The 40,986-nt window shown below is 67.2% G+C and carries 35 protein-coding genes; 21 read left to right on the top strand and 14 right to left on the bottom strand.

The window, feature by feature from the left end; genetic code table 11:
- A partial coding sequence (locus tag GJ693_RS01625; protein WP_156254590.1) for a molybdopterin-dependent oxidoreductase occupies positions 1–272 on the top strand: 272 nt, incomplete at its 5' end.
- 4 nt (positions 273–276) lie between these two features.
- Here GJ693_RS01625 and GJ693_RS01620 read toward each other — a convergent pair.
- The 5 genes from GJ693_RS01620 to GJ693_RS01600 all read right to left on the bottom strand — a co-directional run bounded on the left by GJ693_RS01620 (position 277) and on the right by GJ693_RS01600 (position 6,577).
- Positions 277–1,155, bottom strand: coding sequence for a UTP--glucose-1-phosphate uridylyltransferase (locus tag GJ693_RS01620; RefSeq protein ID WP_197041875.1), 879 nt, complete (start codon positions 1,153–1,155; stop codon positions 277–279).
- A 113-nt stretch (positions 1,156–1,268) separates the two neighbouring features.
- A complete protein-coding gene (locus GJ693_RS01615) occupies positions 1,269–2,966 on the bottom strand; it encodes an N-acyl-D-amino-acid deacylase family protein (RefSeq protein WP_156254589.1) in 1,698 nt (565 codons plus the stop codon).
- 31 nt (positions 2,967–2,997) lie between these two features.
- Positions 2,998–3,660, bottom strand: coding sequence for a ligase-associated DNA damage response endonuclease PdeM (pdeM, locus tag GJ693_RS01610; protein ID WP_156254588.1), 663 nt, complete (start codon positions 3,658–3,660; stop codon positions 2,998–3,000).
- 32 nt (positions 3,661–3,692) lie between these two features.
- Positions 3,693–6,113, bottom strand: coding sequence for a ligase-associated DNA damage response DEXH box helicase (locus GJ693_RS01605; RefSeq protein WP_156254587.1), 2,421 nt, complete (start codon positions 6,111–6,113; stop codon positions 3,693–3,695).
- A 32-nt stretch (positions 6,114–6,145) separates the two neighbouring features.
- Positions 6,146–6,577, bottom strand: a complete 432-nt coding sequence (locus GJ693_RS01600) for a DUF3617 domain-containing protein (protein ID WP_156254586.1) — start codon at positions 6,575–6,577, stop codon at positions 6,146–6,148.
- Positions 6,578–6,648: 71 nt separating this feature from the next.
- Between GJ693_RS01600 and GJ693_RS01595 the strand changes: the two genes are divergently transcribed.
- The 4 genes from GJ693_RS01595 to GJ693_RS01580 are packed head-to-tail and all read left to right on the top strand — an operon-like array spanning position 6,649 to position 12,379.
- Positions 6,649–7,647 carry a ligase-associated DNA damage response exonuclease gene (locus GJ693_RS01595; RefSeq protein ID WP_156254585.1) on the top strand — a complete coding sequence of 333 codons (999 nt, stop codon included), beginning with the start codon at positions 6,649–6,651 and terminating at the stop codon, positions 7,645–7,647.
- 33 nt (positions 7,648–7,680) lie between these two features.
- Complete coding sequence (locus tag GJ693_RS01590) at positions 7,681–8,715, top strand: quinone-dependent dihydroorotate dehydrogenase (RefSeq protein WP_156254584.1); 1,035 nt, start codon at positions 7,681–7,683, stop codon at positions 8,713–8,715.
- Positions 8,716–8,756: 41 nt separating this feature from the next.
- A complete protein-coding gene (gene ggt, locus GJ693_RS01585) occupies positions 8,757–10,490 on the top strand; it encodes a gamma-glutamyltransferase (protein ID WP_156254583.1) in 1,734 nt (577 codons plus the stop codon).
- A gap of 41 nt (positions 10,491–10,531) precedes the next feature.
- Positions 10,532–12,379 carry an AMP-dependent synthetase/ligase gene (locus GJ693_RS01580; RefSeq protein WP_156254582.1) on the top strand — a complete coding sequence of 616 codons (1,848 nt, stop codon included), beginning with the start codon at positions 10,532–10,534 and terminating at the stop codon, positions 12,377–12,379.
- A 3-nt stretch (positions 12,380–12,382) separates the two neighbouring features.
- Here GJ693_RS01580 and GJ693_RS01575 read toward each other — a convergent pair whose 3' ends face one another.
- A complete protein-coding gene (locus GJ693_RS01575) occupies positions 12,383–14,176 on the bottom strand; it encodes a transglycosylase domain-containing protein (RefSeq protein WP_408014526.1) in 1,794 nt (597 codons plus the stop codon).
- Between the two features lie 176 nt (positions 14,177–14,352).
- Positions 14,353–15,945, bottom strand: a complete 1,593-nt coding sequence (locus tag GJ693_RS01570) for a peptide chain release factor 3 (protein WP_156254580.1) — start codon at positions 15,943–15,945, stop codon at positions 14,353–14,355.
- Between the two features lie 192 nt (positions 15,946–16,137).
- Between GJ693_RS01570 and GJ693_RS01565 the strand changes: the two genes are divergently transcribed.
- The 3 genes from GJ693_RS01565 to GJ693_RS01555 all read left to right on the top strand — a co-directional run bounded on the left by GJ693_RS01565 (position 16,138) and on the right by GJ693_RS01555 (position 18,071).
- Entirely contained in the window at positions 16,138–17,199 is a 1,062-nt protein-coding gene (locus GJ693_RS01565) for a D-alanyl-D-alanine carboxypeptidase family protein (RefSeq protein ID WP_235902545.1), read from the top strand.
- A 1-nt stretch (position 17,200) separates the two neighbouring features.
- Positions 17,201–17,584 (top strand): RidA family protein, encoded by a 384-nt coding sequence (locus tag GJ693_RS01560; protein WP_156254579.1) that lies wholly within the window; start codon positions 17,201–17,203, stop codon positions 17,582–17,584.
- Between the two features lie 127 nt (positions 17,585–17,711).
- Positions 17,712–18,071, top strand: a complete 360-nt coding sequence (locus GJ693_RS01555; RefSeq protein ID WP_156254578.1) for a hypothetical protein — start codon at positions 17,712–17,714, stop codon at positions 18,069–18,071.
- A gap of 113 nt (positions 18,072–18,184) precedes the next feature.
- Here the strand turns inward: GJ693_RS01555 and GJ693_RS01550 are convergent, their stop codons facing one another.
- Positions 18,185–18,919, bottom strand: a complete 735-nt coding sequence (locus GJ693_RS01550; RefSeq protein ID WP_156254577.1) for a class I SAM-dependent methyltransferase — start codon at positions 18,917–18,919, stop codon at positions 18,185–18,187.
- Between the two features lie 86 nt (positions 18,920–19,005).
- Here GJ693_RS01550 and GJ693_RS01545 point away from each other — a divergent pair, with 86 nt between their 5' ends.
- From GJ693_RS01545 to GJ693_RS01515, 7 genes are read left to right on the top strand one after another with little or no spacing between them, the layout of a single operon-like run.
- A complete protein-coding gene (locus GJ693_RS01545; RefSeq protein WP_156254576.1) occupies positions 19,006–19,425 on the top strand; it encodes an ABA4-like family protein in 420 nt (139 codons plus the stop codon).
- Positions 19,422–19,595 carry a DUF1289 domain-containing protein gene (locus GJ693_RS01540; RefSeq protein WP_156254575.1) on the top strand — a complete coding sequence of 58 codons (174 nt, stop codon included), beginning with the start codon at positions 19,422–19,424 and terminating at the stop codon, positions 19,593–19,595. Before GJ693_RS01545 ends, GJ693_RS01540 begins: the two co-directional genes overlap by 4 nt.
- Positions 19,592–20,599 (top strand): LLM class flavin-dependent oxidoreductase, encoded by a 1,008-nt coding sequence (locus GJ693_RS01535; protein WP_156254574.1) that lies wholly within the window; start codon positions 19,592–19,594, stop codon positions 20,597–20,599. The genes GJ693_RS01540 and GJ693_RS01535 overlap by 4 nt, the downstream gene beginning before the upstream one ends.
- Complete coding sequence (locus GJ693_RS01530; RefSeq protein WP_156254573.1) at positions 20,596–21,042, top strand: glycosyltransferase family protein; 447 nt, start codon at positions 20,596–20,598, stop codon at positions 21,040–21,042. The genes GJ693_RS01535 and GJ693_RS01530 overlap by 4 nt, the downstream gene beginning before the upstream one ends.
- Complete coding sequence (locus GJ693_RS01525) at positions 21,039–21,521, top strand: glycosyltransferase (protein ID WP_197041874.1); 483 nt, start codon at positions 21,039–21,041, stop codon at positions 21,519–21,521. Before GJ693_RS01530 ends, GJ693_RS01525 begins: the two co-directional genes overlap by 4 nt.
- A gap of 3 nt (positions 21,522–21,524) precedes the next feature.
- A complete protein-coding gene (locus GJ693_RS01520) occupies positions 21,525–22,334 on the top strand; it encodes an acyl-CoA thioesterase (protein ID WP_235902544.1) in 810 nt (269 codons plus the stop codon).
- Positions 22,335–22,365: 31 nt separating this feature from the next.
- On the top strand, positions 22,366–24,294 hold the full coding sequence (locus tag GJ693_RS01515) for an alkyl/aryl-sulfatase (RefSeq protein ID WP_156254571.1): 1,929 nt from the start codon (positions 22,366–22,368) through the stop codon (positions 24,292–24,294).
- Between the two features lie 3 nt (positions 24,295–24,297).
- Here the strand turns inward: GJ693_RS01515 and GJ693_RS01510 are convergent, their stop codons facing one another.
- Genes GJ693_RS01510 through GJ693_RS01495 form a run of 4 tightly spaced genes read right to left on the bottom strand, consistent with a single transcriptional unit; the run spans position 24,298 to position 33,520 of the window.
- Complete coding sequence (locus tag GJ693_RS01510; protein ID WP_156254570.1) at positions 24,298–28,437, bottom strand: LVIVD repeat-containing protein; 4,140 nt, start codon at positions 28,435–28,437, stop codon at positions 24,298–24,300.
- A 1-nt stretch (position 28,438) separates the two neighbouring features.
- Positions 28,439–30,286: a hypothetical protein gene (locus tag GJ693_RS01505; protein ID WP_156254569.1), complete on the bottom strand. Its 1,848-nt coding sequence runs from the start codon at positions 30,284–30,286 to the stop codon at positions 28,439–28,441.
- Position 30,287: 1 nt separating this feature from the next.
- Positions 30,288–32,237, bottom strand: coding sequence for a heme-binding protein (locus GJ693_RS01500; RefSeq protein WP_156254568.1), 1,950 nt, complete (start codon positions 32,235–32,237; stop codon positions 30,288–30,290).
- Complete coding sequence (locus tag GJ693_RS01495) at positions 32,234–33,520, bottom strand: multiheme c-type cytochrome (protein ID WP_156254567.1); 1,287 nt, start codon at positions 33,518–33,520, stop codon at positions 32,234–32,236. Before GJ693_RS01495 ends, GJ693_RS01500 begins: the two co-directional genes overlap by 4 nt.
- A gap of 376 nt (positions 33,521–33,896) precedes the next feature.
- Here GJ693_RS01495 and GJ693_RS01490 point away from each other — a divergent pair, with 376 nt between their 5' ends.
- From GJ693_RS01490 to GJ693_RS01465, 6 genes are all read left to right on the top strand, one after another.
- Positions 33,897–34,625: a helix-turn-helix transcriptional regulator gene (locus GJ693_RS01490; RefSeq protein ID WP_408014525.1), complete on the top strand. Its 729-nt coding sequence runs from the start codon at positions 33,897–33,899 to the stop codon at positions 34,623–34,625.
- Positions 34,626–34,675: 50 nt separating this feature from the next.
- On the top strand, positions 34,676–35,275 hold the full coding sequence (locus GJ693_RS01485; RefSeq protein ID WP_235902542.1) for a LolA family protein: 600 nt from the start codon (positions 34,676–34,678) through the stop codon (positions 35,273–35,275).
- A gap of 254 nt (positions 35,276–35,529) precedes the next feature.
- Positions 35,530–36,318, top strand: coding sequence for an exodeoxyribonuclease III (locus tag GJ693_RS01480; RefSeq protein WP_156254564.1), 789 nt, complete (start codon positions 35,530–35,532; stop codon positions 36,316–36,318).
- Positions 36,315–37,388, top strand: coding sequence for a GTP cyclohydrolase II (gene ribA / locus GJ693_RS01475; protein ID WP_156254563.1), 1,074 nt, complete (start codon positions 36,315–36,317; stop codon positions 37,386–37,388). Before GJ693_RS01480 ends, ribA begins: the two co-directional genes overlap by 4 nt.
- Entirely contained in the window at positions 37,385–37,897 is a 513-nt protein-coding gene (locus GJ693_RS01470; RefSeq protein WP_156254562.1) for a L,D-transpeptidase family protein, read from the top strand. The genes ribA and GJ693_RS01470 overlap by 4 nt, the downstream gene beginning before the upstream one ends.
- Before the next feature lie 86 nt (positions 37,898–37,983).
- Entirely contained in the window at positions 37,984–38,715 is a 732-nt protein-coding gene (locus GJ693_RS01465) for an esterase/lipase family protein (protein ID WP_156254561.1), read from the top strand.
- A gap of 198 nt (positions 38,716–38,913) precedes the next feature.
- Here GJ693_RS01465 and GJ693_RS01460 read toward each other — a convergent pair whose 3' ends face one another.
- A complete protein-coding gene (locus GJ693_RS01460) occupies positions 38,914–40,443 on the bottom strand; it encodes a S10 family peptidase (RefSeq protein WP_235902540.1) in 1,530 nt (509 codons plus the stop codon).
- Positions 40,444–40,511: 68 nt separating this feature from the next.
- A complete protein-coding gene (locus tag GJ693_RS01455) occupies positions 40,512–40,862 on the bottom strand; it encodes a VOC family protein (protein ID WP_156254560.1) in 351 nt (116 codons plus the stop codon).
- Positions 40,863–40,986 lie beyond the last annotated feature (124 nt).

Genomic DNA, 40,986 nt, shown 5'->3' with positions numbered 1-40,986 from the left:
CCGCGGCCGGCCTGCCCAGCGGCGAGGCGGTGCGCGGGCCGGCGCTGACCACGCTGATCGTCGCCGAGGCGGCCGATGGCTATCGCGTTGCCTTCAGCCTGGGCGAGATTGACGGCAAGCTGGGCAACCGCGCCGTGCTGGTGGCGACCGCCTGCGACGGCAAGCCGCTCGATATCGCCAACGGCCCGCTGCGACTGGTGGTGCCTGGCGAAACCCGCGCCGCGCGATCGGTGCGGCAGCTGAAGGCCCTGCGGGTGGTGCGCCTGCCCTGACCGGTCAGAAGCGCTGGGCCTGCAACCATGCGCGCACGGCCGGGCCCACATCATCGCGCTCCAGCGCCAGCGCGATGTTGGCCGTCACGTGCCCGGCCTTGTCGCCGCAATCAAAGCGGGTGCCGGTGAAGGTGAGGGCGTGGAACGGCTGCTGACCGATCATTTCGGCCATTGCATCAGTGAGCTGGATCTCGCCGCCGGCGCCGCGCTTGCCCTCAGCCAGCACGTCCATCACCTCGGGCTGCAGGATATAGCGGCCGATGGCGGCCAGCCGTGAGAGGGCCGTGCCCGGCGCCGGCTTTTCCACCAGGCCCTTCACCTCGGTGATCAGGCCCTCGGTCGCGCCGGGAGAGACGATGCCATAACGGTGCGTATGCGCTTCGGGCACCTCCAGCACGGAGATGATGTTGCCGCCAAGTTGTTGGTAGGCGTCGTGCATTTCCTTCAGCGCCGGGTTGGCCGGGTTCCACAGCAATTCGTCGGGCAGCAGCACGGCAAAGGCCTCGCGGCCGACCACATGGCGGGCGCACCACACGGCGTGGCCTAGCCCCGCCGGCTCCTGCTGGCGCACATAGACCATGCGGCCGGGTTCGATCTGGGTGGCTTCCAGCACCGCCAGTTCCGCCGTCTTGCCCTTGGCCTTCAGGCTGTCGACCAGTTCCTGCGCGATGTCGAAATAATCCTCCAGCGCGCCCTTGCCGCGCGCGGTCACGAACACCAGCCGCTCGATGCCGGCGGCGATGGCTTCATCGACTGCATATTGCAGCAGCGGCTTGTCCACCACCGGCAGCATTTCCTTGGGCATGGCCTTGGTGGCGGGCAGGAAGCGCGTGCCCTGGCCGCCCACCGGGAAAACCGCCGTCTTGACTGGCTTGATCGACATAACGTTCCCTGTTGCTGGCAATCATCCATTGCCAACGGCGACGGCCGGTCAAGCGAAACTTCGATGAACGGAACGGCCAGCGCGCCAAAGCGCCAGCGCATCAGCGTATGGAATCAGTCACTTGTCGCGCCGCGCAGCAGCCGGCCGGGCAGGGCGCCGGTCGCTTCGCCATCGCGGTATGTGGTCTGGCCCGCGACGATTGTGGCCCTGATGCCCCGCGCCCGCTGCAACAGGCGGCGGCCACCGGCCGGCAGATCATGCGCCACCTCGGGCGGCAGCAGGCCGAGGCGATCGAGATCGATGAGGTTGAGATCGGCGCGCTGCCCGGGCGCGATCAGCCCGCGATCCTGCAGCCCCACCGCCCGCGCCGTGTCATGCGCCTGGCGCTTGATCAGATGTTCAAGTGGCAGCCGGCCATGGCTGCGGTCCCGCGCCCAATGGCTGATCAGCGTGGTCGGGAAGCTGCCATCGCAGATCATGCCGACATGCGCGCCGCCATCAGACAGGCCGGGGATCGTGTCCTTGTGGGCGAGCATCGCGCCAACCGCATCAAGGTCGCCATCGGCAAAGTTGAGGAAGGGCACATAGATCATGCCTTGGCGCAGCCATTCGGCGGCCACCATTTCATAGGCCACGCCGCGCCGCATCGCCTCGGCGGCCAGGCTGGTTTCCGGCAGCGGCTCGTAATTGGGCGGGTTGCTGAGCTGGTACATGTCGCCCCAGCGGTGCAGCAGCGCGGTGCCGAGCGCATTGCCCTTGGCCGGCGGATTGGCGATCAGGCGCGCGACAAAGGCGGGATCGGCGAGCAGCCGCGCCTGTTCGGCCGGGCTGGCGCCCTTCGGCCAATCGGGGTGCAGGCTGAACGGATTGAGCGTGAGATCGAGCCCGAGCAGCACGCCGACCGGGCGCGAGGCCACCTGCGCCTTCATCGGCAGGCCCGCCGCGGTGGCCTGTTCCAGCATATCGAGCAGCTTGCGCCAGCCCAGCGGTGCGACCGGCGATTGGGCGAGGGAGAAGCTCAGTGGCCGGCCAGAGGCTTCGCACAGCCGGCGCAGCATGGCGAATTCGGCGTCCGGATCGGCGAAATCGGACACGAATTGCAGCACGCCCTTGTTTGCGCGGCCCAGCGCCAGGGCAATGCCCATCAACTCGTCCTCGGCCGCCGTCAACGTGGGCGTCGGCTGGCCATCCGAGGTGCGGTGATTGAGCGTGCGCGAAGTGGAAAAGCCCATGGCGCCTGCGTGCATCGCGGCCTCCGCCAGCGCGGCCATCTGCGCGATATCTTCGGCGCTGGCCCGTTCACGATTGGCGCCGCGTTCGCCCATCACGAACACCCGCAGCGCGGCGTGCGGCAGTTGCAGGCCGACATCCATGTCGAAACGGCGACCTGAAAGACTGTCGAGATAGTCCGGGAAGCTCTGCCAGTTCCAGGGCAGGCCCTCTTTCAGCACCGGGAAGGGCAGATCCTCCACGCCTTCCATCAGCCGGATCAGCCGATCCTGATCGTCCACCCGGCAGGGCGCGAAGCCCACCCCGCAATTGCCGGCAATCACCGTGGTGACGCCGTGCCACGACGACGGCTGCAGCCGCTGGTCCCAGGTCGCCTGGCCGTCATAATGGGTGTGGACATCAACGAAGCCGGGGGTGACGAGCAGGCCCTTGGCGTCAATCTCCTCGGCGCCGCGCCCGCTGACGACGCCGACCGCAGCAATGCGGCCATCCTTCACCGCCACGTCACCATCAAGGCCGGGCGCGCCGCTGCCATCGACGATGTGACCGTTGCGGATGACGAGATCGAAGTCGCTGCTCATGACGGGAGGGTCTCAAGCCCCTGCTTCGCCGTCAACCTACCGGAAAGCGCAACAACCGCTCGCCTTCCACCACCAGCGCCGTCGCCGGCCCGGCCAGCGCCGCCTGCAGCGCCGGATCGGCGATATCCAGCCCGCCGGTGAAGGCGCCATAGGCCGGCAGGATCAGCTTGGTGGGGCCGTGCGCGAAGCAGCGCCGGGCGATGTGGCGGCCGCGGTGGCGGATCACCAGCTTGGGGTGATAATGGCCGGACAGTTCAGGCGTAGGGTCGGCCGGATCGGCCTCGTGGCGCAGCACCAGCGGGCCGATGCTGCCCTCCGCCATCACGCGCCCGCCCAGCACGGCGGCGGCATCCTCGTCGTGATTGCCGGTGATCCACCACCAATCGAGGCTGCGCGTCATCGTCATCAGCGCGCGGCGGGTTTCGTCCGACAGGCGATCGGGGCCGGCTTCGTCGTGGAACGAATCGCCCAGGCACACCAGCCGCTGCGCGCCCGTCGATTCAACGGCGGCAATCAGGGTGGTGATGGTGTCGGCCGTGGCGTGCGGCGGCAGCAGCCAGCCCTTCGCGGCGAAATGGCTGGCCTTTTCGAAGTGCAGGTCCGCCACGAAAAGGGTCGCCTGGTCCGGCCACCACAAGGCCCCACAGGCCAGTGGCTGGAGCGATTCACCAGCGAACGAAAAGGAAACAGACATGGTGCTGCGTTAGGCCCGCGTGGCCCTGATGGTCAATCCACCCGCATTGCTTCCGCGATCAGCGCTTCGGCTTCCAGCAGTAACGCCGAATCCGCACTGTCCCCCACCCGCTCGCGCCCGATGGTGAGCAGCGACGGCACCGCCAGCGGCGTCACATGCGCAGCGCGGACATGGGTGAGGCGGCCATGCGCCTGTTCGAGCAGCGCCGCCAGGCGGGCAATGTCGGTCAGCTTGCCGCGCGCATCCGTCCAGGCGGCGGTGAGCAGCAGATGGTCCGGCTCGTGGCGGCGCAGCACGTCGTAGATCAGGTCTGACGAGACGCTCATCGCCTTGCCGCTCTTGTGCACGCCGGGCTGCACCCGCTCGATCAGACCGCCGATGATGGCGACCTCGCGGAAGGCGCGGCGCAGGAAGGGCGAGGCAGCCAGCCATTCGGCCAGTTCATCCTCCAGCACGGTCGGATCGAACAAGGGCTGCGGATCATCGACCGGATCGAGGCTCCAGCAGGCCATGGCGTAATCGCTGGCGACAAAGCCCAGCGGCTTCAGCCCGGCCCGCTCCATGCGCTGGGTCACCAGCATGCCCAACGTCTGGTGCGCCGGGTGGCCGGCAAAGCCGTACACCACCATGTACCAGCGATCATCACGCAGGAACGTCTCCACCAGCACGTCGTCTTCGCCGGGCAGGCGCGAGACGCGGGCCTGGATCGCCAGCCATTCGCGCACGTCATCTGGCATCCCGGGCCAGCGGGCGCGATCGTTCATCAGGCCGCGCACGCGCGCCGCCAGCCGAGTCGTCATCGGCATGCGCCCGCCGGCATAGACCGGCACCTTCGGGCTGCCGCGCCCCATGCGCACATGGATGTCGGCGCCGTCGAAACCGGTGACCTCCAGCGTCTGCCCGGCGAACATGAAACTGTCCCCCACGCGCAATTGCCCGGCGAAATATTCCTCGACCTGGCCGAGCTTGCGGCCGTGTCGGCTGGATTTGCCGCTGCCAAAGACGACGTTCATGGCGACGGCCTCGACGATGGTGCCGCTGTTCATCCGCCACTGCCGGGCCAGCGCCGCCGAGCGCAGGCGCATGCGGCCGTCGGGCTGGGTCACAAGCCGCTGGTAGCGCTCATAGGCTTTCAGCGCGTAACCGCCGGTCGCGGCATAACCGAGCACGGCATCGAAGGCGGCGCGGGTGAGGCCGGCATAGGGCGCGGCGCTCTTCACCTCGTCATACAATTCATCGGGGAAGAACGGCCCGGCCGCCGCGCAGCCCACGACGTGCTGGGCCAGCACATCCAGTGCGCCGGGGCGGAAGCCATCGGGATCAAGCTCACCGGCCTGCACCGCGTCGCGCGCGGCGAGCGCTTCCAGATATTCGAAGCGGTTGCCCGGCACGATCAGGCAGCGGCTGGCCTCATCCATGCGGTGATTGGCGCGGCCGGTGCGTTGCAGCAGGCGTGATGCCCCCTTGGGCGCGCCCATCTGGATGACGAGATCGACATCGCCCCAATCCAGCCCGAGATCGAGGCTGGCCGTGGCCACGATGGCGCGCAGCTTGCCCGCTGCCATCGCCGCCTCCACCTTGCGGCGTGCTTCGGGCGCCAGGCTGCCGTGGTGGATGCCGATCGGCAGGGCGTTGTCATTTTCCGCCCACAGATCGCGGAAGACGAGTTCGGCCACCGCGCGCGTGTTGACGAAGACGATGGCCAGCCGCGCCGCCTCGATGCGCTTCATGACGGCGCGGGCCGCCCAGCGGCCGTTGTGGCCGCCCCACGGGATGCGATCATCGATGACCAGGATATCGATGGCCGGATCGGCGCCGCCTTCGGCCACCACGATCTCGACCTGGGTCGAATCGGCATCGGGCGCCAGCCAGCCGGCCCAGCTTTCCGGATCGGCGATGGTGGCCGACAGGCCGACCCGCTGCAGCGCCGGCGCCAGGCGTTGCAGGCAGGCGAGGCACAGCATCAGCTGGTCGCCGCGCTTGGTGGTGCCAAAGGCGTGGATCTCGTCGATGATGACGCGCTTCACCCCGGCCATCATCGCGGCGGCTTCCGGGCTGGAGAGGAGATTGGCCAGGCTTTCCGGCGTCGTCAGCAGGATATGCGGCGGCTGCTCCTTTTGCCGGGCCTTGCGCGCCGCCGGTGTGTCGCCGGTGCGGGTTTCAACGCGCACATCGAGGCCCATCTCGGCCACGGGGGTCAGCAGATTGCGCTGCACGTCCACCGCCAGCGCCTTCAGCGGCGAAATGTAGAGTGTATGCAGCCCCTCATGCGGCGTGGTGGCGAGATCGGCCAAGGTTGGCAGGAACCCGGCCAGCGTCTTGCCCGCCCCGGTCGGCGCGGTGAGCAGCGAGTGCCGCCCGCGGGCGGCGGCATCGAGCATGGCGAGCTGATGGGCGCGCACCTGCCAGCCGCGCGCGGCAAACCAGTCGCTGATGATGGGGGGCAGGCTCACCCACCCCTCGTGCCGAACGCCGGCGTGCCGCGTCAACAGGGACCGAGGCGCTTGCCTGTCGTGCGGCTGGTCGATTGCATGGCGCCACCGCTCATCTTCGAGCGTATGTCATAGGCGACAGGGCTGTAGGTGCCGGAGATGGCGATGATCTGCGGCGTGGGGGCACCGGTCTTGCATTCCATCACGCCGCTGATGCGGCCCGCCGCGGCACTGAAGCTGCGATAGCGGCAGGCGCCGTTGGACTTGCCGATCACATCGCGCGGGCCGGCGGCGGCCTGTTCGGGCGTGATGCAATAGGTGGCGCTCATCGGCCTGGCGCGCGTGCGCTGCGCCATTTCCGGCGGCATGCCCGGCATGGCCATCGATTCGATGATGGTCGTTGTCTGCCATTTGCCCGGCGTCACCGGCGATTCGGCGCTGGCAGCGCTCGCCATCCCCACCAACAGCAACAGCACCCTGCGCATCGTCACTCCCCCCGGTTGCGGTTTCGCGCCAGCTTTACACAGTGGCGCGGCAATGCAAGGCGTGAGCGCGCATGGCACCTGACTGGATCCTGCCCCGGCCTGAAGGGCTCTATCTGCCCGGCATCGACGCCTGGGTTGATCCGTCGCGGCCACAGCAGCGTGCCATCATCACCCATGGCCACGCCGATCATGCCCGCGCCGGGCACGGCACGGTGCTGGCCACGGCTGAAACCCTGGCGATCATGCACCAGCGCTTCGGGCCACAACCGGGCGGGCAGGCGCTGGCCTTTGGCGAGCGGCTGGCGCTGGGCGATGGCCTGACGTGCATGCTGTTGCCCGCTGGGCATGTGCTGGGGTCGGCGCAGGTGGTGCTGGAAAAGGCCGGCACGCGGATCATCGTGTCAGGCGACTACAAGCGCCGGGCCGACCCCACCTGCATCGCGTTCGAGCCGCTGGCCTGCGATATCTTCATCACCGAAGCCACCTTCGGCCTGCCGGTGTTTCGCCATCCCGACACGGCGGCGGAAGTGGCGAAACTGCTGGCGGCGCTGGCGGCCAATCCGGATCGCTGCGTGGCGGTGGGTGCCTATGCGCTGGGCAAGGCGCAGCGGGTGATCGCCGAACTGCGCCGCGCTGGCCATGATGCGCCGATCTATCTGCACGGCGCGATGACGGCCCTGTGCGCGCTTTACGAAGCCCAGGGCGTGGCGCTGGGCGATCTGCGTGCCGTGGGCACGCTGAAGGGCGATGCGCTGAAAGGTGCAATCATCATCGCGCCGCCTTCGGCCCTGCGCGACGTGTGGAGCCGCCGCCTGCCTGACCCGATCACCGCCATGGCCTCGGGCTGGATGCGCGTGCGCCAGCGCGCGGTGCAGAGCGGCATCGAGTTGCCGCTGGTGATTTCGGACCATGCCGATTGGGACGAGCTGACCGCCACCATTACCGAGCTGAACCCGGCGGAGGTGTGGGTGACGCACGGCCGCGAGGAGGCGCTGGTGCACTGGTGCGCGCTCAACCAGCGTCGCGCGCAGGCGCTCGATCTGGTGGGCCGGGAGGATGAGGGGGATTGAACGGGCGGCATCGCCCTGCCATGGCGATGGCCGATGTTTGCCGCCCTCAAACCCCTGCTGTTCGCGCTCGATCCGGAAGCGGCGCACAATCTGACACTGGCGGCGCTGAAGACGGGGCTGGTGCCGCCCGTGCCAGCCGACGATCCGATCCTGGCCACGACGATGGCGGGCCTCGCCCTGCCCAACCCGATCGGGCTGGCCGCCGGCTTCGACAAGGATGCCGAAGTGCCCGACGCGATGCTGAAGCTGGGCTTCGGCTTTGTCGAGTGCGGCAGCGTCTGCCCGCGGCCGCAGCCGGGCAATCCCAAGCCGCGCCTGTTCCGGCTGGTGGAGGACGAGGCGGTGATCAACCGCTTCGGCTTCAATTCGAAGGGCGTCGAGTTCGCCCATGCCCGGCTGGCGGCGCGCCAGGGCAAGCCCGGCGTCGTTGGCATCAACCTGGGCGCCAACAAGGACAGCGCGGACCGTACCGATGATTATGTGACGGGCCTGCGCGCACTGGCGCCGCTGGCGTCATATGTGACGGTCAACATCTCCTCGCCCAACACGCCGGGCCTGCGCGCCCTGCAGGATGGCGCGGCGTTGGCCGATCTGATTGCGCGGGTGACGGACGCGCGTGGCAAGCTGGATGTCCCGGTCTTCGTGAAGGTCGCGCCAGACCAGGGCGAAGATGACTGGGCCACCATCGCACGCGCCTGCATTGACGGCGGGGTGGATGGCCTGATCGTTTCGAACACCACCGTCTCGCGCCCGACGCTGGCAAGCCGCCATGCCGGCGAGACAGGCGGCCTTTCGGGCAAGCCGCTGAAACCGCTGGCGCTGGCCGCGCTCAAGCGATTCCGCGCCGAAACCGGCGGTGCGCTGCCGCTGATCGCGGTGGGCGGCATCGCGAGTGGCCAGGACGCCTATGACCGCATCCGCGCCGGGGCGAGCGCGGTGCAGCTTTATTCGGCGCTGGTCTATCATGGCCCCGGCCTTGTCACGCGCATCAAGGCAGAACTGGCGGCTCTGCTGCGCCGCGACGGCTTAACCAGCGTGGGTGCGGCGGTCGGCACCCAAGCGGTTTAGCCACTTTTCACCCGCGCAAATCGGCTTAAGGTGCAGGTCCCATGAAGACCATTTTCCTCCTCGCCGCCTCTCTCCTCGCCACCGCGGCCACAGCCCAGCCCATTCCCAAGGATGCCGATGCCGGCCCCGTGCAGGCGGCCAGCACGGCCGGCGCCGGGCCGTTCAAGGCCGTCGTTTCGGCCGCCCACCCGCTGGGATCGGAAGCCGGCCTCGCCATCCTGAGGCAAGGCGGCAACGCGGTTGATGCCGCGATTGCCACCATGCTGGCCTTGACCGTGGTGGAGCCGCAGTCGAGCGGCATCGGCGGCGGCGGCTTCATCGTCTATCAGCCGGCCACTGGCCCGCTCGGCACCATCGATGGCCGCGAGAAGGCGCCGGCGGTGGCCAGCCCGGAACAATTCCTTGGTGCCGACGGCAAGCCGATGCCGTTCATGGCAGCAGCCACCGGTGGGCGCAGCGTGGGCGTGCCGGGCAGCGTGGCGCTGGCCGCCGAAGCTCACAAGAAATGGGGCAAGCTGCCCTGGGCGAAGCTGTTTGAACCGGCGATCAAGCTGGCCGAAGGCTTCACCATCTCGCCGACCATGGCGCGCTTCATCGCCTTCGGGCAGGACAGTCTGAAGCAGGCCGGCCCGGAAGGCCGTGCGCTTTACTTCGATCAAAATGGCGCGCCGCTGAAGGCCGGCACGACCTTCCGCAATGACAAGCTTGCCGCGTCGTTGCGGCTGATCGCCAAAGAGGGGCCTGACGCCTTCTACAAGGGGCCGATTGCCGCCAGCATCGTCAAGGCGGTCAGCACCGCCGATGCCAACCCGACCGCCATGACACTGGCCGATCTCGCCGCCTACAAGGCCGAAGTGCGCGAGCCGGTGTGCGGCACCTACCGCCAGTACAGGGTCTGCGGGGTGGCGCCGCCATCATCGGGCGGCGTCGGCGTGCTCGCCATGCTGAAGCAGCTCGAGCGCTTCGACATGAAGGGGCTGGGCAAGGACAATCCTGTGTCCTGGCACCTGTTCGCCGAAAGCCAGCGCCTGGCCTATGCCGACCGCGAGAAGTGGATCGGCGACCCGGCCTTCGTGGCGGTGCCCACCAAGGGGCTGGCCGATCCCGCCTATCTGGCGTCACGCTCGGCGCTGATCAGCGCCGGTGAGCGCATGGCCAAGGTGCAGGCCGGCATGCCGCCCGGCGCGCCGACCGCGCGGGTGAACGCGGCAGACAATGAAGTGGCCGGCACGACCAATTTCGCCGCCGCCGATGCGCAAGGCAATATCGTCACCTGGACCAACACGGTGGAAAAGACCTTCGGCTCCGGCCTGGTTGCCGAAGGTTTCGTGCTCAACAACCAGCTGACCGATTTCAACTTTGACCCGAAGGACCAGGGGCAACTGACCGCCAACCGCGTGCAGCCGGGCAAGCGGCCGCGCTCGGCGATGTCGCCGACCATCGTCTATGATGCGAACGGCAAGCCGATCCTCGCCATCGGCGCGGCCGGCGGCGTGACCATCATCGCGCAGGTGACCAAGGCGATCATCGGTGTGCTCGACTGGGGGCTGCCGGTGGACGAAGCCATCGCGCTGCCCCAGCTGATTGCCATCGGTGACCGGTTTGCGGTGGAAAAGGGCACCATGCTCGAAGCCATGATCCCGGCCTTCACCGCCATGGGCCACAAGCCGGTGGCAACCGCCTTGCCGCTGAAACTGAATGGCGTGCAGCGGGTTGCGGGCGGTTGGCGCGGGGGGGCCGATGCCCGCGGCGAGGGTCGTCCTGCGGGCTACTGACGAGAACAAGGGAGGCGGCCAACGCCTCTGGGGAGAGAGTGATGCTGCCGAAACTGCCGCCGCTGCGGCCTGCCGCACTTGCGGCCCGCGTCGATGCCGCGCCCAACCTGGTCGCGATGTTTCTCGATCGGGCCGATGCCCAGCCGGCCGCACCCTGCCTCACGGCCAAGGTCGGCGGCCAGTGGCGCACGATCAGCTGGGGCGAGGCGCGGGACATCGTCGCCAGCCTGTCGGCCGCGCTCACCGCGATCGGCATCAACCGCGGCGACCGGGTGTGCCTGGTGTCGGAAAACCGCCCGGAATGGTGCCTTGCCGATCTCGCCATCATGGCCGCCGGCGCCATCACCGTGCCGGCCTACACCACCAACACCGAGGCCGACCACACCCATATCCTGACCAACAGCGGCGCCCGCGCTGTCATCGTTTCAGGCCCGAAGCTGGCGAAGAATGTGCTGCCGGCCGCCATGGCCACCGACAATTGCCGCATCGTGATTACCATGGAGCCGCTGCAGGAGGTGCAGGGCCTCGCCATCCATGACTGGGCCAAGCTGGTCGCCGGCCGCGCGCCACTGATCGACGAGGATCGCGCCGCCGTGCGCGCCCGCGCCACGATGAAGCGTGAGGATCTCGCCTGTCTGATCTACACCAGCGGCACCGGCGGCCTGCCGCGCGGCGTGCGCCAGCATCATGGCGCTATCATGCGCAATATCGCCGGCGCCATCGCGGTGATCGAACAGGATTTCTTCCCCGGCGAGGTGCCGGGCGAATTGTTCCTGTCGTTCCTGCCGCTGTCTCACGCCTATGAACACACCGCCGGCCAGTACATGCCGTTGGGGATGGGCGGCCAGATCTGGTACGCCGAAGGGCTGGAAAAGCTTGCCGCCAACATCGAGGAGGCCCGCCCCACCTTCATGGTGGTGGTGCCGCGCCTGTTCGAGGTGCTGCGCATGCGTATCGCCAAGCAGATCGAGAAGCAGGGCGGGCTGGCCATCACCCTCCTCAACCAGGCGCTCGCCATTGCTCGCAAGGAAGCCCGCGGCGAAAGCCTGAGCCTGGCCGAAAAACTGATCGACCAGGCGCTGGAGCGCACAATCCGCAAGTCCATCCGGGCCAAGTTCGGCGGCCGGCTGCGCGCCATGGTGGCTGGCGGGGCGCCGCTGAACCCGGAAGTGGGGATTTTCTTCACCGCCATCGGCATCCCGATCCTGCAAGGCTATGGCCAGACCGAAGCCGGCCCGGTGATCAGCTGCAATCGCCCGCGCGCCAAGCTGAAGATGCACACGGTTGGCCCGCCGCTGGACCAGGTCGAGGTGAAGATCGCCGCCGATGGCGAGATCCTGGTGCGCGGCGAGCTGGTGATGGACGGTTACTGGATGAACGATGCCGAGAGCCACAAGGCGCTCAAGGACGGCTGGCTCTACACCGGTGACATCGGCCATCTCGACAAGGATGGCCACCTCGTCATCACCGATCGCAAGAAGGACATCATCGTCAACGACAAGGGCGACAATGTTGCGCCCCAGCGCGTCGAGGGCATGCTGACCCTGCAGGACGAGATTGCCCAGGCCATGGTCTATGGCGACAAGCGCCCCTATCTGGTCGGCGTGGTGGTGCCCGAAGCCGAATGGGCGCTGTGCTTTGCCCGCGACAAGGGCCTGCCCGCCGATCTGCACAAGCTGCGCGACGAGCCCGAATATGTGCGCGCCATCCAGGCCGCGGTGGACCGGGTGAATCAGAAACTGAGCGTGATCGAGAAGGTGCGCCGGGTGATCATCGCCGATGAAGCCTTCACCACCGACAACCAGCAGCTGACCCCGTCGCTGAAGATTCGCCGCCACGTGCTGAAGCAGGTCTATGGCGAGCGGCTGGACAAGCTCTACAAGGATTGAGCCCTATTGGGGCGGTGCCGGGCCCTGCGGCGGCGCCGGCGGTGCGGTCACCGTCTCGTCGGGCACATCGATCACCGGCGGCGGGCTGTTGGGCTCGCCATTGAGATCGATGGTCATGCCCTCCATGTCGGTGGCGAGCGCATCCATGTCCACTTCCACCGGCGCTGCTTCCGGTTCCGGGATCAGCTTGCCCTCGCTCTCCAGCGCCCGGGTCATGAAGCCCTTCCACATCCGCGCCGGCAGGCCGCCGCCGACAATGCTGCCGGCCATGGGTGAATTGTCGTCATTGCCCACCCAGATGCCCACCACGAGATCGCCGGCAAAGCCAATGAACAGCGCATCGCGGTGGTTCTGTGTGGTGCCGGTCTTGCCCCAGGCCGGCATGGGCAGGCGGGCCGCGTTGCCGGTGCCATTGCGCACCACCGATTGCAGCATCTGCATCATGTCTTCGCGCACCGGCCAGCTGGTCCGCGTCGCTTCCGGCGGGGTCACTTTCTCCGGCCACGGGTCAGCCCGCCACAGGCCAGTGGCCTTCACCGGATATGTGCCCAGCGCGACGGCGGCAAAGGCCCGCGTCATGTCGATGAGCGGGATTGGCGTCGTGCCCAGCGCCATCGCCGGATAGATGCTCACTCCGCCTTCAATGCCGAGCTTCTTCACCTGTTTCGCTACAGCCGAAATGCCGATCTCCTGCGCCAACTTCACGGCAGCGATGTTGGAGCTGGCGGCAAAGGCGGTGGCGAGGCTGATGGTGCCGCGGAAGCGCAGGTCGTCATTCTTGGGCGCATAGCATTCGCCCGGCTGCTGGCCCGGCTCGCAAATCTCGATCGGTTCATCAACAATGGTGTCACCCGGCTTCTTGCCGGCTTCCAGCGCCGCCAGATAGACGAACAGCTTGAACGAGGAGCCCGGCTGGCGCTGGGCCTGGGTGGCGCGGTTGAAGCTCGACTCCTTGTAATCGGTGCCGCCTACCATCGCCACGACGCGGCCATCCAGCCGCATCGCCACCAGCGCCGCCTGGCTGACATTCAGGCCGCCGGCGCGGGCCAAACCGTCCTTGATGATATTCTCGGCGATCGTCTGCAGCTTGGGATCGAGCGTGGTCTTGACGACGATCTCGCCATAATCGGCCTCGGTCGCTTCGCGCGCCTGCGGCAGCACCCAGTCGGCAAAATAGCTGCCGGTGGGCAGGTTCTTGCGGCCGGGGCGATATGCGGCCGGCCGCGCCGCCTTGGCTTGCGCCGCCGTGATGGCGCCGGTTTCGACCATGGCGGCGAGCACCTGGGCGGCGCGTTCGTTGGCCTGTTTCAGATGGCGGGACGGCGCCAGCCGCGACGGCGCCTGCACCAGGCCCGCCAGCAGCGCGGCTTCGCCCAGCGACAATTGCTCGGGGGGCTTGTCGAAATAGGTGCGCGCCGCCGCGCGGATGCCATAGGCGCCATCGCCGAAATAGACCGACGACAGGTAATTCTGCAGGATCTCGTCCTTGGAGAGTCGCGCCTCCAGGTAGAGCGCGATGATGATTTCCTGCAGCTTGCGCTTGATCGAGCGTTCCGACGACAGGAAGCTGGTCTTGGCCAATTGCTGGGTGAGGGTCGATCCGCCCTGGCGGACGCCGCCGGCTTGGGCATTGGTGGCGAGCGCCCGCAAGATGCCGATCGGATCAATGCCCCAGTGGTCGCGAAAGCGGCGATCCTCGATGGCAATGAAGGCGGCCGGCACATAGGCCGGCAACTGCGCGATCTTCACCGGCTCTTCCTTGTAATCGCCGCGCCGGGCGATCGGCTTGCCGTTCATGTCGGTGATGATCAGGCTGGGCTGCTTGGCCGGCTCCAGCGCACGCCCCAGCGGCGCGGTGGCCACCAGCCAGGCCACCAGCAGGCCGAACAGGGCAACCATGCCGCCCGCGATCCACCAGCGATAAGGGCGAACCTGCCCCCACAGCGTGCCGATGCGGGCGGGGAAGCCGGCCATCAGGCGCGTTCCCGTGTGGCGGAGAATTTGATGTCCGGGAATCGCTGGGTCACGAAGTTCAGTTCCCAATTGTCCCGCGCCAGGAACACCGGGGCCCCGTCGCGATCTTCGGCCATGGCGCTGCGATGCTCATCCACGAAGCCCTTCATGGCCGCAGGCGCGCCGGAAATCCAGCGCGCCGTTTCATAGGGGCTGGGTTCGAAACTGGCGGCGACGCGATACTCCGCCTCCAGCCGGCTGATCAGCACTTCCAGCTGCAGCTGGCCGACAACGCCGACGATCCACTGGCTGCCGATCGCCGGCTTGAACAACTGGGTCACGCCCTCTTCCGCCATGTCGGTCAACGCGGTCTTCAGCTGCTTCGACTTGGTTGGGTCATCAAGCTTGACTCGCCTTAATATTTCCGGCGCGAAGTTGGGAATGCCGGTGAAGGTGACATCGTCTTTCTCGACCAGGCTGTCGCCCACCCGCAGCACACCATGGTTGGGAATGCCGATGATGTCGCCCGGGAAGGCCTCATCAGCGATCTCGCGATCCTGGGCGAAGAAGAAGATCGGCGAGTTGATGGCGATCATCTTGCCGGTGGCCATCTGCTTCAGCTTCATGCCGCGGCGGAAACGGCCGCTGGCCAGCCGCAGGAAGGCGATGCGGTCGCGGTGCTGCGGGTTCATGTTGGCTTGGACCTTGAACACGAAGCCCGACACCTGCGCACCGTCCGGATCCACCGCCGCCGGCAGCGCCGGCTGTGGGCGCGGCGACGGCGCCATCGCGGCAATCGCGTCGATCAGGTCAACCACGCCGAAGTCCTTCAGCGCGGAGCCGAAAATCACCGGGGTCAGCGCCCCGGCGCGATATTTGTCGATATCGAGATCGGAATAGCCGCCCTCGGCCAGTTCGGCCTGCTCGCGCAGGCGGCCCGCCATCGGCCCGGCCAGCGCATCGATGCGCGGGTCATCAAGGCCGTCAACCGACACGACCTCACCCGCCAACCGGCTGTCGCTGCCATCGGGCTTGTGGAAACGGCGGCGCTTCAGGTCATACAGCCCGGTGAACTCGCCGCCCATGCCGGCCGGCCAGTTCAGCGGCGCCACGTCGAGCGCCAGCATGTCGGCCACTTCGTCGAGCAAATCGAAGGGGTCGCGGCCTTCGCGGTCCACCTTGTTGATGAAGGTGATAATCGGCACGTCGCGCAGGCGGCAGACCTCGAACAGCTTGCGGGTTTGCGCTTCGATGCCCTTGGCTGCGTCGATCACCATCACCGCGCTGTCGACAGCGGTGAGCGTGCGATAGGTGTCTTCGGAAAAATCCTCGTGGCCCGGCGTGTCGAGCAGGTTGAAGGTGACGCCATCACGCTCGAAGGTCATCACGCTCGACGTGACCGAGATGCCGCGCGCCTGCTCGATCTTCATCCAGTCCGATCGCGCCCGCCGGTTCTGTCCGCGCGCGCGCACTTCGCCGGCAGCGTGGATGGCGCCGCCGAACAGCAGCAATTTCTCGGTGAGGGTCGTCTTGCCGGCATCGGGGTGCGAGATGATCGCAAAGGTGCGCCGGTTGTGAACCGGGTTGGCAGACGGGACAAAGGGCGCGTTCATGAGGCAGTTGGCCGGCAATTTCGGGGCGCGCGGCGCATCGCATGCCCAAGGGGAAAGGGCAAGAGGAACGCCCGACTGTTGCATTGCGGCGACAGGTCGAGTCCGCGACGATGCGCCACCGTCATTCACCCCTTCCCTTGAACGTGCCAATGCGGTTAATCTTCATGGCATGGGGAGAGAGGGAACAAGCGCTTGCTGATCAAGGCCCTGGCACGAACACTTCTGATGCTGCTGGCACTGCTGGCGCCATCTGCCTTTGCAGCCAGCCTTTATTCCGCGCCGCGCTATGCCGCCATCCTGATCGACAACAACACCGGCGAAGTCCTCTACGCCCGCCGCGCCGATGAAGCCCGCTATCCGGCCTCCATCACCAAGGTGATGACGCTCTATGTCGCGTTCGAGGAGGTCGCCGCCGGCCGCCTGCGCCTGGATGACGACATCCGCATTTCTCGCCGGGCCTGGGGCCAGGCGCCATCGAAGCTGGGCCTGCGCGTCGGCGCCACGATCAGCGTCAAGGATGCCTTTGGCGTGATCGCCACCAAGAGCGCCAACGATATCGCCGTGGCGCTGGCCGAACATATCAGCGGCAGCGAAGCCGCCTTTGCCGAGCGCATGACCGCCACCGCCCGCCGGCTCGGCATGATGAACACGGTATTCCGGAACGCCTCGGGCCTGCCCAATCCCGATCACATCACCACCGCCCGCGATATCGCCACGCTGTCCCGCGCCATGCTGCGCAACTTCCCCGATTTCTATCCGGTGTTCAGCCAGGCCCAGTATCGCTACCGCGGCATGGCCGTGGAAAACCACAACCACCTGCTGCGCACCATGCCCGGCGTGGACGGCATCAAGACCGGCTTCACCAACGCCGCCGGCTTCACTCTCGCCGCCTCGGCCGTGCGCGGCGATCGTCGTCTGGTTGCCGTCGTCCTCGGCGGCCCCAGCCGGCTTGGCCGCGACGACAACATGCAGGATCTGCTCAACATCGGCTTCGATGTGCTCGACTCGCGCCTGCGCGGCCAGCCCTTCACCGTGGCCAGCCGCTTTGCCGAGCCGGACGACCTGCCCGACGCCGTGATGGAAAGCCTGGCCGGCGATGAAGTGGCCGAAGGCGGCGCCGTGGACATGCCGACGCGCGCCACCCGGGCAGTGGACGTCGCCAGTGCCATCACCGCACTGGGCGATACCGGCCTTGGTGGCTCATCGCTGGCCAGCGTGCGCAGCGGCGGCGGACGCGCGCTTCCGAACCGATAAGATGACCATCACCCGGATTTCCAGCGGCGCCCCGTGGGAGGCGCTGGTCGGCTACTGCCGCGCCGTCGTCGCGCCACCCTTTGTATTCGTCTCCGGCACCGTGGGCCGCAATCCCGAAACCGGCGAACTGCCGCCCGACGTGGAAGGCCAGTGTGCCAACGCGCTCACCATCATCGGCCGCGCGCTCGAAGCCGCCGGCACCGATTTCGCCCACATCGTGCGCGTGACCTATTATGTGCCCGACCGCGCCGATTTCGAACCCTGCTGGCCGCAACTGCGCGCCACCTTCGGGGCGCATCCACCCGCCAGTACTGTGATCTTCGCTGATCTGATCGATCCGGCGATGAAGATCGAGATCGAAGTGACGGCGGCGCTGCCGGGGTAATTGTTTTGAGCCTCCGGCGGGCAGGGACGCAGTCCCTGCACCCGTTTGTTTTCAGGTGCGCTGGTAGCAAATGGCATCTGACTGCGCGCCGTTTGCATCCCAGCCATCGGCCAGTTACCCTGCATTAGTGGCGCGCACGCTGATCTCGCCTGACAATAGCTTGCTGCGGAACGTGGCAGGCTGCGCTTTTGCCATAATTCTGATCCCAGTGGCGATTGTCGCGAAGCTGGTTATTACGCCCTTCGAGAAGCCGATCGAGCGCTCCCCGGATGACGTTCTTGCCCTTCTCCGTCGCTTTCAAGATGGAACGGCCGACGATTACGACTGGGATGACTTCATAGGCATCCCCATCTCCGATGTGGAGTTGGAGGCGCTTCGAGCAGAAGCCGCATTACTCAACCTGCCGTTCCGTTCTGAGGATTTAGACAGACTGCACTCTATGATCGCTCGCGCCGAGGCCATCGTCGAGAAACGTCGCGCGACCTGAGCGGCTTTTGCCGTCCGCTCCAAAGCTGACAGAAAGCGCCGCCCGAAAACGAAAGCGGGTGCAGGGGCTCAGCCCCTGCCCGCCGGAGGCATTTCTACCTTTCTTGAAACCGCTCAGGGCTTCACGAACCGATAGTAGAAGCGGTTGGTCTTGCCGCGCACCGCTGGATCGAACACCAGCTTGGTCGGATCATCGCCCGCCATTTCCAGGATCGGCACGCTGCCGGCATAGCGGAAGCCGGCGCGGGCCATGTCGGCCTTCACCACGTCGGCATCGATGCGGTGGGTCTTGTCGGCCTGGGCGCGGCTGTCCATGCCGGGCACGCCGTAGTGATCGATAATGATGACCACGCCGCCGGGTTTCATCGCCTGGAACAGCCGGGCGTTGTAGGCATCGACATCGGTGCGCGGATATTTGAACTTTTCGCTCTGCCAATAAAGATCATGATACGTCAGGTGGAAGAAGGCGGCGTCCAGCTTTTCGGGCATGGCGGCTTCGCCGGGCGCGCCGACCACCAGCTCGACGTTGGGGTTGCGCTTCTTCAGCGCCTCCCAGCCTTCCACCACCTTGGGATTGTCCATGTAATTGGGCGGCTCGACGGCATAGACCTTGCCCTTGGGGCCGACATGGCGGGCCAGCAGCTCGGTGTAATAGCCTTGCCCGGCCATCACATCCATGACGCGGGCGCCGGGGCGGATCAGGCTTTGCGCCAGCACCTGCGCCGGCATGCGCCCGGCATCGAGCGCCACCATGGCTTCCGGCCGGCCGGGCGCGTTCACCACGTCCACCGGCGCTGCCGCCATCACCAGCATGGCGATCCCCGCCAGTGCCAAAGCCCGCTGCATCATGCGTCTGTCCTCCCCGAATTTGCCGGGATGGTATCGCAGGTCAGCGTGCTTGACCATCTCTGCCAGCGCCGCCACTGTCGGTTGTGATGACGCCCGAAAGCCTGTTCCAGGCGGCCAGTGCCGCCGTGTTGCCCGGCTGGATCGCGCTGGCGCTGGCGCCGCTGGCCCGCGCCCGCCTGGTGCTGGTGGCGCGCGTGATTGCGGTGCTGCTGGCTGGCCTCTATGTGGCGCTGCTCGCCGCGGGCTTGACTGGCGATGGCCCGCCAAAGGGCGCCGGGTTCGACACGCTTGAGGGGGTGCGCCTGCTGCTCTCCAGCCCGCAGGCGCTGCTCGCCGGCTGGGTGCATTATCTGGTGTTCGATCTGTGGGTGGGCAGTTGGGAAGCCGAGGATGCGGCGCTGCCGCACTGGCTGCTGCTGCCGTGCCTGGCGCTGACTTTCCTCGCCGGACCCACAGGCTTGCTGCTTTATCACCTGCTGAAGGCCGCGCGGAGGGTGCGGGCATGAGCGAATTGCGCAGCGTTGCCTCGCCGTGCACCAATGTCTGTCAGCTGGATCAGCGCACCGGCTGGTGCATTGGCTGCCGCCGCACCATGGATGAGATCAGCCGCTGGCCGCATGCCAATGATGATGAGCGCCGCGCCATCCTCGCGCGCCTGCCGGAGCGTAGGCCATGATCCCGCTCTGCGTCCTTGATCAGACGCCGATCCCGGAGGGCGTCACCCCGGCGCAGGCGCTGGCCAATTCGATCGATCTGGCCCGCCATTGCGAGGCGCTGGGTTATCAGCGCTTCTGGCTGGCTGAACATCACGCCAGCCAGGCCCTGGCCGGCTCGGCGCCGGAGATCCTGATCGGCGCGGTGGCCAACGCCACATCGCGCATTCGCGTCGGCTCCGGCGGGGTGATGCTGCCGCATTATTCAGCGCTGAAGGTGGCGGAGCAGTTCAGCCTGCTCGCTGGCCTGCATCCCGGCCGCATCGATCTGGGCCTGGGCCGCGCGCCGGGCAGTGACCAGCGCACGGCCATCGCCCTGCAGCAGGATCGGCGGCAATACGCCCCCAACCAGTTCCCGCAGCAGCTGGCCGAATTGATCGGCTATCTCGAAGATTCGCTGCCCAGCGATCACCCCTTCCACGCCTATGCCGCCACCCTGCCCGGCCGGCCACATGTGCCGGAGCCGTGGGTGCTGGGCTCCTCGCCCGACAGTGTCGCCTTCGCGGCTGATCTCGGCCTGCCCTATTGCCTCGCCGATTTCATCGCGCCGCGGCTGGGGGAACTGGCGGCGGCCTATCGCGACCAGTTCCGGCCGCGGCACCCCGGCGACAAGCCGCGCCTGATGGTGGCGGTGTGGACCGTGTGTGCCGAAACCGACGAGGCCGCGCTGCGTCTTGCCGCGCCGGCCCGCATGATGTTTGCCCACCTGCTGATGGGCAAATCGATTTCCGTGCCGCCGCCAGAGGTGGCGCAGGCCTGGCTGGCCGACCGGCCCGATGTGGCGCGCGCCTTTGCCAGCCGGCGGGTGGTGGCCGGCAGCCCCGCCACCGTGCGCGCCGGACTTGAGCACGTAATCAAGGAATATGCGCCGGACGAGCTGATGCTGGTCAACATCCTGCACGGGCATGAGGATCGCAAGCGCAGCTACAGCCTCGTGAAAGAGGCGATGACGCCGGTAGCAGCATGACGAAGCGCGTGCTGGCCATCGCGTCGGGCGGCGGGCATTTCATCCAGCTGATGCGGCTGTCCCCGGCGTGGGCAGGCCATCAGGTCAGCATTGCCACCGTCGATCCCTCTTCGCGGGCGCTGGTGGGCGAAGTGCCCTTCTTCACCTTCCGCGATGTTTCCCGCGCTGACTGGTGGAATATCCCGGCCGCCACGCTGGATATCGCCCGCATCCTGGCAGCGGTGCGCCCGCAGGTGATCATCACCACCGGCGCTCTGCCCGGCCTGATCGCAGCCACGCTCGCCAAGCCTTTCGGGTGCAAGAGCCTGTGGGTGGACAGCATCGCCAATTCGGAAGTGCTGTCGGGCAGCGGCGGGCAGGCCGGGCGCGTCTGTTCGCAGGTCGTCACCCAATGGCCGCATCTGGCCACCGACCGGGTGGAGCATTGGGGCAGCGTGCTGTGATCTTTGTGTCGGTCGGCTCGATGATGCCGTTCGACCGGCTGACCCGCGCCATGGACGAATGGGCGGCGGCCAACCCGGCCATTCCGGTCGAGATCCAGATCGGCAAGGGCGCGTATGAACCGCGCCACGCCAGATGGGTGCGCAAGCTGGCCCTGCCCGACTATCAGGCGCGCGTCGCCGGCTGTGCGCTGTTCGTCGCGCATTGCGGCATGGGATCGATCATCAGCGCCATCGAAGCCGGCAAGCCGATCCTGATGCTGCCGCGGCTTGAGGCGATGGCCGAGCACAATACCGATCACCAATTGGCCACCGCCAAGCATATCGGCATCCGCCCCGGCCTGCATGTGGCGGCCGACGTGGATGATCTGAAGGCCCGCGCCAGCGCGCTGCTGGCTGACAGCGGGCTTGCCCCCGCGCCGATTTCGCGCTTTGCCGATCCGGCCTTCACCGCCCGCATCCGCGCCTTCATCGAAAGCTGATCCGTGCACCCCTTCATCCCCGTCGAACCGACTGACCGCCCCGGCCATTACCGCATGACCGTGCCGAAGAATCTGTGCGTCGGCCCGCCCGATCGGCTGTTCATGTTTGGCGGTGTTGGCCTGGCCAGTGCGCTCGCTGCCGTGGAGGCCCACACCGGCCGCCCAACCGTGTGGGCCGCGGCGCAATATCTGAGCTATGCCCGGCCGGGGACAGAGCTGGACCTGGAAGTGATCGTGCCGGTGACCGGCAAGTACAACAGCCAGGCCCGCGTCATCACCCGGGCCGGGGATCAGGAGATCATCACCGTCAACGCCGCGCTCGGCAGCCGGCCCGACAGCCCGCACCACCAGTGGGCCGTCATGCCAGCGGTGCCGCCACCGGAAGACTGCCCCGAAATGACGATCCGCTGGCAACGCGACCCGGACGACATGAACAGCCAGTGGGATCGCCGGGTCGCGGCCGGCAGTTTCGGTCGCGAGCGGGGGAAGGCACCCCCGGCCACCGATGGCATCGGCCGGCTGTGGGTGCGGCCGAGCAACCCTGATCTGCCCATCGACCGGCTGGTGCTGGCGGTGATGGCAGATTTCCTGCCCTCGGGCGTCGGCAACGCACTGGGCGCCAATGCTGGCGGCAACAGCCTGGACAACACCATCCGCTACATGAACTTCGTGCCCACCGAATGGGTGCTGGCCGATATCCGCATCCATGCCGTCCATGCCGGTTTTGCCCACGGCCGCCTGCACCTGTTTGCCCAGGATGGCACCCTGCTCGCCACCGCCAGCCAGAGCCTGATTGTGCGAATTCACAGTTGAGGGCGCGGGCGGGCGGGCCTAGCCTTGCGACATGACACCGCACCTCATCGCCCTCCTCCTCGCCACGGCCGCAGCAGCGCCGCCGCCACCAACGGCAAGCCCGGCGGCGCAGGCCGACAACGCAGCGCTGGCTGCGACGCTGAACTGGGCTGACACGCAGGATTTCGACTTTGCTGCGCGCGGCTTCATGGGGTCCATCCCGGACGGCAAGATCCGCAACGACAAGGGCGAGGTGCTGCGCGACCTCGATAACGAGGCGCAGTTCACCGGCCCGGCGCCGGCCACGGTCAACCCCAGCCTGTGGCGCAACGCCACCCTGCTCGCCAGGCATGGCCTGTTCCAGGTCGCCGACGGCATCTGGCAGGTGCGTGGGTTCGACCTTTCCAACATGACGATCATTCGCGGCAACACGGGCTGGATCCTCGTTGATCCGCTCACCGGCGCCGAAGCCGCCAAGGCGGCCCTGGCACTGGTCAACGCCAAGTTGGGCCCGCGGCCGGTGGTCGCCGTCATCTACACCCACAGCCACGTTGATCATTTCGGCGGCGTGCTGGGTGTGACCAGCCCGGCCGACGTCGCGGGCGGCAAGGTGCAGATCATCGCGCCGGACGGCTTTCTGGAACACGCCGTGTCAGAGAACGTGATTGCTGGCCCAGCCATGCTGCGCCGCGCCAGCTACATGTTCGGGAGCATGCTGCCACGCGGTGCGACGGGCCATGTCTCCTCCGGCCTGGGGCCGATGGGCACGCCCGGCACCTATGGCCTGATCCCGCCCACAGACACGATCAAGGCCACCGGCGACACGCGCACGATCGACGGGGTGGAACTGGTGTTCCAGGTCACGCCCAACACCGAAGCGCCGGCCGAAATGAATTTCTACCTGCCGGCATGGAAGGCGCTGTGCCTGGCCGAGAACGCCAATGGCGCCATGCACAATCTGCTCACCCCGCGCGGCGCCCTGGTGCGCGATGCCAAGGGCTGGGCCGATTATCTGGTGGAGGCGCGGCGGCGCTGGGGTGCACAAGCGGATGTGCTGTTCACCAGCCATTTCTGGCCGCGCTGGGGCAAGGATCACATCAACGATTACCTGCTGCGCCATGCCCAGGCCTATGCCTTCGTGCACAATGAAAGCGTGCTGCTGATGAACCAGGGCCTGAACGCGGTCGAGATCGGCGAGGCCATCAAACTGCCGGCGCCGCTGGCCACGGCCTGGTTCAACAGGCCCAACTACGGCAGCCTGAAGTTCAACGCCCGCGCCGTGTACCAGCGGTACCTCGGCGCTTTTGATGGCGATCCCGCCAATCTCGACCCGTTGCCGCGCGCCGTGCTGGCGCCAAAGCTGGTGGCGCAGATGGGTGGGCCCAAGAAGGTGCTGGCCGCCGGCAAGGCGGCCGCTGCCAAGGGCGATGACCGCTGGGCTGCAACCCTGCTTTCGACGCTGGTGCGCGCTGCGCCCGATACGCCGGGCGCCAAGGCGGCGCTCGCTGGTGTCTATCGCCAACTGGCCTGGCGGGCAGAATCCGCGCCGTGGCGCGATTTCTATCTGACCGGCGCGCAGGAACTGGAACAGGGCATCAGGCCCAGCACCCAGGCCGCAGCGGCCGGGATTGCCGCCAATCTGTCGGTGACGAACCTGCTCGATTCCATGTCGGTGCGGCTGGTGCCGGAGCGGGCGATCGCGCCGATGACCATCGCGTTTGAAATTCCGGACGCCAAGGAGCGCCACCTCGTGACCATCGGCAACGGCGTGATGCTGCACGAAAAGGGCGTCAGCGACGCGGCGCAGGCCACGCTGGTGGTGCCGCGCCGGGCGCTGATCGGGCTGATCGGCGGCGCGGTGAAGGCGCCTGACCTGATTGCGGCGGGGCAATTGGATATCAAGGGTGATCTGGCGGTGCTGCAGCGCTTCATGACGCTGTTCCAGCCGCCGAAAGCCGATTTCCCGTTGGTTGCGCCGTAAGCCCTACTTCCTGAGCGGCGACCACGCCCCCATGTCGACCCGGTCGGTCACGCGATAGGGCTGACCATTCTCGCCGATGAAGAAGCGCTCGGTCTCCTGGCGGTTGAACGGGCGCGAACCCAGCCGGCCCAGCACGGCGATCTGGCCGCCGGTCTCGTCCACGGCGCGGTCGCGGTCGAGGCCCTTGGCCACTGACAGCGCCGGGCGGGCAGTGCGGGCCCAGCTGATCAGCTCCGGCATCGGTTTCGGCGAGAAGCCATAGAAATTGGGCTGGCTTTCGGGGCTGGTCAGCTGCAGCACCTTCACGCCGTTCCTGCCATCGGCGACATAGGCAAACAGCGACGCATTGGTGCTGGCCACCACCACGTCCTCGGCATCATTGAGCGTGCCGTTCGCCGTGAAGCGCTGATACAGGCGCGGCGCCAGCGGCTTCTTCACGTCAACGATCACCAGCCCGTCCCCCTTGGCGGCGACATAGGCATAGGTGCGGGCGACGTAGAATTTGCGCGCGTCGGCAATCGGCAACGTTGCTTCCGGGTGATGGATCGGCCGCGCGAGATCGGCAATGTCGAAGACTTCGAGGCCGTTCGCGGTCGTCACCCACAGGTAGCGGAACTGCACGGCGCTCGCGCGCGCGTCCTTCAGCGGCAGCACCGCTTTCAGCTTCGGCGCGCGCGGGTTGTCGAGGTCTACCACCACCAGCGCGTTCGGCTTTGTGATGTACGCGATATGGCCGGCCAGCGTGATGTGGCGGGCACCGGTGAGCACGCCGGCCGGGTTCCAGCGGTCGCCGCCGCCTTCAAAACTGCGGCGCCGCAGGAAATTGTTGCGCGGCTCGCCGTCGGTGAGCGTATCGACATTGACCAGCACCAGCCCTTCCTGCGCGTCCGTCACCACCGCATAGCGGTAGATCTCGTGCAGCTTCTGCTCCTGGTTATAGCCCGCCAGGCCGTCGGGCAGCGGCTTGCCGTTCGCACGCGCATCCTGTTGATACTGCATCACATCGTTGCGCGGCACGCTGATCGGCTGGTTGGTGGCGAGCGCCATGCAGGTGGCATTGCTTGTCTTCACCTGCGCATCGTGGCCCAGCGCCGAGAAGGGCGATTTCACGATCTTCTCTGACACGCCCTTGTTGGCAAGGTTGGCGATGTCATAGGCGACGAAACCGCCCTTGCCTTCGGCGACATAGAGATATTCGCCGCGGTTCTGGATGCAGCGCACCTCGCCGGCGGTGCCTTGCGTGATGTTGCGGATATCCTCGGTCGGGTTGGTCTCGCCTGACAGGCGCTTGTCGAAGATGCGCCCGCGCGTCCAGTTGATCAGTTCGCGCTTGTTCTGCTCGACATGCAGCTTCCAATAATCCGGGTAGGCATAACGGTGCAGGTAGGAGCCGAACACCGCCTGCGGCTCGCCGAATTCCGTCACCCGCACGGCTTCGACGGCGCGATCCAGGCCGAAGAAGGCGTTCATGCCAACAAAGTTGACGAAGTTGGTGCCCTGCAGGGTCAGCTGCGCCAGGATGGCGTTGTTGTCGTCATCGGCGCTGACATGGCAATCGCTGCAGGTCTTGGTTTCCTGGGTGCGCACTGTGTGCGGGAAGTGCGGTGCGAAGGCCTGGGACGAGAAGCCCGACGCCGCGATCGGCGGCTGCTGCACATAGATGCGTTCGCGGTTGATGTTGGTGCTGGTCAGGATCAGCGCCGAGGATGAGCGGATCGGGGCGATGATGCTGCCCTTGCTGGTCTGGTGGCGGCCGAGCTGGAACATGTCATCGCGCGCCACCTGCGGATTGTAGGTGGCGAAGTTGCGGGTTTCCTGTTGCTCATATTTGTTGGTCGTCGTCTTCCAGTTGGCCTCGATCGGCAGGTGGCAACCGCCACAACTGGTGGTCCAGCTGGTGTGGCAGGCAAAGCAGGCCATGTTGTCGTCCTTGTGCGCCCGTTCGCTCACCCCGGGGCCGAAGGCCATCGTCCCCCCGGTCGCGCGCAAGGTTCCGACCAGTTTCGCCCGCGCCGCCTTCGGGTTGAAATCCGGGTGGTCGCGGGTGACGCTGTCCTTCACCAGTTTCACCCGCCAGACGAGGTTGGGGTCACTCGCCGAGCGCTGCCACAGCACCCGCCGGCCATCCTGCACCCCCCATTCGAAGCGCAGCCGGCCATCAGGATTGCGCAGGATCGACAGATCAGTGCCGGCCGGTGGCGCGGCGAGATTGGACGTCTTCAACGTTGGCCAGGCATCGGCGGTGCCGTGACAATCCTTGCAGCCGATCTCGACACTGTTGGCCACCTCGCCGTGGATGAAGCCATTGCCGTGGCTGTCTTGCGCGAAGTGGCAATCGGCGCACTGCATGCCCACCTCGGTGTGGATGTCCATCAGATGCACGGCCTTGCCGGGCTGGCCGGGGCCGGGGGTGGCGGCGGGCTTGACGAACTGGGGGGCGCCGGCCTTGCGGAACTTCTCCGGGTCATCATTGGCGACGATATGGGCGGTGTCGGTGCCATATGTTGCCATGTTGCCGCCGGCATCGAGCAGATTGCCCTCGCGGTCGCGCTTGTAGACGGCGCGGAAGTTCCAGCCGTGGCCGTGATAATCGGCGAACTGGGTGTCCTTCATCTTGTCGTTGCGGTCATTGACTGTGCGCAAGAAATCGAGGTCGCTCCAGGCGCCATGAGCGGCGGCGCCTTCCGGGTTGCGGTCATTGGCTTCGCGCACCTCGGCGGCGGTGGGGTAACGCTGGCGCTTGAACAGTCGTTCAAATTCCGCCTCGCTCATGCCCGGCGGCCTGGGATAGGGATTGGCCGCGCCCGGCCACATGCGCGGGGCGTCGCTTTCATAATCCCACATGGTGGTGCCGTAATAGGTGTTCAGGAACATGTTGGGCTGGTGCATGTGGCAGTTCATGCACAGGCTGGACGGCATGGCCCGGCTGAAGCTGTGCGTGATGGGGTGGCCGGGTTCCGCCTTGTTGATCGTCGGGTCCACGCTCTGGCTCTGCCCGTCGCGCCCGGCAGCGGCATAAACCGACGAGTGCCGCACCTCGCGATCATTGGCATAGACGATGTGGCAGGACCCGCAGCCCGAGGTGCGATAGTCACCCGGCTGATCATTGGTGCCCATGAACCAGGTGAAGGGGTCGTTGAGGCGCGTCTTGTGGATGTTGATCACCGGCACGGCGATGCGCAGGCCGGTGCCGGGGCCGCGGTTGGATTGGCGGATGTCGGGCCGGCCCGGCTCCTCCAGCCGCTGGAGGGCGCCCAGCGAATTGGGCAGGCCGATTTCCGGGAAGGAGGGGTTGATGTTGCGGCCGCCACGTTCGAACACGCGGAAGATGTCGGCCGGCGGGATCACCTGCCAGGTGGGCAGTGGGGCGAGGAAGGGCAACGCACCACGGGCCTTGGCGGCCGGGCTCAGGCCATCCGGACTGAAGACCAGAGCGGGCAGGCTGTTGTCGCGCCCGGCCTTTTCGTCATGCTTGAGACCGATCTCGCCATGGCCGGAGGCATCTCCGTTCCACGCGCCCAGCAACGCGCTGGCCTGGCCGGGGCGCGTATAGGCCTCGCCCAAGACATAATTCTTGTAGGGCAGGATGCCGTTGTTATAGGCCGCGCCGCCGAACAGCATGGCGCCCGTCGCCATCAGGCTGCGTTCGGCCCGCTCGATGATTTCTAGGTGGCAAGCGCCGCAGGCATCGCGGGCGGCGCGATAGTCGGACGGATTGACGAAGCGTACGAACTGCGGGGCTTCGCGGTTGAGCAAGGTGTAGCTGCGCTTGGGGTTGGCCGACGACGGGAAGTGCCAGCTTTCCGGGAACATCGGCAGCACATGCGCCTCATCGCGCAGCTTGGCATAATTGGGGTCCGTCGCCGCCAGCGCGGCAGGCGCGATGATCTTCGGGTCGCCGCCATGGCAATCGGTGCAGCCCAGCACGACCGACTTTGGCGCGTGCATGGTCGATTCGTCGCTGGCCGTGTGGCAGCTGATGCAGCCGGCGGACTTGGCGGCGGCCTGTTCCAGCGTCTGCCATTTCGGCGCGGGCGGGGCGGTCACGCGGGCATAATCGCGCGCCACCGGCTTCTCGCCTTCCGACGCGAGGGCGACGCCCACCAAGGGGATCAGCGCCAGGAGGAGAAGCCGCTTCAGCATCTCAATAGGCCAGCACGGCGTTGAACAGCACCGAATAGTATGACCCGGTGCGCGGCGCGTTGGTGAACAGGTCCTTGAAGCCATCGCCGGGCTTCAACATCGCGCCCGACAGGCGGAAGACCAGGTTCTGATTGAAGTGCGGGCGGTAGGTGGCCGCAGCCGACAGGTCCCAGCCAATGTCCTTCGGGATCGAGCCCTCCACCCGCAGCGCCTGCAGCGTGGCGGTGGTGGCGAACCACAGATGGTTCACGTTGCCGCTGACCCTGAGTTCGGGGAGCACATCGAAATCGGCGCCGGCACCCAGCAGCATCGTGCCGGGGTTAGTGAAATTGGCCTGGCCCTGCTCCTTGGATGAGCGCAGATCATTCAAAAGGCCGTTGCGGCTGTTGACCGCGATGGCGCGGCCGCCGCCGGCGAAGGGGATGGTCTGGCGCACCCAGTAGCTCGTGTCGGCACCGGCGAACTGTGGGTTTTCAAAGATCGCCGCATAGCCGCTGTCGACATCGTCATAGGGGTTGGAATCGCCGCTGGCGAACAGCGCCGCGCCGCGCAGCCGCACCCAGCCGCGGTCATAGCTCGGCTCGAACGCGGCGAACCAGCTGCTGATCCTGGCGCGCCGGTCAGTGAAGATGTTGTTGCGATTGCTCCCCGTGGCGTAGGTGCCGCTGAAGGTCAGGTTCAGCCGGCCGATGTGGCCATCGGCGTTGTAGCCGAGATAGACGACATCATAATTGCGCCCGCGCAGTGTGCCGAGCAGCGCCGGGCGCACCGGAAAGCCGTTGGTATCGACCTGCACATCACCCCGCTCGCGATTGGCGTTGCAGGTGGCGCTGATCTGGCTTGTCAGGCCGGGCAGCGGGAAATCCTGCCGGTAGAGGTTGGCGACCAGCACATAATCCCGGCGCGGGCTGCGCAGGATGGCGTTCAGGCCCGAATTCGTGTCCTTCTCCAACCGCCAGAAGGCGGCGAGGTTGTACTGGAACCGGTTGTTGTCGCGGTTGCCGAACAGGCGGATGCCGAGCTGGTTGTCCTGAAACAGGAAGCCCCGAAAATCGCTGGAGAAGGGCTGGATGCCGATGCGCAGCGAATCGAAGTCGTAGCGGTCCGAGGTGTTCCGCAGGTGATAATCGAGGAACAATTCCTGCACGCCGACGAAAGCATCCGAGCGCAAGGATCGTTTTGACGGCAGCACCGACAGCACCCGCCGTTCCGTCACGTCGACATGGTTGAAGTTGAAGGCCAGCGCCGCGCGCAATTCAAATTCCGGCGGCTTGAAGGCGGTGCTACCCTTGGTCAGCGCCGCACCCAGGATGAAGGTCTGCGCGAACACTTCGCTGTACTGGCGGCCGAAGACGTCGTTGCTGCCCGGCCGCTCCGTGGTCTGCACACCGACCGGTGTCGGGAAGCTGCGCGGTTCGGCGACCGTGTCGGAAATGGCGGTGAGCTGCAGAAACAGATCGTGCGTGCCGCAGATCGGTCGATCGCCCTTCAGCGTGTTCTGGTTGTACGGGTCCTTCCAGTTGGATTTGACCAGCCCCAGCGTCTCGATCAGCCGCCAGCGGTCCGGCACCGGCAGATGATCAACCGGGAAATCGCCTTGGCGAGGCCAGGCCACCGCGCCGGCATTGGCCTGCACCACCGGGTCCCACGTCTGCGGCCCGCCCATACCGGGTACGCGTCGTCCTGCCAGCGGTGCAGTGGCGGGATCGGACGGGCCCGCTTCGGGCTCGCCGGGCAGCCGCTCCGTGGGCGGCGTCACCTTGGCATAACAATCGAACCATTTGCCAAACGGCTTGGCCAACACCGGCGTGGCGGTCGTGAGCAGCGGGATCAGTAGCAGCGCCCGCATCTCAGCGCCCCTGGCAGACATTATTCTCAGCCGTGTCGAGGAAGGGCGCGAACGGGCAATTGACGAAGCGCAACCGCACTGGCGTGCCGCTGACATTCACCACAATCTGGTCAGACCGGATGCTGGCCGGCGGCAGGCCAATACTCCCGCCCAACCGGGTGGCGGCATTGGCGGTGCCCAGGAAGGCGGTCATGTCGTCCTGGTCGATGCCGTCGCCGGAGACGCCAATGGCCCCCACCAGCACGGTGCCGCGATAGATGGGCACGCCGCCGGGGAAAATCTGCAGGCCATTGGCCAGCCGATTCTGGCCGCCGGGCGTATTGGGCAGGAATGTGCACTGGCGCGGATCGCCGCCGCCCAGCACGTCGCCGAGGTTCTGGATGATCAGCGCAGACTGGAGCCCGGTGGAGAAGGGCGACCAGCCGGCGATGTCGCGCGACAGCGGCCCAGGCGGACGGCCCACTTCACCATCGGGGAAATAGGGCCGGCTGATATTGCCGATGGCGCGATTGCTGATGGCAAAGGCACCGCTGAGCACGCCCGGCTGGGTGAAGAAGCCGGTCACCCGCGCCACGAAATCGCGCACATTGGGATCGGGCGCCCCCAGCGCCGTGGTAGCTGCGGCCAGATCGCTGCCCGCACGGGGGCCGGAGAAAAAGGCGACGCTGCGCGCCTTCTGCAGGGCCACGTCCGTCCCGAAGATCGGCGCATCAGGGGAGCGCACGAGGCCCAGCACGGCGCCGCGTGTATCGACGACAGCGATGGTTTTCTGGCTACGGCTGTCCAAGGGCAGGCGGATCTGCGCGCGGCTGCGCGCCATGATGGTGAAGGCTTCTTCCAGCACTGCGCGCACTTCGGCCGCGGAGAGCGGCTGCGTCACGTCGCCGGCGTCGGTGCCGGCCCGGATCGGGTAGCGGTTGGCGCCTGCCCCGTCGGAGAGCACAAAGGCATCGGGATGGTTGAACTCGGCTGCTGCGGCGCCGCGCACGCCGCTGCCCTCGCTGCCATAGGGGGTGCCAGCGATGATGCTGGCGGCATTGAAGCCAGCCACGGCGACCAGGCTGCCGGTCAGGCTGGCAAAGGCTGGCGGGCTGGCCGGGTTGCTCTTCAGATTGGCCGGCACCGCATCGGAATAGCGCAGCAATGTGCCATCGACAGAGATGCGTTCGGCGCGGATGGCGTCGGGCGCGGCATGGCCGGCCGTGGCGGCAAGCGCGATATGCTCCTCATCGTCATTGTCGACATCGACCACCTCGGGATCAAAGCCATAATCGCCATCAGCCATGATGCCGACCCCGCCGACCACCACGCCATTCTTGTAGAGCGGGAAGCCCCCCGGATCGGCGGCGAGGCCCAGCGGCGAGCGCTTTGGCCCGATGAAGGGGCTGCCAACGCCGAAGCGGGTGTTGAGATCGGAACAGGGCAGCTGGCTGAACTGCACGCCATAGAGCGGCCCCGATTCCAGCCCCACCGTGCGCGCCGAGGGCGGGAAATGCGGCTGCACGATCATCGAGGCGGTGCGGGTGGAAAAGGCGTTGCCGCCCGACGACAGATAGGCGCCGGTGATCGCCTTGGCGATGGCGGCCAGCTCGGCGGGCACCGTCACCCCTTGCGCATCGATATTGGCGCCATTGGCGTTGGGGGGGATAAGCGCCGTCGCGCGGGCACCGGCCATGCGATAGACGGCGAGCACATTGCCGACCCGGTCCACCACCGCGATCACCGCCGGCGACCCGCGGGCACTGGCCTCGGCGGCGGCGCGGGCGATGATCGTCTCCACCTCGGCCGGGCTCAACGCCTCGGCGGCGGGGCGGGCATAGACGCTGGTGGGCGTGGGCGTTGGCGACGGTGTCGGCCCGGCCACTGGTGTCGAGGGCGAACCGCCGCCGCCACAGCTGGCGAGCAGCAGGGCTGCCATGGCCACGCCGGCCGTGATGCGCAGCCGCCTCATTTCAGCGCCCGCATTCGGGTGGCGATCTGGGCCAGCGCCGCCTGGAAGGCCGGCGCATCCCAGCGATTGGCATCGCGCGCGAGGGCATAAGCGCGATCGAGATCGGGCCGCAGCGCAACGGCGGCGGCGCGGTTGACCTGGCCCGCCGTCACCAGCGCGCTGAGCAGCGTGTCCGCCGCCATCACCGCCTGGGCGCCGCCCTGGTAATCGGTGTAAGCCGCTGCGTTGCCGACCAGCACCGCTTCGATCAGCGCAAAGGTCTGCGCGCGATCAAAAGCAGTCGCGGCAAAGCGCCGGGCAAGCGTGGCCGCGGTGGCCTTCAGGGCAGCGGCCGCCTTCATGGCGCCAGCCCGGTCGCCGCCCATCGCCGTGTGAAAGGCCCGGGACTGCGCCTCGAAGCTGCGCGCCACGTCCGGCGCCGCAACCCGGGCGGCCGCGGCCAGCATGATCATCTGTTCGTCATTCCACACCGGCTGGCCGGGCGGGATCGGCCGCCAGCTGTTGGTGCGTGCGACGATCGGCACGGCCGGATCATCGCTGAACGTGCGGTGGCAGGACCGACAATCATAGAAGGTGAAATCTGGTCCGGTCAGGCTGGCCGATTGCGCCGGCAACAGCGACAGCGCCCGCTCCACCGCCAGCGCCTGGCCCACCGCCCAGGTCTTCACCCCGCCGGCAACACCCTTGCGCGCCGCATAATCCGCATCCTCGTTATGGTGGCGCTGCAGGGCGGTGAACAGGTCAAGCTCGAAGGCGATGCGCGGGTGGCCGGCGGCCATGAGGCGGTGGAAGACGAACTGGCCCGGCTTGTCGGACCCGAAATGGCAATCCAGGCAGACACTGGCGCGCACCGCCGGATCATTGAGCGCCCACATGCCGCGCGCGACATTGTCGGCATGGCTGGCCTTCACGCTAGCATGGCTGGCCAGCCAGCGTTCCGATCCGCCGTGGCAGGCCTCGCAGCCGACCCCATCGGATTGCTGCCAGCGCGGGCCCCGCACCGTCGCCGGGTCGCCGTGGCAGCTGATGCATGCCGGCGCCGCAGCGACATTGGTGATGCCCAGCCGCCGCCCGATGGCCTGCGCGCGCGGTTCATTGAGCACGCGCCAGGCGCGGCTGTGCACGCCGGTCAGGCTGGCCGGATCAGACCAGGTCATCACCTCGTTCTGGCGCACACGCGGCCCGGTAGCTTCCTGGCGGCCATGGCAAGTGGAGCCGGCGCAACTGGCGACGCCCTGGTGGAGCGCGCGATCAATCGGCGCTGCATCTGCGCCCGCAGCCATGGCCAGCCCGGCCAGCACGGCGATTCGCAGCCCGTGGCGTAGCCGGGCGACGAACCTGTTCCAAGCGCGGTGGCTGCCGGTTGCTGGTGCGTGCAAATTCCCTCCCCCCGGTGCGACACAGGGTAGCAAAGCCCTGACAACATGCAAGCATCGCCGCCACTTGCCGCGCGCCCCGTCGCGCCGGTGACCGCGATTCGGCGCAGGCACGGCAAAGGCCATTGCGGCGACGGCCCGGCTGTGATTACTTCGCGCCCGACCAGCGTTAAGGGAGCGCGGGGAACACCCCAAGGCCCGTCCGAGGCCCGCCCCTTTCGCCATGCCTGGGGAGTGACCGATGGACCTGCACGCCAGCCTTGCCGCCGTTTCAATCCGATCCATGGCTGATGCGCGCCGCGCCGCTGAAGCCATGCGCGATATCGCGCTGGAATTGACCGGCCTGCACGTGATCGCCTCCGACAACATCGCCTCCAAGGCGCCGATGGAGGATGCCGACGGCAATATCCTGGCGGCCGACGTGTTCGGCTGGACCGGCGAGAATGACCTGTGGTGGAAGGACAGCAAGCTTGCCCTGTCGTCGCCGCTGCCGCGCGCCTGCCGGTATGAATCCGAAGTGTTCTGGGCCAATGCCAGCGGCTTCTTCACCCGCCAGCCCAACCCCTATCTCGACGAGATGAGCCTCGAGAATTTCGAGAAGCGCGCGCTGACCAAGGCGAGCATCGTGGTGCCGGTGCACTTGCCGTTCGGCCAGATCGGCGCGGTCTGCTTCGTGTCGCGCGATCCCAATCGCACCGACCTTTCGGCCGAATATGAGCAATGGGCCGATATCCTGGCGCTGATGTCGCATCGCTGGCTGGCCGGCTATGTGAAGGCGCACCGCACCCGGCGCTGGCTGCCGGGCGATTGCCAGCTGACCAAGCGCGAAGTGGAATGCCTGCGCTGGGCCAGCATCGGCAAGACCGACAAAGAAATCAGCCTGATCCTGTCGCGCAGCCACGCCACCGTGCGTTTCCACATCCAGAACGCCGGCGAGAAGCTGAACGCCGTCAACCGCAGCCAGACGATCTTCAAGGCGGCACAGCTGGGCTATCTGGGCGCTGCCGCCTAAGGCACAATCCGTTCATGGCGCGTGAAGCCGCCACCGGCTATGGCGGGGGCATGAAAATGCTTGCCCCTGCCCTGCTCCCAGCGCTGGTTATTGCCTTCGCCGCCCCCGCCAGCGCCACGTCGCTGGCCGATATTGCCCTGTCGCTGAAGGGCACCACCAGCCTGTCGGCCGATTTCACCCAGGCCGGCGCCGATGGCCGCGTGCTGGCCGGCAGATTGTGGCTAGCCCGCCCCGGCAAGGTGCGGTTCCAATATGACACGGCCAAGATGCTGCTGGTCGGCGATGGCCGCACGCTGTCGTTCATCGACTACGAAGTGAAGCAGGTCAGCCAGTGGCCGGTCCGCCGCACGCCGCTGCAGATATTGCTCGCCAACGAGCCTGATCTGGCCCCCATCGCCCGCATCACGGCCGACACCCCCGACGGCGTGGAGATTTCGGCGCGCGATCCCAAGCGGCCGGAATTCGGCACGCTCTCCATCCGCTTCGTGCGCTCGGCCAGTGCGCCCGGCGGGCTGGCGCTGGCCGGCTGGACGGCGCTGGACGCCCAGGGCGGCCGCAGCGAGGTGCGCCTGGCCAATGTGCGCTATGGCGCCAGCCTGGCCGGCGTGTCGTTCGGCTTCACCGATCCGCGCAAGGATGGGCCGCGATAAGTGCCGGCGGCAAAGCTTAACAATCACCGCCAGAGTTGTTCATGATCGGGCAAGGTCGAATCAGGCATAACCAGTTTCAGCAGGCGATTGGTGCTGCCGGGTTTGCCCCCTGTTGACCGGACAGCACCGTTTCCAAACGCCGCCTGCTTGCGTGACGAGCGCAGACAAGACCCCTGGCACCACGCCCCCGGTGCCAGGGGTCAACTGCTTTCTGGGCAGGTGACGCCGCCGGTTTCTTTGCCTAAATGCATCCCATGGCCATCCGCATCGCCACCTGGAACATCAACAGCGTTCGCGCCCGCGCCGACATCGTCGAGCAATTCCTGCGCGATCACCAGCCCGATGTGCTGTGCCTGCAGGAAACCAAGGTCGCCAACGACATCTTCCCGCACGGCCTGTTCGAGCAGCTCGGCTACAACCACCGCATTCTCAACGGCCAGCGCATGCATCACGGCGTCGCCACGATCGCCCGCGTGCCGATTGACGGTGCCTGGCGCTATGACTGGCAAGACAATGGCGAGGCCCGCCACATCGGCGTGCGGCTGCCCGGCGGCGTGCTGCTCGAAAATGTCTATGTGCCGGCCGGTGGCGATGTGCCCGACCGCCAGGTGAATCCCAAATTCGGCCAGAAGCTGGACTTCGTCGAGCGCATGACGCGCTGGTCGGAAGGGCTGAAAGAACCCGCCGTCATCGTCGGCGATTTCAATGTCGCCCCGCTGGAGTGCGACGTGTGGAATCACAAGGCGCTGCTCGATGTCGTCAGCCATACACCGGTGGAGGTCGAGGCGCTGACCCGCCTGCAGCAGAGCCACGATTGGGTTGACCTCGGCCGCCAGTTCAACCCGGCGCCGGAGAAATTCTTCACCTGGTGGAGTTATCGCAACAACGACTGGCGCCTGTCGGACCGCGGCCGGCGCCTTGATCATATCTGGGTCTCACCCAGCGTCGCCAGTCAGGCGACCGGCTTTGAAGCCATCAAGGACGCGCGCGACTGGGGCAAGCCGTCTGACCATATCCCGCAGATCGTGACGCTCGACCTGTGAGCATCGCGGCCGGATATCTGGCCGAAGCCGCCAGCGACGCACTGCGCCGCGGCCGGGCGGTGGGGGTTGGCAGCCTCGCCATCCTGTCCGCTGAACTCGCCGATGCCGATACGCTGGCCGCGCTGGAAGCCCATTCTCGCGCCGGCCTGATCATCACCGCCCGCCGCGCCGCCGTGCTCAACCTCGCCAACCAGATTGCCGCCGCTGCGCCGGATCCCGAACCGGTGTGGGTGGATCGGCCGGACTGGCTCGATCTCGCCGGCAGCCGCGCGGTGGCCGATCCGGTGCTCGATCTCGCCACCCCGTTCAAGGGCCCGTTCCGCACCCGCGCACTGGCCAGCGATACTGCGTCGGCGCGCGCCGCGATTGCGCTGGGGAAACACGCCGGGCTGATCCCCGCCGTCTATGCTGTGCCGCTGGCCGGCGCCGACGTTGCCGTTTCCTGCCCATCCGAAGCCGCGCTGGCGCTGCCGGCCGCCGTCGCCCGCGTCCACATCTCCAGCCGCGCCCGCCTGCCGCTGGCCAGCGCCGAAGCGACGCAGGTCGTCGCCTTCCGCCCCGATGATGGTGGCCCGGAACATCTGGCGCTGGTGATCGGCAATCCGGACGTGAACCAGCCCGTGCTGGCCCGCCTGCACTCCTCCTGCCTGACCGGCGATGTGCTCGGCAGCCTGAAATGCGATTGCGGCCCGCAGCTTCACGCCGCCCTCGCCGCCATCGCGCAGAACCCCGGCGGCGGCATATTGCTCTATCTGCAGCAGGAAGGCCGCGGTATCGGCCTGCTCAACAAATTGCGGGCCTATGCCCTGCAGGATCAGGGCTGGGACACAGTCGACGCCAACACCCGCCTCGGCTTTGAACCTGACGAGCGCGACTTTTCGCTGGCCGCCGCCATGTTCAAGTCCCTCGGCGTGTCGAGCGTCGCGCTGATGACCAACAACCCGCTGAAGGTGGATGGCCTCGCCGCCCACGGCTTCACCGTCACCCGCGTCGCCCACGACATGCCGCCCAACCCGCACAACGCCGCCTACCTCGCCACCAAGCGCGACCGGCAGGGCCACATGCTGTGACCGTCTTCCGCGCCAACCCTGCCGCCGGCACGGTCAGCGCGTTCGGTGAAACCCACGCCGCCAGTTTCGGCAAGGGCGGCTTCTGTCCCGCCGCGGACAAACGCGAAGGCGACGGCAAGACGCCGCTCGGTGTTTGGCCGATCCGCGCCGCGCTGCTGCGCCCCGATCGCCTTCCTGCCCCACAAACGGCATTGCCCTGGCGCTGGCTGCGGCCCTGGGATGGCTGGTCCGACGGCGCCGCCGACCCGGCCTACAATCGCCCCGTCACCATCCCCCACCCCCACAGCCACGAAGCCCTGTGGCGTGACGACCACGCCTACGACCTCATCCTCGTCCTCGCCCACAACGATGCGCCGCCCATCCCCGGCCTCGGCAGCGCCATCTTCTGGCATGTCCGCCAACCCGACGGCCGGCCCACAGAAGGCTGCATCGCCATGGAACACGCCGTGCTGGCGCGCTGGCTGGACGCGATGGTGCCGGGGGATGCGGTTTTGATTTCAGCAAAGTGAAAACGGGCCTCCGGCGGGCAGGGCCTGAGGCCCTGCACCCACTTTTGTTTCTGGGCGGCGCCGCACAACTGATATATGACGGTTCGATGACAGTCGTGACCGAATCCGTGCGCCCGCCGTCCAAATTGCTGTGGGCTGCCGAACTGCCGCGCGCCGCGTGGACCGTGATGAGCCTGCCGCGCCACACGCGCCGACTGCGCAGCGAGCCCGTCGGCGACGGCCGGCCCGTGCTGCTGCTGCCCGGCCTCATGCAGGGCGAACGCTCCTTCGTGCTGCTGCGGCGCTTCCTGCGGCAGCGCGGTTACCAGGCGCATTATTGGGGTTTCGGCCGCAACCTCGGCGCCCGCACCATCGGCACCCAGGCCGAACGGCTGATCGAACGCATCGAGGCGATTGCCGCCACCAGCGGTCCCGTGACCCTCATCGGCGTCAGCCTGGGCGGGATGATCGCGCGCCTGGTGGCCCAGCGCCGGCCTGACCTCATCCGCGAAGTCATCACCATCAGCTCGCCCTTCGCCGGCAGCGCCAAGGCCACCAACGTCTGGCGCTTCTTCGAATGGATCACCGGCGAACGCCTCGATGATCCCGCGGTCGCCGCCCGCAGCGCCGAAATCGCGGCACCACTCAGCGTCCCCACCACCGCCATCTGGAGCCGGTCCGATGGTCTGGTCGCCGGCGAAATCTGCCGCGACGACCACGGCCGGTCGATCGAGATCAACAGCAGCCACCTGGGCGTGCAGCTGCGGCCGGACGTGTTCCTGGCGGTGGCGGGCGTGCTGGAAGCGTCAGCGGAAGAGCCTCCGGCAGGCAGGGCCTGAGGCCCTGCACCCACTTTCGTTTTCGGGCAGTCCATCGGACAAAGAAAATAGCGCCGCAGGCATTCTGATTGCCTGCGGCGCTGGTGTGCGCATGTCGGGCAAGGACTACCCGAAATCGAACGGGTGCAGGGACTGAGTCCCTGCCCGCGGCGGGTCCCATCGAAACGCTGTTTCGATGGGTGCCCTCGGAGGCCCTTTTTACTTCAACGCCTCGTCAAACCACGCCGCCACATCGTCCCGCATCTTGGCGAGCTCGCTTTCGGCCAGGTAGATCATGTGGCCTGACTGATAATAGGTGAACTTGATGTTCCGATTGAGATCGGCCGGCAGCAGCATGTGCGCCGCGTCGAACTCCGCCCCATAGAACGGCGTCGCCATGTCGTAATAGCCGTTCAGGAACAGTATCTTGAGCTTCGGATTGGCGCGCATGGTGTAGGCGAGGTCGACGGCGGTGTTGGGCGTCGTCTGGTTGCCGCCGCGCGGCGGGCGGTGGTTCCAGTCCCAGCTCCAGCCGGGTTCGCGGGCCGAGAGCTTGTAGGGCAGTTCGGTCTTCACGCCCAAGGACTTCACCGCATAATCGTGGAAGGCGCTCACGTAAGCGCCGGTGACGGCGGTGGAGGCCGGATCATCATCCGGGCTGTCGGCATTGAGATCGGTGGGTGGCAGCGTGTAGCGAGCGTCGAGCCGGCCGATGGACAGGCCGCGCGGGCGCAGCAGTTCGGTCATGAAGTGCTGCAGGTCCACCCGCAGGTTGGCGCGCTTGATGAAATCGATCGGCAGCCCGGTATAGGCGTTCATCTGGGCGGCGATGACGTCGCGCTCGGCGTCTGAAATGTTGCTGCCCTTGGCCAGCGCGGCGGCATAGGGCCCGCTGACCCAGGCGCGGACCTCGTTCACATAGGCATCGATATTGGCCGGCTTCGGGCCCGGCAGCGTGCCGTGATACCAGGCGGTGGCGGCATAGCCGGGGAACAGCACCAGGTAATTCTGGTCATAGCCGGGCTGGCGCACGCCATAGTTCAGGATGGTGGAGAGCAGCACGATGCCGTTCAGCGACAGGCCGCGGTCCTCTAGCTGGGCTGCGACCGCGCCGGAGCGCAGCGTGCCATAGGATTCGCCGAACAGGAATTTCGGCGATTTCCAGCGATTGTTCTTGTTCACATAGCGCAGGATGGCGCGGGCAAAGGCGTCGGCATCCTGATCGACGCCGTTGAAATCCTTGCCGGTCTTGTCACCCAGCGGCCGTGACCAGCCGGCACCGGGCGCATCGATGAAGACGATGTCGGTCTTGTCAATGAGGCTCCACGGGTTGGCGGTGACGCTATACTGGTCGGGCGTCACATAGACCGGCTTGTCGGTCTTCACGCGCACCGGGCCGAAACTGCCCATGTGCAGCCAGATCGTCGCCGAACCGGGACCGCCGTTGTAGAAGAAGGTGACCGGGCGGCCTGCTTCGCCGGTGGTATAGGCGGTGTAGAAGATGCTGCCCGTCGGCCGGGCATTGTCGTCGCGGATGGTGAGCGTGCCGGCAGTGGCGGTGTAGGCAATCGCCTTGCCCTTCACCGAGACGCTGCCCTTCGACACCCAGGCCTGTTCATCCACCGGTGCGCGGGCCGTGGCGGCATCGGCTTCGGCGACCATCATGTCCTTGGGCGATTGGCGCTTGTCTTGCGCGCACGCCGGATGGGCGACAGCCAGGGCGAGGCCAGCCAGCAGCAGTGTCTTCACGTCAAATTCTCCCCTGAAAAATCGTGGCGCGGTGATGGCACGGCGGCGCACGGCGCTCAAGGGCCGCGTCAACCCAGGCCGCGCAGCAGGCTGCCGTCGCGATCGACGAGGCCGAACATCAGCAAGCCGTGACCGATTGGCCGGATCGGCTCCAGCCGCGGGATGCCCTGTTCAGGCAGGCCGGCGGCGCTGAACGCGCGGTGCAGGGCGGCCAGATCATCGACGCGGATGCAGGCGGAAAAGCTGCTGCTGGCCGGATCGAGATCGGGCCAGGGAAAGAATTCCAGTTCCAGCGGCCCGCGCTCCAGGATCAGCCAGCCCGGCCCTTGAAAGCGCACGCCAAAGCCGAGCCTGGCATAAAAGGCGATGGTGGCGGCAAAATCGCGCGACGGGAGGTTGGCGGTGATACGATCGCTCATCGGCGGCCCCGCCTGATGCCGGGCGGGATGCGGCTGCGGCCGGGGCGCGGCTGGAAGCCCTTAGGCCGGGTGCGGTCACGCCGCGGGCCCGGCGCGCCGTCGCCATCGGGCAGTTCAAAGCGCA

The sequence above is a fragment of the Sandarakinorhabdus oryzae genome (genome assembly GCF_009733735.1).
Lineage (GTDB): Bacteria > Pseudomonadota > Alphaproteobacteria > Sphingomonadales > Sphingomonadaceae > Sandarakinorhabdus > Sandarakinorhabdus oryzae.
The sequence above is the reverse complement of the archived record's forward strand: the minus strand, read 5'-3'. Positions and strand labels throughout refer to the sequence as shown.

Coding starts and splice junctions, on each gene's coding strand:
- GJ693_RS01620 (WP_197041875.1), bottom strand. CDS start 1,155: ATGTCGATCAAGCCAGTCAAGACGGCGGTTTTCCCGGTGGGCGGCCAG.
- GJ693_RS01615 (WP_156254589.1), bottom strand. CDS start 2,966: ATGAGCAGCGACTTCGATCTCGTCATCCGCAACGGTCACATCGTCGAT.
- pdeM (WP_156254588.1), bottom strand. CDS start 3,660: ATGTCTGTTTCCTTTTCGTTCGCTGGTGAATCGCTCCAGCCACTGGCC.
- GJ693_RS01600 (WP_156254586.1), bottom strand. CDS start 6,577: ATGCGCAGGGTGCTGTTGCTGTTGGTGGGGATGGCGAGCGCTGCCAGC.
- GJ693_RS01595 (WP_156254585.1), top strand. CDS start 6,649: ATGGCACCTGACTGGATCCTGCCCCGGCCTGAAGGGCTCTATCTGCCC.
- GJ693_RS01590 (WP_156254584.1), top strand. CDS start 7,681: ATGTTTGCCGCCCTCAAACCCCTGCTGTTCGCGCTCGATCCGGAAGCG.
- ggt (WP_156254583.1), top strand. CDS start 8,757: ATGAAGACCATTTTCCTCCTCGCCGCCTCTCTCCTCGCCACCGCGGCC.
- GJ693_RS01580 (WP_156254582.1), top strand. CDS start 10,532: ATGCTGCCGAAACTGCCGCCGCTGCGGCCTGCCGCACTTGCGGCCCGC.
- GJ693_RS01575 (WP_408014526.1), bottom strand. CDS start 14,176: ATGAACGGCAAGCCGATCGCCCGGCGCGGCGATTACAAGGAAGAGCCG.
- GJ693_RS01570 (WP_156254580.1), bottom strand. CDS start 15,945: ATGAACGCGCCCTTTGTCCCGTCTGCCAACCCGGTTCACAACCGGCGC.
- GJ693_RS01560 (WP_156254579.1), top strand. CDS start 17,201: ATGACCATCACCCGGATTTCCAGCGGCGCCCCGTGGGAGGCGCTGGTC.
- GJ693_RS01550 (WP_156254577.1), bottom strand. CDS start 18,919: ATGATGCAGCGGGCTTTGGCACTGGCGGGGATCGCCATGCTGGTGATG.
- GJ693_RS01545 (WP_156254576.1), top strand. CDS start 19,006: ATGACGCCCGAAAGCCTGTTCCAGGCGGCCAGTGCCGCCGTGTTGCCC.
- GJ693_RS01540 (WP_156254575.1), top strand. CDS start 19,422: ATGAGCGAATTGCGCAGCGTTGCCTCGCCGTGCACCAATGTCTGTCAG.
- GJ693_RS01535 (WP_156254574.1), top strand. CDS start 19,592: ATGATCCCGCTCTGCGTCCTTGATCAGACGCCGATCCCGGAGGGCGTC.
- GJ693_RS01530 (WP_156254573.1), top strand. CDS start 20,596: ATGACGAAGCGCGTGCTGGCCATCGCGTCGGGCGGCGGGCATTTCATC.
- GJ693_RS01515 (WP_156254571.1), top strand. CDS start 22,366: ATGACACCGCACCTCATCGCCCTCCTCCTCGCCACGGCCGCAGCAGCG.
- GJ693_RS01510 (WP_156254570.1), bottom strand. CDS start 28,437: ATGCTGAAGCGGCTTCTCCTCCTGGCGCTGATCCCCTTGGTGGGCGTC.
- GJ693_RS01505 (WP_156254569.1), bottom strand. CDS start 30,286: ATGCGGGCGCTGCTACTGATCCCGCTGCTCACGACCGCCACGCCGGTG.
- GJ693_RS01500 (WP_156254568.1), bottom strand. CDS start 32,237: ATGAGGCGGCTGCGCATCACGGCCGGCGTGGCCATGGCAGCCCTGCTG.
- GJ693_RS01495 (WP_156254567.1), bottom strand. CDS start 33,520: ATGGCTGCGGGCGCAGATGCAGCGCCGATTGATCGCGCGCTCCACCAG.
- GJ693_RS01490 (WP_408014525.1), top strand. CDS start 33,897: ATGGCTGATGCGCGCCGCGCCGCTGAAGCCATGCGCGATATCGCGCTG.
- GJ693_RS01485 (WP_235902542.1), top strand. CDS start 34,676: ATGAAAATGCTTGCCCCTGCCCTGCTCCCAGCGCTGGTTATTGCCTTC.
- GJ693_RS01480 (WP_156254564.1), top strand. CDS start 35,530: ATGGCCATCCGCATCGCCACCTGGAACATCAACAGCGTTCGCGCCCGC.
- GJ693_RS01465 (WP_156254561.1), top strand. CDS start 37,984: ATGACAGTCGTGACCGAATCCGTGCGCCCGCCGTCCAAATTGCTGTGG.
- GJ693_RS01455 (WP_156254560.1), bottom strand. CDS start 40,862: ATGAGCGATCGTATCACCGCCAACCTCCCGTCGCGCGATTTTGCCGCC.